The following is a 57,671-nucleotide window of genomic DNA, read 5'->3' as shown; positions in this document are numbered from 1 at the left end:
AGCACGCCTGATAATTGCTTCCGACATTTTGTTGAAATTTTTATCGCGGTCAGCAAAAGCGCGAATACGCTTAATCCCGGAAACCTTAGGAACATTAATTGTCACTTTTTTATTCATGTGTATTACCATCAAATTACGCCACCGTCAGAAAACGGGTGACATTTGAACCCTAGTTAAAAGCCATGTCGTTGAATGCAGGTTGTTACCCCATCGCCCGATTAACGACTTCGTGATAACGCGCCGGGGAAGCGTGCAAGTAAAGTTCCGTTACTTTTATCGTGCTGTGACCCAGTAAGTCTTTGACGGTGTGAATGTCGGCCCCGCTCTCAATGAGCTTTGTCGCAAAGGTATGTCGCATCTCATGGATGGTGAACGGTGGAATACCCGCAGCCTCACAAAGCCGTTTTTGCAGGCGACGCGGCTCAGAAACCGGATTGTCGGTCCCCTTGCCCGGAAATACCCAGCCTTCATCACCCAGATGCTGACGCTGTTCTGTCAGAAGAACGAAAGCCTTATCACATACCGGTACGCGGCGGAGTTTGCCGTTTTTGGTGTGGCGAAGGGTGATAACTTTGCGGCTCCAGTCCACATCTTCAAGACGAAGGTGACGGGTTTCCCCCAGACGCAGCCCCGTCAGGGCAAGGAACATGAGCAGAGCAAGGCCTTCATGATCGGGTTTACCATTACGCCAGCACTCACAGACTTCCATCCAGCGCTGAAGCTGGGAGTCATCCATGGCGCGGCGATCTGACGTTACTTCAGGCAGCGCTTTGATATAAAGCGCCGGAGAGCGGCTGATGTATCCCATGCGTATTGCCCTGGTAAACACCGCTTTAATGAGCGCCAGATGGCGATTGCGGGTGGCTGGCTTGAGATCGAGATTATGCAGATAGCTCAGAATATCTGCCTCCGTCATACCTGCCAGCTTTTTGGCACCGAGAAGAGGGCGCAGGTATTTACGGATCTTAGAAAGATCGGTGTTAGCTGAACGCTTAACGCCCGTGCTGAGTACGCTTTTCTCATACTCATCCACAAGCTCATTAAACGTCATTTTACTGTGAGTAAGAAAACGCTCACCATAAGTCTCAACGGAAGCCTTAAGCTCCTGAATTATTTTAAAGGCATGCTCCCTTGCGTTATTAATGGAAAATTCAGGGTAACTTCCTACGGAAACGTAAACATTTTTTCCGCGAATACTTTTGCGGACAATAAACTTAATGCGTCCGGATGAGTGGAATATAGCCTTAAGCCCGGTACATTTTGTATCGCTGGCTTCGATAGTCCGGCCAGTTTGTACTGCACGGATTTTATATTCATCAAGAAAGGCTTTAGTAAAAACACCTCCAGTATTTTTAGGTGCAACCTCTGAATATTCTATAGCATTAGATACTCCTTGGTCGGAATATCCATGAATCTCCACATCTACATTGAAGGAATTTTTATGAGCAGCAGCGATGCTCTTTTCATCCAGCGCTTGCGTTATTTTATTTAAAGGGTAATTAACATCCATAATATGTACATGGTCCTCTGAAAATTCAGATGATAATGAGTAAGTTAATATGTCGGCCAACAATGGGATAAGCTTATTTATTCGTGACATCACTTTCAAGCCCATGAAAAATCAGCTCTTACATGCCCATTGACATTTAATACTCAAGTCAGAAAGACCATGATGATTCATCAAGAGTACTCCTGCTCAGGGAAAAGTGAAAATAGCGTTAAACCATATAAAAAAATTGTGTTCCGGATGCGTCGCCCAAAGTAAGTCAACTTTTGAGGCTCTGAAATAAGAAAATGGTGATACACCTCACCGATTTTCGCCTGAAAAACGACCTCATAAGGCATTTAAAATTAATACTTTTTAAATCAATAGATTAAAGTAATGGTTTTGACAATATGCAGCCCAACTTAAGGTTGAATCAACCTTTCCACAATCAAAACCACACTCTATTCATTTTTTATTATTGTGACACTCGTCACATTTCACGCCTGCGGGTGCTTTGATTTTGTACATTCACAAAGCTCACCCACACCAACGACTATGACCGTAAAAAACCTCTTTTTATGCACATATTATTTCCATGAAAATCAATTCATTATGGAGATAATCATGTTTAAACTCACGACCCCCACCAGTCTTCCCCTTCTCAACCTGCCCGCCTCCGCACTGGCGTCCCTCAGCAATGAAATCCTCGGCCCCGTCGATGATATCGACCTGTTTACCGATTTCTGGAACGAAACGGGAACCCTGCTCTGGCATCTCAACCACGATGACACGCTCCCCGAAGACCCGCTGCTGGCAGTCGCACTGGCTAACCCGGAATACGTCACCGCACTTGATGATGGCTGGTATCTGCTTCTCGGTATCGTCTGTGATAACGGACAGGGTATCTATCTGGTGTTCCCGGACTCGACTGTTATCACTCAACTCCAGAACCTGATTGAGGCGCTGAACCATGAGTAAGAAAAAAATCGCTACCGAAGCCGCCGCCATCGAAAGCTATACCGTGTTCTACAGTGGGGACGCCGAGAAAATCAGCCCCCACAGTAAGGGGCTGCTGACGTATGAGCTGGGTCAGGAGGATGAAACCGGAAGCCTTGCCCTGCGCTTAACCGCCAATGGCGAAGGAGGCCTGTTCTCCCGAGAGTGGATAGCACTTGATGCGATTCACGCCATTCTGGAACAGCAGCAGGACAGCTTTCCGTCCCGAGTATTCCGCCCGCTGTTTGGTCAGGGCAGCACCAACAACGCCGGGTTTCTTGCCGCTGTACTGAGAAGCCCGGATATCTGTCTTATCGAGGCGGACAGCAGCAGGCTCTTTATGCACCGCTGCTACGCCGACTGGCCGCATCGTATGACGCAGCTTGCCGCAATCAGCCAGGACTAATCCCCCGCTTTTTCTGTGTTCCATACCCCTTAAAAAGGAAATTCACTATGTCATCACCCGCTATATTGCAGGGCGGCTATGTGCTGCCGCTCTCCCGGTCGTTCACCCAACTGCTTCTGGGTATCGTTGCGCAAAAACCGCCCCATCGTCACCCCATCACCGGATTAACCATTAACTTTCGTGACCCTGAATACTCACCGGAAACGGGTGGATGGCATCCGGTCGAAATACGCCTCATCCCTGCCGGAGAAGACTGGCAGCTCGATTACGTCACCGATTTTCACTATGCAGGACATCCATGGCCTGAGCTTGAAAAAGATGTCGATGTGAGCTGGACGCAACAATACACGTGGCTTTCCCGTTGTGGCGATATCTCTCATGTCGACGCCCGTGAGTTCTGGTCGCTATGGGAAAGTAACTTTATGGCTTACCACGATATGGGGGTTTTCACGGTCCGTACGTTGTGGGAAAGCTGAGTGTTCACTACGTTTCCCCCGCATCCCCCCTCTCCCCCATAGTAAGGAACTGAATGTTATGTACCGGCTTTTGCTGCTGAACTTCGTGGATTCATTTATCGATAACTGCATTCTCTCCTGCGTCGATGAACCGGCTTACGGTGGTATCGTGCAGTGCGAACTGCTTTTTGGCCTTACCGCACACAGCGGTATCTATGTGGGTAACGGCGATATTGTTCATCTTGATGGCGATGGAACCGTTATCAAAAGTAAGGCTAAAGGGTTTCTTGACCGGCTCGATGGCTGGAACTCCGCTATCTCGGTGTATACCGACTGTATGGATTTGACGCCTCAGGGTTGTGCGCGGGCCGCTGAACGGGCAAAGGCGGCAGTGGGTCAGCACTATCCCTACAGCCTGCTCGACTTTAACTGCCACCGGTTTACTGCCCGCTGCGTTACCGGCGATTCGTGCCCTGATATCTGGCTTGCCAGACATCTCGATTCTTTTCAGAAAGGGGACCGATGGCGCGTATGGCAACGATGAAAGCCAGCCGTTGCAGGCAACGTGTCACCGGACAGGGAGAACGGCTTATCCGGCTGACCATGGTGCTGTTTTACGGTCAGACAATATCTGTTCGCTACATCATCCGGCAGTTTGACGTGTCTCCCCGCACAGCAAGACGGGACCTCGCTCAACTGGCCTTTGTGCTGGAATCCGCTGGCCCTCACCGCTGGCGACTGGCTCCCTCGCTGAAACCCTGACTTTTTTCTCTGCCGGACATCTCCTGACCACTCCGTATGGCAGGCTGTCTCCGCTTTTCAATCCATAAGGGAACATGATGAAAATTTTAAAACTGTTAACCGCCGCAATTCTGCTTTCCGCCTTCAGCCACAGCGCGTTCGCCGACGAGCAGGCTGACGCTCAGATGATTACCAATTCGACCTTCTGCGCGATGTACTCCACCCGCCTGACCCAGACCAGCGACAGCGGCCTTCAGTTAAAAGGCGTCAATCTCAATGCCCGCATCAACGGACCGGTATTCAACAGGGTACTTCAGGTGATGAACAAGACCTATGGCAGAACCTGGCTCGAATCAAATGCCCGTAACGGCAGCATGACCGCCATGCAACTTTCGCAGTCGGAGCTTCTGTATAACCCGGAATATGCCCGGCAGTGCGATGCTTTTGCGGATAAAGTGGAAAAGGAATGGCGCGGAAAGTAATCCCGACGCGTTATACCTCTATCCGGTGAACAGAAACCTGCTTTCGGGCAGGTTTTTTTTACTTTTTTATTTTCAGGCGGACAAACGCTGTCCGGGGGCTTCCTTAAACTGTCAGGTCCAATATCTGCAATGAGGTGAAATATGGCTACCTACCGACACGACCCCGACCTTGAGTTTCTGCGCCACTGCCATCGTGACGATCTGGATTTACTGGTTTCTGTGCTTATCTGCGATCCGAAAGACGGACTGGCACGCATCACGGAAACGCTGACCTATGATCCTCAGTATAAAAAACACAAGCCCAACCACCCGCGCTACTGGGATGCCATTGCCGCCGAGGTTCAGACGTTTGGGGCGAACAGCTTTGCCACGCTGCTCCGCTGGGGTAAAGGGGTGCTGTACCGGGAAATTCTCACCGATGCCTGCGATAAAATGAAGGTGAACTACAACAACAAATCCAGTGTTGAAACCATTGAAATGAATCTGCTGATGAAGATCCTGGAGAAAAGTCTTGAGAAGATGACGCCTGACCAGCTAAAGACCGTGGCGGAAGAATTGCAGACAGGCTACAGCAACCCCACGCCGGAGTTGCTGACCATGGCAATCCAGGCGGGGATAAAAACATCCGGGTTTGCGGCCTATCAGATGGCACTTGTTGTCACAAATGGTGTGGCGAAAGCCCTGTTAGGCAGAGGGCTGACCGTTGCAGGAAATGCCATGCTGACGCGTACCATGGGCGCTTTTGCCGGTCCCGTGGGCTGGGTGCTCAGTTCTCTCTGGCTGCTGATTGATTTAGCCGGTCCCGCATACCGGGTGACGCTACCATCCTGCATTTTTATTGCCTACATGCGCCAGAAGCATCTTTATTCACCGGAGAATACTGACGTTTAGCACTTACATTTAAGGTATTCAGACTTTAAAAAACTTCAGAGGGCGGACAAATCCTGTCCGCTACTGCTGGCATTATTTCCCGGCTAAATTCGGAAATGATGTATGACGCTGATAACACAAGAAAACGAACATGACAGACTGGCAACCCGCCTTTCCATCATCCTGAGCCGTTTGTTTCAGGGTGAAAAGCTGCATATCGGGACGCTGGCAGAAGAATTTGGAGTGACGACGCGAACGCTGCGACGGGATTTCAACGTCCGTCTGACCTACCTTGATATTGAACAGAACAACGGCGTATATCAGCTCGCTTCGCATTACTTTCGTCGCCGCACGGAACGGGATATGAAGATACTGGCGAGGTTGCTGCATCTTGACCGTCTGTTACCCGCGATGGATGCCAAACTACTGAGCCTGATGCTTGACGGGGAACGTCCCTCGCCATACAGGATTATGCTACCGGAGCCGCACCAGAAACCCACGCTCTTTGGTGATTTCAGCAGACTGACGCTCGCCATACTTAACCAGACCCAGGTGCGTATCAGAACCGACGAAAACGTCAGCCATACCGTTCATCCCTACCGTCTGCTTTGCAGCCATGCGGAGTGGTTTCTTGCCGGATGTACGTCATCGGGCGTGTTCGTTATTTCCCTGTCCCGAATCAGGCTGGTTGAGGTATTACCGGATACAACGTTTGAGATCGATAACACACTCATTTCGCTGATTGAACAGTCTGACTTTATGGAAGCCTTACCCCACATGAACATTATTCATCAGATAATGCATTACGGGAGAAAACAGACGAATAATCGTAATTAAAATCACAACATATTATTAGTGATGATTAAATCACATTAACATGATAAGTGAGAAAGTTATGATTATCGATAAAGAATACGCACTTGTAGATGCAACAGCAAGACTTAACACTGACCTGAGGGATTATGAACATGAAATAAACAATGCCGCCATTATAACATTTGGCAATGACTTCATTGAGGTAATCGTATATCAGTTCAGCTTTATCATCAGCATCAGGGCAGAGGGTGAAAAAATAAAGCACGGCCTACTTGTTAACTTCGGTAAAAATATAGCAAGACAGGTTTCATCACTTTGTGCATCCGCAATGCGAGTCTACCCGAATGAAAAACACAAACCGAGCCGTCAGCTTTTCCATTGCATAAATTAGTTTGTGCAAAGACTGTACTACCGACACGCAATAAATTAAAATAGGCCAGCTAATATAACATATGAGGTTTATGATGGCTGGCCAGTATGAAAAAGCAATAACGATAAAACAAGCGATAGATTCAATTAATTTACGCCACTATCTTCTGCCTGCAATTCAGAGGAAGTTCGTCTGGAGCAGCAGTCAAATATGTTTGCTGTTTGATTCCATCATGCGAGACTACCCGATAAACTCTTTCATGATGTGGGATATCCGTAGTGCCAGTATTAAAAATGATTACAAATTCTATGAATTCCTGAAAGAATACTGTCAGCGATTTAATGAAGAAAACCCCTGCGTAGCAACAAATGCTGGATTTCATGATTTCAAGGCGGTGATTGACGGTCAGCAGCGTCTCACATCATTATATATTGGATTGTGTGGAACGTATGCGTATAAACAGCCCCGGGTGTGGTGGCCTTCGGCACAGGATGATCGCATCCTGCCGCCCAGAAAGCTTTACGTCGATTTAACAGCGCCACTTAAGTCAGACGACGAACTCATGATGAAGTACAACTTCAGGTTCCTCACCGACAAGCAATACGCTGATTCACTTACAGACAACAAACATCACTGGTTCTGCCTGCACGAAATATTCAAATACGAGCAACATGATTCTCCGGATGATATTTTATTTAACGTTGTCGAACCAGAACTCGAAAAAAGAGGACTCATTTCCAGTGAATTTTCCAGAAAAACATTACTGAGACTTTATACCAAGATAAGAACTGAAAATCTTATCCACTACTTCAATGAGAGCAGTCAGGACATTGATCATGTGCTGGATGTTTTCATCCGCACGAACAGCGGGGGGACAAAACTTGAGTTCTCCGACTTACTGATGTCAATAGCGGTAGCGCACTGGCAGGGTGATTTCAGAAGAGAACTGGATGAACTGACAAAAAACATTTATCAGAATAATGAAATGGGGTTTTATATTGAAAGAGACTGGTTCTTAAAAACCAGCCTGATGCTTATTGATTCTGACGTCCGGTTCAAAGTAAAAAACTTCACTTCAGAGGAGGTCGGTAAGATACAACAACAATGGTCTGAAATAAAATCCTGTATCAAGGAGACCTTTATTCTTATCAGGCGATTCGGCATCAATCCACAGTCTTTGATATCTAAAAATGCAGTCATTCCTGTGGCCTACTGGCTTTACAAAAAGCAAACCAGTGGACATCCATTATATACAACGATTAACCTCCTGAATAAAAACCACAATGAACGCTCAGTAATTAGCCAGTGGTTTTACATGGTACTTCTGAAAGGGATCTTTGGAAGCCAGGCCGATGCGCTACTCACGAGCATCAGAGATGTAATGAAAAATAGTCTTTCAGATATTCATTTCCCTCTTGAGAAGATTATTGACAGATATAAAGGCTCGAATAAGGACCTCAGATTTGACGACGAATACATCGAAAGCCTTCTCAATATCAGATATGGCGAAGGTCGTTGCCGCGCACTATTGCATCTTCTGTTCCCTGAAATGAATCCGACCGAGGTGTTTCATATTGATCACCTTCACCCAAGAAATCACTTCTCAAAGAAATATCTTGAAAGATTAGATTATGTTGCGAACTCACCAGAGAACCTCAGCTTTTATGAAAACCCGGAACACTGGGACACCATACCGAATCTTCATTTACTGAATCATTCTCAGAATATAAGTAAACAGGATACTTCCCTGAAACAATGGCTATCTCATTCATCAAACAACTATACGCCATCAATGTTGTTAGTTTCAGATGACAATATTGAGTTCAGTCGCTTCCCGGAATTCTACAATGAGCGAAGAAACGCCCTGAAGCAAAGACTGCTGAATCGGGTATTTCTTACAACAAAAATAGATTCATCACCATCCACAATGGATACGGATGAAGAAATTTTCACCGACTGAACGTTCAGCCCCGATAGTATTGGGGCTTCAGTATTTATCGTCAGCACAACGTTTCTACTGGCCTGACTGAAAGAGCGCTGCTTACACAATCGGGCAAACTGTAGTGGTCAACAAAGCCTGTCATCAATATGAAATTGCGATAAAATTGGGCCAATAAAAGTAGTTAAGAATCATACAACAGGATACAAAATGACAAGCCTTCAGCAGCGTGCCGAGCTACACCGTCAAATCTGGGCCATTGCCAATGATGTCAGAGGCTCCGTAGACGGATGGGATTTTAAACAGTATGTACTCGGTGCACTTTTCTATCGCTTCATCAGTGAGAATTTTTCCAGCTACATGGAAGCAGGGGATGAGAGCATACATTATGCAGCACTTGATGACAGCATCATTACCGATGACATCAAAGACGATGCCATCAGGACTAAAGGCTATTTCATTTACCCGAGCCAGCTGTTCTGCAACGTTGCCGCTAAAGCGAACACCAACGACAGGCTGAATGCTGATTTAAACAGTATCTTCGTCGCTATTGAAAGCTCTGCCTACGGCTATCCGTCCGAGGCCGACATCAAAGGCCTCTTTGCCGATTTCGATACGACCAGCAATCGACTGGGTAACACCGTCAAAGACAAAAACAGCCGTCTTGCTGCCGTTCTGAAAGGCGTTGAGGGGCTAAAGCTCGGGGATTTTAATGAGCACCAGATTGACCTGTTCGGTGATGCCTACGAGTTCCTGATTTCAAACTATGCGGCGAATGCTGGGAAGTCTGGAGGGGAGTTCTTCACGCCACAGCATGTTTCAAAACTCATTGCACAACTGGCTATGCACGGACAGACTCACGTCAACAGAATCTATGACCCTGCTGCTGGCTCTGGCTCCCTGCTGCTTCAGGCGAAGAAGCACTTTGATAACCACATTATCGAAGAAGGTTTTTTTGGTCAGGAGATAAACCATACAACGTTTAACCTGGCGCGTATGAATATGTTCCTGCATAACATTAACTACGACAAATTCGATATTAGACTCGGTAATACTCTGACTGAGCCTCACTTTAGCGATGAGAAACCGTTTGATGCGATTGTCTCTAACCCGCCGTACTCGGTTAAGTGGATTGGTAGTGACGACCCGACCCTGATTAACGATGAGCGTTTTGCTCCTGCTGGCGTACTGGCCCCGAAATCAAAAGCTGACTTTGCGTTTGTGCTACATGCGCTAAACTACCTGTCAGCTAAAGGGCGCGCAGCAATAGTTTGTTTCCCCGGTATTTTCTACCGTGGCGGTGCAGAGCAGAAAATCCGCCAGTACCTGGTCGACAATAACTATGTTGAAACGGTGATTTCTCTGGCACCGAATCTGTTCTTCGGCACCACCATTGCCGTTAACATTCTGGTGATGTCAAAGCACAAAACAGATACCCGCGTTCAGTTTATTGACGCCAGCGGGTTGTTTAAGAAAGAAACCAATAACAATATCCTGACTGATGGTCATATTGAACAGATTATGCAGGTCTTTGCCAGCAAAACAGACGTTGACCATTTGGCGAAAACTGTACTTCAAGAAACAGTTGCTGCCAATAACTATAACCTGTCAGTCAGCAGCTACGTCGAAGCCTTGAATACTCGCGAAATAATTGATATTTCCGAACTGAATGCCGAGCTAAAAATCACCGTCGGCAAAATCGAACAGTTACGTAAGGATATCGACTCAATTGTGGCAAAGATTGAAGGTGACGAGGCGCAATCATGAGTGGGTTGAACTTTCTGAACAAATTGCTGGATGGAGTTGATGTTGAATGGTTGTCACTGGGAGAGCTTGGCGATTTCATACGTGGCAATGGACTACAGAAAAAAGATTTCGTTGAAAGTGGTTTTCCAGCAATACATTACGGTCAGATTTATACAAGGTATGGGTTATCAGCTGATAAAACATTTACTTACGTGCTTCCAGAACTAGCCAATAAGCTGAGAAAGGCTCAAAAAAATGACTTATTGCTAGCAACAACATCAGAAAACGATGAAGATGTAGTAAAACCTTTAGCCTGGCTTGGCGATAACGTTGCTATTTCCGGAGATATGATGTTATTTCGCCACGAGCAAAATGTTAAATATCTCGCCTATTTCTTCCAGTCCGAAATATTTCAAACACAAAAAATGAAATATATTACTGGAGCTAAAGTCCGACGGGTTTCCAGTGGCGATTTATCTAAAATTAAAATTCCAATTCCCTGTTCAAACAATCCAGAAAAGTCTCTGACCATCCAGTCTGAAATCGTCCGAATTCTGGATAGATTTACTGCTCTTACAGCTGAGCTTACAGCTGAGCTTACCATGCGAAAAAATCAGTACAACTACTATCGTGACCAGTTGCTTTGTTTTGACGAGGCCGAAGTTGAGTGGAAAACGCTAGCTGATGTAGCAATATTAAGACGCGGAAGAGTCATGTCTAAAGGGTATCTCGAACAGAATGCAGGAGACTACCCCGTTTATAGTTCCCAAACCGCAAGAAATGGGATGATTGGCTCAATAGATACTTACGACTTTGATGGTGAATTTATTAGTTGGACAACAGATGGTGCAAATGCTGGAACGGTTTTCTACCGTACAGGGAAATTCTCCATCACGAATGTTTGTGGGCTAATCAAAATTCATGAAAATTATCCAATTAGCTATAAGTATCTTTACTATTGGCTTTCAATAGAAGCCCAAAAGCATGTCTATTCAGGTATGGGTAATCCTAAGCTAATGAGCCATCAGGTCGAGAAAATTACTGTGCCTATACCCTTCCCGGCATCACCAGAGAAATCAATGCTCGAACAACAGCGAATAGTCGGAATTCTGGACAAATTAGAGGCTATAACATTCTCATTGACTGAAGGCTTACCTCGGGAAATCGAGCTGCGCCAGAAACAGTACGAATACTATCGTGACTTGCTGTTCAGCTTCCCGAGACCAGAAACCGCCAGCAACTGACGGACTATTGATACCGGCAGGGTTTGTTCTCACCCGCCCGGTATCAGGCTTTACGAATGCCGGAAGATGCTTCTGATACCCTTCCGGGCTTTGCCAGATGACGCACAGGATGCACCATGACACAACAGACACACACGATTGCTGAATCCAATAACTTTATCATCCTTGATAAATTCACCAAAGTTCTGGAGACTGGTGACAGCTACCAGAGCGAATCGGACCTTGAGCGGGAGCTGATTCAGGACCTTCTTAATCAGGGTTATGAGTTTATCTCCGTTAAGTCACCGACTGCGATGCTGGCGAATGTGCGGGACCAACTTCAGCGTCTTAATGGTGTGGTGTTTAACGAAAGTGAATGGCGGCGTTTCGCAGAGCAGTATCTCGACAGCCCCAGTGACAGCAGCCTGGACAAAACCCGTAAAATCCATATCGACTATATCTGTGATTTTACGTTTGATGATGGTCGTCTGGAAAACATCTATCTGATAGATAAAAAGAACCTGCTGCGCAATAAGGTGCAGGTCATTCAGCAGTTTGAGCAGACCGGCTCACACGCTAACCGTTATGACGTCACCATTCTGGTTAACGGCCTGCCGCTGGTGCAAATCGAACTCAAAAAGCGTGGCGTGGCGATTCGTGAAGCCTTTAACCAGATACACCGTTACAGCAAGGAAAGCTTTAACAGCGATAACTCCCTGTTTAAATACCTGCAACTCTTCGTGATTTCCAACGGGACTGATACCCGGTATTTTGCCAGCACCACTAAACGGGATAAAAACAGCTTTGATTTCACCATGAACTGGGCGAAATCGGATAACACCCTGATAAAGGACCTGAAGGACTTTACCGCCACTTTCTTCCAGAAGCATACCCTGCTGAATGTTCTGTTTAATTACAGCGTGTTTGATAGCAGCCAGACACTGCTGGTCATGCGCCCCTATCAGATTGCCGCCACTGAGCGAATCCTCTGGAAAATTAACAGCTCATTTAAAGCGAAGAACTGGTCAAAACCCGAAAGCGGTGGATTTATCTGGCATACCACAGGGTCAGGAAAAACCCTGACCAGCTTTAAGGCCGCACGTCTGGCAACCGGGCTGAACTTTATTGATAAAGTCTTCTTCGTGGTCGACAGGAAAGACCTCGATTACCAGACCATGAAGGAGTATCAGCGCTTCTCTCCGGACAGTGTGAATGGTTCGGATAATACAGCAGGCCTCAGAAGAAACCTGGATAAGGATGATAACAAAATCATCGTCACAACCATTCAGAAACTCAATAACCTGATGAAAGCCGAAGCTGACCTGCCCGTCTATCAACAGCAGGTGGTGTTTATCTTTGATGAGTGTCACCGCAGCCAGTTCGGTGAGGCCCAGAAAAACCTCAAAAAGAAATTCAGACGCTTTTATCAGTTTGGTTTTACCGGTACGCCTATTTTCCCGGAAAATGCACTGGGGGCAGAAACCACCGCCAGCGTCTTCGGACGTGAATTACATTCTTACGTAATTACTGATGCGATTCGTGATGAAAAAGTGCTGAAGTTTAAGGTGGACTATAACGATGTCCGCCCACAGTTTAAGTCTCTTGAAACGGAAACAGACGAGAAAAAACTCAGCGCGGCTGAAAACCAACAGGCATTTTTGCACCCCCTGCGTATCCAGGAAATAACGCAATACATTCTCAATAACTTCCGGCAGAAAACGCACCGAACCTTCCCGGGAGCTAAGGGCTTTAACGCCATGTTAGCAGTTAGCAGCGTGGACGCGGCGAAAGCTTATTACACGACGTTTAAAATGCTACAGGAAGAAGCAGAGAAGAAATCTGGCAGCTATAAATGCCTTCGGGTGGCAACCATCTTCTCCTTTGCTGCAAATGAAGAGCAAAGCGCCATTGGTGATATTACTGACGAAAGCTTTGATACCAGCGCGATGAACAGTAGTGCGAAGGAATTTCTGGATGCAGCCATTGATGACTATAACGCCTGCTTTAAAACCAATTTCAGCACTGACAGTAACGGTTTCCAGAACTACTACCGCGATTTAGCTCAACGAGTGAAAAATCAGGATATTGACCTTCTCATCGTGGTGGGAATGTTCTTAACCGGCTTTGATGCTCCGACACTGAACACTCTGTTTGTTGACAAAAACCTGCGTTATCACGGCCTGATGCAGGCATTTTCCCGGACCAACCGTATCTATGACGCAACCAAAACTTTCGGCAATATCGTGACTTTCAGGGACCTGGAGCGTCCGACCATTGATGCCATCACACTATTTGGCGACAAAAACACCAAGAATGTGGTGCTGGAAAAAAGCTACGAAGAGTACATGCAGGGCTTTACCGATGCGGCAACCGGCGAAGCTAAACGAGGTTTTATGGCTGTTGTCTCTGAGCTGGAGCAGCGCTTCCCTGACCCTGCCAGTATCGATAGTGAAAAAGAGAAAAAAGCCTTCGTCAAACTGTTTGGTGAATATCTGCGGGCAGAAAACATCCTTCAAAACTATGATGAATTTGCCACGCTGAAAGCCCTGCAGAAGGTTGATATTAGTGACCCGGAAGCGGTAGAAACCTTTAAAGCAGAGCACTATGTGGATGATGAAAAATTTGCTGAATTACAAACCATTCGCCTCCCTGCCGAACGTAAAGTTCAGGACTATCGCTCAGCTTACAATGATATCCGGGACTGGCAGCGACGCGAAAAAGCATCAAACGACAGGGATAAATCAACTACAGACTGGGATGACGTGGTGTTTGAAATTGACCTGCTGAAGTCGCAGGAAATTAACCTGGATTACATCCTTGGTCTGATTTTCGACCACAATCGTCAGAAAAAAGGTAAAGAAGCCCTGACTGAAGAGGTCAGACGCTTAATCCGGTCAAGTCTGGGCAACCGTGCCAAAGAAGGTCTGATTGTTGACTTTATTCAGCAAACTAACCTTGATGACATGCCGGACAAGGCCAGTATCATTGATGCATTCTTTACCTATGCTCAGCGTGAACAGCAGCGGGAAGCGGAAGCGTTGATTAAGGAAGAAAACCTCAATGAAGAGGCTGCAAGGCGTTACATCCGCACATCACTCAAACGGGAGTATGCTACCGAAAATGGCACTGAGCTAAATGAGACGCTACCAAAGCTCAGTCCGTTGAATCCTCAGTACAAAACGAAAAAGCAGACTGTATTCCAGAAAATTGGGGCGTTTATCGAAAAATTTAAAGGGGTTGGAGGACACCTCTAGTTGCCAGATAAAAGAACAATGCGCCACCGCAATTTATAGGTAAGATTGTATCTTTTAAACTGCGTCAGACCTGTACGATCGATGAAGCGCTGGTTAATGTTAATGCTAACTGGATGAATTTTTAACGTACATTCAAACAATTAGCGTCCAGAACTTACAGAAACCAGTGCTTGATTTTGGATGGTAAAGTACTGAATGGATGTATCACAGGAGAATACTTATGAGCGTAACTATAAAAGACGATCGACTATCGCGACCTTTGATGGCAAGACCTTGAAAGATGATCGACTGAGGACCATCGCGACGTTTGATGGTAAAGCCCTAAAAGACGACCGACTCCGCACCATCGCTACCTTTGACGGTAAAAGCCTGAAAGACGACCGACTCCGCACCATCGCAACATTTGATGGTAAAACACTTAAAGACGATCGACTCAGAACCATCGCGACAGTTAATGGTAATGTTAGTATTGTTGTTTTGGCGTTTGCTGCTCGGCTATTTTAGGGCTAAGAGCCTATCTCAACAGAGATTAATACTTTACCCAAAAGATATAATATCAGTATCTAAAAGCCTGCACCGTCTGATTTTTAGTCATTGAATCGCGAGAACGGGAGATAATTTCTCTTCTATGGGTATAGGCTCATAATGGTAGGATTCTGGTAGCTTCGAAACACCGTATTTAAGCAATACTTAAGTCATGAAGAACCAAACTTAAACATTTTTCTCAAGGTAAACCAGTAAAAAACTGTTAGTGCTGATGGATCGTTTGGGCTCTTTTAAAGGGATTGAAAATCCCCGTGTCCTTGGTTCGATTCCGAGTCCGGGCACCACTATTCAGAAGAACCCGCCTATGGCGGGTTTTTTGCTTTCAGGGTTCTGATCGTTCTGTCCACAGCGACTCCTACCCTACCTCATCACGCCAGTTAAACCTTTCAGTGAGACCACGATGGTACTGCAAAAAATATAGCGGTATCAGGCACACCTCTTTTTCTGACGTGCTTAACCGTAGGCCAGATTTGAGTAATTTATCTGAACAACCTTGGGCACTGAACCAGCGGATGAAGGAACCGGGCATAGAGTAGCCAGGATTCTGCAGGTAGCGAATAACCCGATCGCGTTGCAAGGTACGCACATTCATCCCCAGGGGCTGGAACTGGTCGCCGCCTCGATATCTGAAGCAAACGCCAGGGAGTAAAGGCCAACCTTAATCTACAATTGCCATCATACCGAGCAAATAGTGAGTCAACGAGGAATCTGGATGGTGAAAACAAAAATCATACAGTCAGCGCAGGGGGCTCATGCCTATCCGTTGCTGATCAAGAGCCTACTGCTGTCGGGTGGGCGTTCTCATCCCGAGCGAGAAATCGTCTACGCCGATAAGCTCCGTTACGACTATCGTACCCTCAAACAGCGCATTCATCGCCTGGCAAACATGCTGACAGCGGCCGGTGTCATGCCTGGAGACACCGTCGCCCTGCTAGATTGGGACAGCCATCGCGCCCTCGAGTGCTTCTTCGCGGTACCCATGATTGGGGCCGTGCTGCACACGGTGAACGTCCGCTTCTCGGCGGACCAAATCGCTTACACCATGAATCATGCCGAGGACAACCTGGTACTGGTGCACGACGACTTCTTGCCGGTTGTCGAGTCACTGGCTGAGACGCTGACCAGTGTCCGGGGATACATCCAGCTTAGCGACGAAGAATCGAAGGCGACCAGCCTGCCGGTACTAGGGGAATATGAGAACCTGCTCGCCGCAGCGGGAGAACTCTTTGACTTCCCCGACTTCGATGAAAACTCGATAGCTACCTTGTTCTATACCACTGGAACCACGGGCAATCCCAAGGGAGTCTACTTCAGCCATCGCCAGTTGGTCCTGCACACGCTCAATGAGCTGGGTCTCCTGGCTGCCCACGAGGGACAGTCGCTGCTACGATCGAACGATGTCTACATGCCGATCACCCCTATGTTCCACGTGCATGCCTGGGGCGCTCCTTATGTCGCAACAATGCTGGGTGTGAAGCAGGTATACCCCGGTCGTTACGAACCCAACAAACTGGTGCGGTTTTATCACGATGAGGGTGTGACCTTCTCGCATTGTGTGCCAACCATTTTGCAGATGATCCTTGAGTGCGAAGGAGCCACGCAGACTGATCTGTCAGGATGGAAGATGTTACTGGGTGGCAGTTCACTGTCCCTTGGACTGGCGACACAGGCCCACCTTAGGGGCATACGCATTCACGCCGGCTATGGCATGTCTGAGACCTGTCCCCTGCTCTGTATGACCCACTTAAGCGATGCCGAGCTGGCCCTTCCCATGGATGAACAGTTACCCCTGCGGATTCGGACCGGCCTGCCTGTCCCGTTGGTGGATCTGCGTATCGTCGATGGCGAAGGTCGGGAGGTGGTGCACGACGGAGAAGCCCTGGGCGAAATAGTGGTGCGAGCCCCTTGGTTGACTCAGGGCTACCTGAAGGAACCCGAGAAAGGAGCTGAGCTATGGAATGGCAGTTGGCTGCACACCGGCGACATAGCCTCTATCGATCCCCATGGAATAGTGGAAATCAAGGATCGCATCAAAGACGTAATCAAGACGGGCGGTGAGTGGATAAGCACGCTGGAGCTTGAGAGCCTCATCAGCTCACACGCGGCGGTCAGGTCGGTAGCCGTCGTCGGGATACCTGATGAGCAGTGGGGCGAACGCCCCCTGGCTCTGGTGGTTTGCAAGGAAGGGGAGGACCTGGAGCCGCAAGCCATAGCGACATATCTACAAGGATTCGTCGACCGCGGCCACATCACTAAATGGGCGATCCCACGACAGATAAGGATAGTCCCGGATATTCCCAAAACCAGCGTTGGCAAGATCAACAAGCGCCTGATTCGGGAGCTCGAAGCCAGCAATGGGAAGGATATCATTTAAGCGATCTGTCGCATTCACAGCGTAAGGTTAACAACAGTCACACTGCTTATATTTCAGGTAGCTTGCCGATATCAATGCTCTGCCGGGGAACTCACCGTCCCCGGGCGGATGCTGATCCCCCCTTTAGCAACATGGGGTTCTGGTCGATGTCAGGTCCTGCTGGACGAAAAACCCGTCCTCAGCGCCTTCCATCCAGCCTGATCATTTACCTAAATCTGCTTTATTCAACAACGCCAGATTCACCCTCACTCATGCTTTCTTTGCTTTGAATAAACCGCAGCGCTAAATAAAGGTCTGGTGCCAGAATCATGTCGTCGTCTTTCATTGTCGGTCGACTCTCTTTAAACCAGCGTGTTAACTCCGTTTTCCGGCCCGCAAGAATTAACTTAATCTGCCGCCCCTTCAGGTCCCGTTTTAACTCATTAATGGTTGCCAGGACGCTGATATCTGAATAGGTAAAGCAAGAAACGGCGTCAATGACCACCCATTTAGGTTGTAGTACTGCACCATCGACTAAATTCAAAACGCGGCGCTTAAAATAGGCCACATTAAAATAGGTCAGCGGTGAGTTAAATCGGTACATCAACACGCCAGGGATCATTTTCACATCAGTTGAATTACCTAATGAGTGAATCATCCCATTTTCGTCAATTCCCAATAAGTGTTCAGTAGGACGAAAAACTGTGCGCAGGAACTGCAACAGACCCAGCAATACCGCAAGGCCGATCCCCTGAATAACACCAATAATCAGAACACAGCCAAAGGTGAAGAACGCCAGGCGAAATGCGGGTTTATTTCTTCGCCTCAGATTCCAGAGTCCGCGTAAATCAATCAATGACCACGATGCATAAATTAGAACAATGCCTAATGCAGATACCGGAATAAATGGTAATGGCTGCGTGAAAAATACCACGACAATTCCGATGATTAAGGCTGCAACAACGGAAACCAGCTGGCTTTTCCCTCCGGTGGAGTCATTTACCGCAGTCCGGGAATCGGCTCCGCTAATCGCAAACCCCTGAGATAAGCCAGACATCAGATTCGCAACACCCAAAGCCCTGAACTCAGCATCAACATTTATTTCGTATCCATTTTTCGCGGCAAAACTGCGAGCGGTTAGCATCAGGCTAACAAAACTGACTAATGCCAGGTTCAGCGCAGGGATCAATAAATCACGCGCCAGACCAGGCTGAAATGAGCCCCAGTGAACAACAGGCAAACCAGACTGGAAGCCCGATCCCCCAATAGTGGCAATACCATACTGCTGTGCAGATGTGATCCATACCAGCGCCGTTGTTATCACAATTGCAATCAACGGTGCTGGCCATTGGCTACGAAACGTTTTGATAGCTATTAAAATCGCTAACGTTAGGATGGAGATCCCTAAGGTTAATAAATGAATTTCCGAGAGTCGGCCTGGCAGGGCAATAATCTTCTCTATCACTTGCTCTTCATCAAGCGTAATCCCCAGCACCTTACCGAGTTGCCCGACAATAATCGTCACGGCAACACCATTAAGCAGCCCCGTTAGAATGGGATGAGAAAGCAGATCAGCAAGCGCACCCAGGCGAAACTTACTGGCAAGTAGACACCATCCTCCCATCATCACGGTCATGACGATTGTTAACTGCCAGTGGAGTTCTGGATTTCCGGCAGAAAGAGGAACCACAACTGCCGCAATTACCGCGCAGGTCGTGGCATCAGGGCCAACAATCAATTGGCGGGAAGAACCAAACAGTGCATAAGCTAGCATTGGCAAAACGCAGGAATATAACCCGACGATAGCCCCGACTCCCGCCAACTCAGCGTAAGCAATCGCAACCGGTAGTGCTACGGCAGCAACGGATAACCCGGCTTTAACATCATGTTTTAGCCAGCTTTTATCGTACGCTAATAAATTTTTTAGACCCGGCATGTAGTTTAATACCATTTTTCCGAACACTTTATTCTCCGGATTGACCCTTACTAATAGATAAAGGTACACGTAACTGCCGCAGGAGATCCTGATATTTTCGGGAGGTAATACAGATAATTCAGATTGGGTGTTTATCGCGTATGCCGCAGAATGGCTTGTGTTATGGAGGCTCAGGATATTGCTTTGCACCCGATGGTGCTGCGATGTGCGTGATGCGCTGCGCTTATCAGGCCTGCACAATACGTTCAGCCCGGCGGTTTTACCCCGCACACACGCAAAAAAGCCCATCCGTCAGGATGGGCTTCTTCACTTTATTTGATGCCTGGCAGTTCCCTACTCTCGCATGGGGAGACCCCACACTACCATCGGCGCTACGGCGTTTCACTTCTGAGTTCGGCATGGGATCAGGTGGGACCACCGCGCTACAGCCGCCAGGCAAATTCTGTTATTAACCCGCTTTTCGCCGGTTAATGTTATCTGTATCAAGCTGAATATCATGTCTGTCTTTCGCCAAAACATCTTCGGCGTTGTAAGGTTAAGCCTCACGGTTCATTAGTATCGGTTAGCTCAATGTATCGCTACACTTACACACCCGACCTATCAACGTCGTCGTCTTCAACGTTCCTTCAGGAGACTTAAAGTCTCAGGGAGAACTCATCTCGGGGCAAGTTTCGTGCTTAGATGCTTTCAGCACTTATCTCTTCCGCATTTAGCTACCGGGCAATGCCATTGGCATGACAACCCGAACACCAGTGATGCGTCCACTCCGGTCCTCTCGTACTAGGAGCAGCCCCCCTCAATTCTCCAGCGCCCACGGCAGATAGGGACCGAACTGTCTCACGACGTTCTAAACCCAGCTCGCGTACCACTTTAAATGGCGAACAGCCATACCCTTGGGACCTACTTCAGCCCCAGGATGTGATGAGCCGACATCGAGGTGCCAAACACCGCCGTCGATATGAACTCTTGGGCGGTATCAGCCTGTTATCCCCGGAGTACCTTTTATCCGTTGAGCGATGGCCCTTCCATTCAGAACCACCGGATCACTAAGACCTGCTTTCGCACCTGCTCGAGCCGTCACTCTCGCAGTCAAGCTAGCTTATGCCTTTGCACTAACCTCCTGATGTCCGACCAGGATTAGCTAACCTTCGTGCTCCTCCGTTACTCTTTAGGAGGAGACCGCCCCAGTCAAACTACCCACCAGACACTGTCCGCAACCCGGATCACGGGTCCACGTTAGAACACCAGCCATTAAAGGGTGGTATTTCAAGGATGGCTCCATGCAGACTGGCGTCCACACTTCAAAGCCTCCCACCTATCCTACACATCAAGGACCAGTGTTCAGTGTCAAGCTATAGTAAAGGTTCACGGGGTCTTTCCGTCTTGCCGCGGGTACACTGCATCTTCACAGCGAGTTCAATTTCACTGAGTCTCGGGTGGAGACAGCCTGGCCATCATTACGCCATTCGTGCAGGTCGGAACTTACCCGACAAGGAATTTCGCTACCTTAGGACCGTTATAGTTACGGCCGCCGTTTACCGGGCCGGGGATCAAGAGCTTCTCCTTACGGATAACCCCATCAATTAACCTTCCGGCACCGGGCAGGCGTCACACCGTATACGTCCACTTTCGTGTTTGCACAGTGCTGTGTTTTTAATAAACAGTTGCAGCCAGCTGGTATCTTCGACTGATTTCAGCTCCACGGGTAAACCGCTTCACCTACATATCAGCGTGCCTTCTCCCGAAGTTACGGCACCATTTTGCCTAGTTCCTTCACCCGAGTTCTCTCAAGCGCCTTGGTATTCTCTACCTGACCACCTGTGTCGGTTTGGGGTACGATTTCGTGTTACCTGATGCTTAGAGGCTTTTCCTGGAAGCAGGGCATTTGTTACTTCAGCACCGTAGTGCCTCGTCATCACACCTCAGCGTTAAAAAGGTACCGGATTTACCTGGAACCTCCGCCTACATGCTTAAACCGGGACAACCGTCGCCCGGCTAACATAGCCTTCTCCGTCCCCCCTTCGCAGTAACACCAAGTACAGGAATATTAACCTGTTTCCCATCGACTACGCCTTTCGGCCTCGCCTTAGGGGTCGACTCACCCTGCCCCGATTAACGTTGGACAGGAACCCTTGGTCTTCCGGCGTGCGGGTTTTTCACCCGCATTATCGTTACTTATGTCAGCATTCGCACTTCTGATACCTCCAGCATACCTCACGATACACCTTCAACGGCTTACAGAACGCTCCCCTACCCAACAACACATAGTGTCGCTGCCGCAGCTTCGGTGCATGGTTTAGCCCCGTTACATCTTCCGCGCAGGCCGACTCGACCAGTGAGCTATTACGCTTTCTTTAAATGATGGCTGCTTCTAAGCCAACATCCTGGCTGTCTGTGCCTTCCCACATCGTTTCCCACTTAACCATGACTTTGGGACCTTAGCTGGCGGTCTGGGTTGTTTCCCTCTTCACGACGGACGTTAGCACCCGCCGTGTGTCTCCCGTGATAACATTCTTCGGTATTCGCAGTTTGCATCGGGTTGGTAAGTCGGGATGACCCCCTAGCCGAAACAGTGCTCTACCCCCGAAGATGAATTCACGAGGCGCTACCTAAATAGCTTTCGGGGAGAACCAGCTATCTCCCGGTTTGATTGGCCTTTCACCCCCAGCCACAAGTCATCCGCTAATTTTTCAACATTAGTCGGTTCGGTCCTCCAGTTAGTGTTACCCAACCTTCAACCTGCCCATGGCTAGATCACCGGGTTTCGGGTCTATACCCTGCAACTTAACGCCCAGTTAAGACTCGGTTTCCCTTCGGCTCCCCTATACGGTTAACCTTGCTACAGAATATAAGTCGCTGACCCATTATACAAAAGGTACGCAGTCACCCATAAAGAGGCTCCCACTGCTTGTACGTACACGGTTTCAGGTTCTTTTTCACTCCCCTCGCCGGGGTTCTTTTCGCCTTTCCCTCACGGTACTGGTTCACTATCGGTCAGTCAGGAGTATTTAGCCTTGGAGGATGGTCCCCCCATATTCAGACAGGATACCACGTGTCCCGCCCTACTCTTCGAGTTCACAACCTGTGCATTTTGGTGTACGGGACTATCACCCTGTACCGTCGGACTTTCCAGACCGTTCCACTAACACACAAGCTGATTCAGACTCTGGGCTGCTCCCCGTTCGCTCGCCGCTACTGGGGGAATCTCGGTTGATTTCTTTTCCTCGGGGTACTTAGATGTTTCAGTTCCCCCGGTTCGCTTCATTACGCTATGTATTCACGTAATGATAGTGTGTCGAAACACACTGGGTTTCCCCATTCGGAAATCGCCGGTTATAACGGTTCATATCACCTTACCGACGCTTATCGCAGATTAGCACGTCCTTCATCGCCTCTGACTGCCAGGGCATCCACCGTGTACGCTTAGTCGCTTAACCTCACAACCCGAAGATGTTTCTTTCGATTCATCATCGACTTGCAAAAATTTGAGAGACTCGAACACACCGCTTTTCATTTCTTATTACGGAGAAATGAAACAGTGTGTCGTTTCAATTTTCAGCTTGATCCAGATTTTTAAAGAGCAAATATCTCAAACGTCACCCGAAGGTAAGTTTTGAGATATTGGGGTCGGCGACTTTCACTCACACATACCAGCAAGTGGCGTCCCCTAGGGGATTCGAACCCCTGTTACCGCCGTGAAAGGGCGGTGTCCTGGGCCTCTAGACGAAGGGGACGTATAAGTCTCAATCGCAAGACGCCTTGCTATTTACTTTTCATCAGACAATCTGTGTGAGCACTACAAAGGCAGGTTCTTTAAGGTAAGGAGGTGATCCAACCGCAGGTTCCCCTACGGTTACCTTGTTACGACTTCACCCCAGTCATGAATCACAAAGTGGTAAGCGCCCTCCCGAAGGTTAAGCTACCTACTTCTTTTGCAACCCACTCCCATGGTGTGACGGGCGGTGTGTACAAGGCCCGGGAACGTATTCACCGTGGCATTCTGATCCACGATTACTAGCGATTCCGACTTCATGGAGTCGAGTTGCAGACTCCAATCCGGACTACGACATACTTTATGAGGTCCGCTTGCTCTCGCGAGGTCGCTTCTCTTTGTATATGCCATTGTAGCACGTGTGTAGCCCTACTCGTAAGGGCCATGATGACTTGACGTCATCCCCACCTTCCTCCAGTTTATCACTGGCAGTCTCCTTTGAGTTCCCGACCGAATCGCTGGCAACAAAGGATAAGGGTTGCGCTCGTTGCGGGACTTAACCCAACATTTCACAACACGAGCTGACGACAGCCATGCAGCACCTGTCTCACGGTTCCCGAAGGCACCAAGCCATCTCTGGCAAGTTCCGTGGATGTCAAGAGTAGGTAAGGTTCTTCGCGTTGCATCGAATTAAACCACATGCTCCACCGCTTGTGCGGGCCCCCGTCAATTCATTTGAGTTTTAACCTTGCGGCCGTACTCCCCAGGCGGTCGACTTAACGCGTTAGCTCCGGAAGCCACGCCTCAAGGGCACAACCTCCAAGTCGACATCGTTTACGGCGTGGACTACCAGGGTATCTAATCCTGTTTGCTCCCCACGCTTTCGCACCTGAGCGTCAGTCTTTGTCCAGGGGGCCGCCTTCGCCACCGGTATTCCTCCAGATCTCTACGCATTTCACCGCTACACCTGGAATTCTACCCCCCTCTACAAGACTCTAGCCTGCCAGTTTCGGATGCAGTTCCCAGGTTGAGCCCGGGGATTTCACATCCGACTTGACAGACCGCCTGCGTGCGCTTTACGCCCAGTAATTCCGATTAACGCTTGCACCCTCCGTATTACCGCGGCTGCTGGCACGGAGTTAGCCGGTGCTTCTTCTGCGAGTAACGTCAATCGCTGCGGTTATTAACCACAACGCCTTCCTCCTCGCTGAAAGTACTTTACAACCCGAAGGCCTTCTTCATACACGCGGCATGGCTGCATCAGGCTTGCGCCCATTGTGCAATATTCCCCACTGCTGCCTCCCGTAGGAGTCTGGACCGTGTCTCAGTTCCAGTGTGGCTGGTCATCCTCTCAGACCAGCTAGGGATCGTCGCCTAGGTGAGCCGTTACCCCACCTACTAGCTAATCCCATCTGGGCACATCCGATGGCAAGAGGCCCGAAGGTCCCCCTCTTTGGTCTTGCGACGTTATGCGGTATTAGCTACCGTTTCCAGTAGTTATCCCCCTCCATCGGGCAGTTTCCCAGACATTACTCACCCGTCCGCCACTCGTCACCCAAGGAGCAAGCTCCTCTGTGCTACCGTTCGACTTGCATGTGTTAGGCCTGCCGCCAGCGTTCAATCTGAGCCATGATCAAACTCTTCAATTTAAGTTTGATGCTCGTGAATTAAACTTCGTAATGAATTACGTATGTTCACTCAGAGACTTGGTATTCATTTTTCGTCTTGCGACGTTAAGAATCCGTATCTTCGAGTGCCCACACAGATTGTCTGATAAATTGTTAAAGAGCAGTTGCGACGCGCTTTAGCGCTCTGTCGCGAGGTGGCGTATATTACGCTTTCCTCTTTCAGAGTCAACCCTCATTTTCAGGTTTTTCTCTTCAACCGAGCCGGCTGTTTGTGTGAAGTGATTCACATCCGCCGTGTCGATGGAGGCGCATTATAGGGAGTTTCCTGTGGCCCGCAACCCTTAAATTGCAGAAAAATGACTGACTGCTGCATTCCACAGCAAAACCCCGCCTTATACCCATTTACGCACAGAGTTATCCACAATCGTAAGCAAATTATCTGTCAGCGTCCCTGAAAAGGGAGAGAATCGGTATGAAAACCTCTATATAGAAAGAAATTCACTCTACGCTATATAAAGAAGAAAAGCTGACAACTTAAGCTCCATAATCCCTACCACCTTTGAATTACGCCCCCCATCAGGCGATAATACCCGCACAAACCGTGATTCCAGGACCGTGATGAGACACTCACTGCAACGTACTGCTATACGCAAACGCCCGATGAAGCTTGGCACCACCGTGATCCTCATGGTTAGTGCAGTTCTCTTCTCCGTGCTGCTTGTCGTTCATCTGATTTATTTCTCGCAAATTAGCAACATGACGCGCGATGCGTTAGCGAGTAAAGCGCTTGCCGTCGCGCGAACGTTGGCCAACTCTCCGGAGATCCGCCAGGGACTAATGAAAAAGCCCGAGGAAAGCGGTATTCAGGCGATTGCCCAGGCGGTGAATAAGAGCAACGATTTTTTGTTCATCGTCGTCACCGATATGCAAAGCATTCGTTACTCCCATCCCGAAGCACAGCGAATCGGCCAGCCATTTAAAGGCGATGACATTTTGCTGGCCCTGCAAGGTAAAGAGAATGTCGCCATTAATCGCGGATTTCTGGCTAAAGCCCTACGGGTATTCACCCCTATATACGACGAACATCACCAGCAAATTGGCGTGGTGGCGATCGGTCTTGAGCTAAGCAGAGTTGCTGAACAGATCAATAACAGCCGCGGCAGCATCATCTGGTCAATTTTATTTGGCGTGCTGGTTGGGCTGCTCGGCACATGGATATTCGTTAAGGTCCTCAAGCGCATTCTGTTTGGTCTGGAACCTTATGAAATCTCCAATCTGTTCGAACAACGCCAGGCAATGCTGCACTCTATAAAGGAAGGTGTCATTGCCGTTGACGAGTGCGGTGAAGTGACGCTGATTAACCAAGCTGCGCAGGAGCTGCTGGATTATCACAAATCACAAGATGATGCCCAGCTCTCCACGCTCAGCCATGCGTGGTCACAGGTGGTCGATTTTTCACAGGTACTACATGACGGAACGCCGCGCCGCGATGAAGAGATCATGGTGAAGGATCGGCTACTCTTAATTAACACGGTCCCGGTACTCAGCAACGGTAAAATCATCGGCGCCATTTCAACCTTCAGAGATAAGACTGAAGTCCGAAAGTTAATGCAACGCCTGGACGGTATGGTCAACTATGCCGATGCACTTCGTGAACGATCCCACGAATTCATGAATAAATTGCACGTGATTCTGGGATTATTGCATCTGAAAAGTTATAAGCAGCTTGAAAATTACATCCTAAAGACCGCGAACAATTATCAGGAAGAAATTGGCTCACTGTTAGGAAAAATAAAATCTCCGGTGATCGCAGGATTTTTACTCAGTAAGATTAATCGCACATCTGATTTAGGCCATAGCCTGGTCATCAGCAATGAAAGCCAGCTACCGGAAAATAACAACGAAGATCAGGTGGCGGTGCTGATTACCGTTCTGGGGAATCTGATTGAAAACGCCCTGGAGGCGCTAGGTCAAGAACCTGGTGGTGAGATCAGCGTATCCTTACATTATCGACACGGCTGGTTGCATTGCGAAGTGAATGACGATGGTCCGGGGATCGCCCCCGAAAACATTGAGCACATCTTTGAGAAGGGCGTTTCGTCAAAAGGAACCGAACGGGGCGTAGGTTTAGCGCTTGTTAAACAACAGGTTGAAAACGTTGGCGGCAATATATCCGTCGAGTCTGAACCTGGGATCTTCACCCAATTTTTTGTACAGTTACCGTGGAATGGTGAGAGGGCCAGCAGATGATCAATGTCTTAATTGTCGATGACGATGCAATGGTAGCGGAATTAAACCGTCGTTATGTCGCGCAACTCTCCGGTTTTCACTGCTGCGGCACAGCCTCCACGCTGGAGAAAGCAAAAGAGATAATCTTCCATAGCGGTCATCATATCGATCTGATTTTGCTAGATATTTATATGCAAAAAGAAAACGGTCTGGACCTGCTACCGGTTCTGCACAGTGAAGGTTGCAAGTGCGATGTCATCGTCATCTCTTCTGCAGCCGATGCCACCACCATTAAAGATTCACTTCACTACGGCGTCGTTGACTACTTGATCAAACCTTTCCAGGCGTCCCGGTTTGAAGAGGCGCTCACCGGCTGGCTACAGAAAAAAACTGAGATGGAAAAGCATCAGTACTATGAACAGTCTGAGCTTGACCAGTTGATTCACGGCAGCTCCTCCAATGAACAAGAAACGCGGCGCTTACCCAAAGGATTAACGCCACAAACGTTACGCACGTTGTGCCAGTGGATTGATGAGCACCAGGATCAGGAGTTCTCCACGGATGAGCTGGCTAACGAGGTCAATATCTCGCGCGTCTCTTGCCGTAAATACCTTATCTGGCTCGTCAATTGTCACATCTTATTTACCAGCATCCATTATGGCGTGACCGGCAGACCTGTTTATCGTTATCGCGTGCAGGCTGAACACTATTCATTGCTTAAACAATATTGCCAATAAATACACTTGGGATTATTTGTTATTTGAAAGTAACAATTATTAAAATAATGAAAAATCCCTATTTCACCAGCTGACACTGCAAAATTATAAATTTGCGTTAGATCAAATATATTTGTATCCGGCATGTTAAATGTATTATTTTAATATTGACAAACATCACACTGTTTTTAATTTCAAAATCGCTAACAAAAGTTAATTAAGTATTATCTAACTCGCAGAGTGTGTATTTTTACCCATAAAGGATTAGTCTGAAATTAACCAGACATACAAAATCTAGACTGGTAGCAATGGAGACCATGCTACGTACCATGGACACCGTACATTTTTGTGAGCAAATAAAAGTATCCGCACGCCGACTTCATCACATCATGAAATGGCGTGACCGTGATCACATAAATAACCCACTCACTCATTCTGTCGGTGGTTCATGTAATAGCGGAAAACGCAAAATAGATAAATTACAGCGTCAACCGCGGCTCTCCATGTTCAGCTCTGCTTCCCATCGCCTGAGGATTCTCTCCTCTGATCAAAGCCACAGAAAAAACCAAATATCGCCATAACTTTAAAAAAAATTCTAGCAAGACATTTGAACATTAATCGCAAATACGGACATATCGAATACTGACCATTTTTTGATGCTTATTCTGGCAAAAAAGAATGTGGCACAGATCCATTTTTCAAAAAATTGACTGGGTTTTTCGCGAGGGTAAATAAAATGTTATTTAGTATACAACTTCTCATAATATTAATATGTTTGTTTTATGGTGCCAGAAAGGGCGGTATCGCGCTGGGTTTATTAGGCGGTATCGGCCTGGTCATTCTGGTTTTCGTTTTCCATCTCCAGCCGGGTAAACCACCTGTAGATGTCATGCTGGTTATTATTGCCGTGGTGGCCGCATCGGCAACCTTACAAGCCTCCGGCGGTCTTGACGTTATGCTGCAAATCGCTGAAAAGCTGCTGCGCCGTAACCCAAAATATGTTTCCATCGTCGCACCTTTCGTTACCTGCACCCTGACGATTCTCTGCGGTACAGGGCACGTGGTATACACTATCCTGCCAATCATTTATGACGTTGCCATTAAGAACAATATTCGCCCGGAACGTCCGATGGCGGCGAGTTCTATCGGTGCGCAGATGGGGATTATCGCCAGCCCGGTTTCTGTAGCCGTTGTGTCACTGGTGGCAATGCTGGGTAACGTAACGTTTGAAGGCAAGCATCTCGAATTCCTCGACCTGCTCAGCATCACCATCCCGTCTACCCTGTTGGGTATCCTGGCGATCGGTATCTTCAGTTGGTTCCGTGGTAAAGATCTGGATAAAGATGAAGAGTTCCAGAAGTTCATTTCTGTACCTGAAAACCACAACTATGTGTATGGCGATACCGCCACGCTGTTAGACAAAAAGCTGCCGAAAAGCAACTGGCTGGCCATGTGGATCTTCCTTGCCGCTATCGCCGTTGTTGCCGTACTCGGCGCGTTCTCTGAGCTGCGCCCTACCTTTAGCGGCAAACCACTGTCAATGGTGCTGGTTATCCAGATGTTCATGCTGCTGACCGGTGCGCTGATTATTATCCTGACGAAGACCAATCCCGCTTCAATATCTAAAAACGAAGTCTTCCGTTCCGGTATGATCGCGATTGTGGCGGTGTACGGTATTGCCTGGATGGCCGAAACAATGTTCGGCGCGCACATGACAGAAATCGAAGGTGTGCTGGGCAATATGGTGAAAGAGTATCCGTGGGCCTATGCAATTGTTCTGCTGCTGGTATCCAAATTTGTAAACTCCCAGGCAGCAGCGCTGGCAGCGATTGTTCCGGTCGCACTGGCAATCGGGGTTGATCCAGCGTACATCGTGGCTTCCGCTCCGGCATGTTACGGTTACTACATTCTGCCGACCTACCCGAGTGACCTGGCGGCTATTCAGTTTGACCGCTCTGGCACCACCCACATCGGCCGCTTCGTTATCAACCACAGCTTCATTCTGCCTGGTTTGATCGGCGTAAGCGTATCCTGTGTCTTTGGTTGGATCTTCGCCGCAATGTACGGTTTCCTGTAATCACAGTTCGCGTGCCGTCCGCGTTGGTACGGCACGCCACCATTAAGACACAGAGAATTTTAAAATTCCTGAGAAAAATGAAAAGGCTGGAAGCAAATGTCAAAAGTTGAATTCACTTACCAGGCGGCTTTCCCACTGGGGGAAGACAAAACTGAGTACTACCTGCTGACATCCGATCACGTCAGTGTCGGCGAGTTTGAAGGCGAAACAATCCTGAAAGTAGCTCCTGAAGCACTTACGCTACTGGCCCAACAAGCCTTCCACGATGCCTCCTTCATGCTCCGCCCAGAACACCAACAGCAAGTCGCGTCAATTCTCCATGATCCCGAAGCCAGCGAAAACGATAAGTACGTAGCGCTGCAGTTCCTGAGAAACTCCGAAATCGCCGCCAAAGGCGTGTTGCCAACCTGCCAGGACACCGGTACGGCAATTATCATGGGTAAAAAAGGTCAGCGCGTTTGGACCGGCGGCGGCGATGAAGCGGCCCTCTCCAAAGGCGTATTTAATACCTATATTGAAGATAACCTGCGCTACTCGCAAAACGCGGCGCTGGATATGTACAAAGAAGTGAATACTGGCACCAACCTGCCCGCACAAATCGATCTGTACAGCGTGGACGGTGACGAATACAAATTCCTGTGCGTGGCCAAAGGCGGCGGCTCAGCCAACAAAACCTATCTGTATCAGGAAACCAAAGCGCTGCTGACTCCCGGCAAACTGAAAAACTTCCTGGTTGAGAAAATGCGCACGCTGGGTACTGCAGCTTGCCCGCCGTACCACATCGCATTCGTCATTGGCGGGACGTCAGCGGAAAGTACCCTTAAAACGGTGAAATTGGCCAGCACACACTACTATGACGCGCTGCCGACTGAAGGTAATGCTCACGGCCAGGCGTTCCGCGATCTCCAACTGGAACAGGAACTGCTGATCGAGGCACAGAAACTCGGCCTTGGCGCTCAGTTTGGCGGGAAATACTTCGCACATGATATCCGCGTGATCCGCCTGCCTCGCCACGGCGCATCCTGCCCGGTTGGTATGGGCGTTTCTTGCTCCGCAGACCGTAATATTAAAGCCAAGATTAACCGCGAAGGGATCTGGATTGAAAAACTGGAACATAACCCAGGTCAGTACATTCCGGAATCTCTGCGCCAGGCGGGTGAAGGTGAAGTGGTTAAAGTTGACCTTAACCGCCCGATGAAAGAGATCCTCGCTCAGCTCTCTCAGTACCCGGTTTCTACTCGTCTGTCACTGAGCGGTACTATCATTGTCGGTCGTGACATTGCCCACGCGAAGTTAAAAGAACGTATTGAGTCCGGCGAAGGTTTACCGCAGTACGTGAAAGATCATCCGATCTACTACGCGGGTCCGGCCAAAACGCCTGCAGGCTATCCGTCCGGTTCTTTAGGCCCAACCACCGCGGGTCGTATGGACTCCTACGTTGACCTGTTGCAGTCTCACGGCGGCAGCATGATCATGTTGGCGAAAGGTAACCGCAGTCAGCAAGTGACTGACGCCTGCCACAAACACGGCGGCTTCTACTTAGGCAGCATCGGTGGTCCGGCAGCGGTACTGGCGCAGCAGAGCATTAAGCATCTGGAATGCGTGGAATACCCGGAGCTGGGAATGGAAGCTATCTGGAAAATCGAAGTAGAAGATTTCCCTGCTTTCATCCTGGTCGATGACAAAGGCAACGATTTCTTCCAGCAAATCGTCAGCAAACAATGCGCTAACTGCGCGAAGTAACCCATTCGGCCCGGCACTGGACTGGCACTAAATATTTGGCGTCAGTCCAGCGATCCCCCCGGGCCAACTTTATCCCCCCATTTACTGGTATTGAATTTTTGCCGTTCACAGGGAATAGTGACCTTTTCCATTACGTGTGAATTCGCAATGCTCCGCACTCTGAACCCCACAATCTTGCACACTGGCGCAGTATTCCTGGTGCTGATCCTTATCTACACCGGTATCTCTGCCTCGGAGAAAATCACCTGGCTGATGGAAGTCACGCCGGTCATTATTGTCGTCCCGCTGTTGCTGGCTACCATGAAGCAGTATCCATTGACGCCGCTGCTTTATACGTTGATTTTCTTGCACGCCATCATTCTGATGGTAGGCGGGATGTATACCTACGCCAAAGTTCCCGTCGGTTTTCAGGTTCAGGAATGGCTGGATCTCAGTCGTAACCCCTATGACAAGTTGGGTCACTTCTTCCAGGGGCTGGTACCAGCCCTAACAGCAAGAGAGATTTTAGTGCGTGGCAATATTGTCCGTGGTCGTAAGATGCTGGCATTTTTGGTCTGCTGCGTAGCACTGGCGATTAGCGCAATGTATGAACTGATCGAGTGGTGGGCAGCGCTGGCAATGGGACAAGGTGCGGAAGACTTCCTTGGCACGCAGGGTGACCCGTGGGATACCCAGTCGGACATGTTCTGCGCCCTGCTCGGCGCGTTAACAACGATCCTCGCGTTGGCGGGCTGGCACAATCGGCAGTTGAAAACGGCCGGAGAGCGCTAACGCTTCTCCGGCAATCTGCGCTACCTACTGCGATACTTGATAACCAGAATCGGCAAGGCGAACAACAGTGTCAGAAAGTTCGCCATGCTGACAGCGGTATCTTCAATCAATAACCCATAAGCCAGCCACAACACCAGCCCGCACACAAACATCACATACATTAAACCGGAGATACCCTGGGTGTTGCGGGTGGTAATAACCTTAATCGCCTGCGGCAAAAAAGAGAGCGTCGTCAGCGTTGCCGCCAGATAGCCAATCCAGGAATGCCACTCCATAGCTAGGCCTTCACATCGCTGGCCACTACCACCGGAATCTCCGGAGTATTCGACTGTTTGACGGGCGACGGCACTTTTCGGTACTTATCCAGCAGGTGGATCTGAATCTTACGCAGCATATCGCCATTCAACCGGTAGTAACGGAAATAGAGCACCAGTGTCACAACGAAAAAAAGCGTGGGCAGCGCGATCATGATGAACTGCATGCCGAGGATGGTCTCAGCAGATTGCGTCGCATTCGGAACATAACCAATCAATCCCAGCACCACCGCAATAAAGAAAGCGGAAAACGCCGAGCCACCTTTGACCACCATTGTCTGCACGGCATAGGCAATACTCTCGCAGCGGACGTTAAACTTGTATTCACCGTAATCTACGGTGTCCGCCACCATAATCACCTGCAGTACCCAGAACAGCGCCGTACCAATGTTCAGAAGGATCCCTGCGGTAACAATCAGGAAAGTATTGTGGAATGCCCCCAGAGCCATAATCAGCAATACGCCTGCGCTGAGAACTGGCATAACCGAAGCGCCAGCCCACAGTACCCGGCGAGAAAGCGCCTTTGACAGACGGGGAAAGAGAATCAATGTCAGCAAGTTAGCTGCTCCGGCATAGGAGAGGTAGTATGGGAAAAGGTCAGCATCACCCACCACGTAGGTGAAGTAGTAAATCGCAAAACCTGTAATGATATTGGACGCCACGTTGTAAGCCAGCGCCATCCCCAGCAGGCAGGAAAGCTGATCGTTTTTGTAGATAAGCGCAAGGATTGATTTCAGCGTCAGCCGGGTGCTGTCTGCGGTAGCTTCGCTGTCAGAGGAATACACTTCATGCACATTGCGCAAGGTTACGAGGGTAGAAACAATAAAAAATGCGATCAGCACCAGCGTAAACATCTGAAAACCGAACCCGCGATCCGCGCCGCCAACATAGTTTACAAAGGGTAGCGTCACGCCCGCGGTGACAAACCCTGCAAGGCTGGCAAAAAAACGAGGGAACGGCACCAGTTGTTCACGTTCGCGTTTATCCAGCGTAATCGTGGGGACCAGCGACCAGAATGGAATATCCATAATGGTGTAGGTCATCCCCCACAATATGTACGTCACACAAACAAAAACGATTTGCGCCGTCCCCTCAAACAGATGTGCGCTAAAGAGCAAAAACAGCACCAACGAGTTCGCCAGCGTACCGAGTAAGATCCAGGGTTTAAATTTTCCCCAACGCGACCGGGTGGCATTCACTATCCACCCCATCACCGGATCGTTAAACGCGTTCCATATTTTTGCCACCAGGAACAAGGTTCCGACGACGCCCACCGATAATCCCACCACGTCGGTGTAGTAATACATCAGGTACATGTACACGATACCGATAGCGAAATCCTTACCGAACGCTCCAAATCCGTAACTGAGTTTTGTTGTCAGAGAGATGCTCATAGGGTATCGGGTCGCTGTTACCAGCGCCCGCCTTCTGTAAGAGGAAACGTCAGAGGTTAAACGCCGGATGCTCTGCCCGGCGTGATTGTGTATTAACGGTGCAGCCAGGCCGGCAGCCAGTCGCCGTGAGACGCGATCAGGTCGTCCACCAGCGCATAAATCTCTTCAATCCCCAGTACCGCGGCGGTATGCGGATCCATCATCGCCGCGTGATAAACACGATCGCGGTTCTCCGTCAGGATGGCTTCCGTTAGCAGAGTCTGAACATTGATATTGGTTTGCATCATCGCCGCCAAATGTGACGGGAGACCACCGACTTTCGTTGGCTGAATACCATTCGCATCAACCAAACAAGCGACTTCAACACAGCAACCTTGCGGCAGGTTATCGATCAGACTGTCATTGCGAACATTGCCATACACGACGCTCGGTTCACCGGTCCAGATAGCGTTCATGATAGTGCTGGCATATTCGCGCGACGGTTTAATGTCGATCCGCTCAGCCGTTTTGTACTCTTCCAGCTCTTTTTTCCAGTTCGCCAACTGTTCCACACAACGTTTCGGATATTCATCCAATGGCACCTTATAGCGCTCAATCAGATCTTCACGCCCCGGTTTGATAAACCACGGCGTATATTCGGCGAAGTGCTCCGACGATTCGGTGACGAAGTACCCCAGTTTTTTGAACATTTCATAGCGCACAATGTTCTGGCAACGGGTATTTCCGTGAATATTCGGTTTCGGTGCCTGACCGGATTCATAGGCCGCCAGCAGCTCCGGGTAGAGATTCACATAGGCGCCGTCCGCCGTTTTGCGCTCCAGCTCCAGATAAAATGCCATATGGTTGATCCCGGCACTGCGATAGCGCAAAGAGGCAGGGTCAATGTTCAGATCGCGGGCCAACTCCTCCGCCGTCCCCTGCACCGAATGACACAGCCCAACCTGCTTAATATGCGGATAGCGCGCATACATTGCCCAGGTGTTCATCGCCATCGGGTTAACGTAGTTAAGCATTGTGGCCTGCGGACAGACTTCGGTCATATCCTCACAAATCTGCCATAAATGCGGAATGGTGCGCAGCGCGCGCATAATGCCGCCCGGCCCCAGCGTGTCGGCAATCGTCTGCTCCAGACCATGGCGTTTACACACCGTAAAATCGGTGACGGTACAGGGTTCATAGCCGCCGATCTGGAAAGCGACCACCACAAAATCAGCATCCTGTAATGCTGCTTTTTGATCGGTATAGCAGGTGATTCGTCCAGACGCGCCCGCAGAATCCATCAACTTGCGCACAACAACGTGTGACTCTTCCAGACGCGTAGGATCGAGATCCATCAAGGCGATATGCGCAGATTTAAGCGCATCGCGGTGAAAGACGTCCCCAAGAATATTTTTGACGAAAATCGTGGAACCGGCGCCGATAAAGGTAATTTTGGGTGCAGACATCATGACTCTCCAGAACATTAGTAAACACAGTCATGGTGGCACAGCGTATAGCTGAAAACTTCCGACTTCTCTGCTGAGCATTCCCATAAACTCAGATCATCACTCTGCACCCTATTGGATCTGAGTTTATGGGACAAAATTACCCAAAAAGCAGAGTATGTGGCCGCAAAATGTCGCTATGCTCAATGGTAACGGTCCAATATGTGTCCTGATTCTCAGCCTTAATACGTGTTAAATGACATGATTCTGATAATTCAGGAAATGGAGCAACCATGAGTACATTACCGACATCGCCTCTTCCTCCCGATCCGCACATGTGCAGTAGCGATGAAGAACAAACCCGCAGCCCGCTATCGCTGTACTCAGAATATCAACGGATGGATATCGAGTTGCGCTCACCGCATGCTATGCCAGCCAGCCATTGGCATGGGCAGGTGGAGATCAATGTGCCGTTTGATGGTGACGTCGAGTATCTGATCAACAACGAAGTCGTACAGATAAAACAGGGACACATCACGCTATTCTGGGCCTGCACACCGCATCAACTCACGCGTCCGGGCAGTTGCCAAAGTATGGCTATCTTCAATTTACCGATGCACCTTTTCCTCTCCTGGCCGCTGGATCGCGAGTTGATCAACCATGTTACCCATGGAATGGTCATCAAATCGCTGGCGTCGCAGCAGTTGAGCACCTTTGAAGTTCAGCGCTGGCAACAGGAACTGAACAACCCGAACGAACAAATTCGCCAGCTCGCCATTGATGAAATTGGTCTGATGCTCAAGCGGTTTAGCCTTTCCGGCTGGCAGCCTATACTCGTCAATAAAACCTCGCGGACCCACAAAAACAGCGTGTCGCGGCACGCCCAGTTTTACGTCAGCCAAATGCTGAGCTTTATTGCCGATAACTACGATCAGGCGCTCACCATCAACGACGTCGCGGAACACGTGAAGCTCAACGCCAACTACGCGATGGGGATTTTCCAACGCGTGATGCAACTCACCCTGAAGCAGTACATCACGGCAATGCGGATCAATCACGTCCGCGCATTGCTTAGCGATACCGATAAAACCATTCTCGACGTTGCATTGACCGCCGGATTCCGTTCCAGCAGCCGTTTTTATGACACCTTCAGCAAGTTTGTCGGCATGTCGCCGCAGCAGTACCGCAAACTAAGTCAGCAGCATCGGCAAACAATGGCTGGTTGATATCATTCGGCCATATCAGTATCAGCCAAAAAAATATTCCCCCTGTCGATAAACGGTGGTGAAAAACCGCCAATAAGCAAACGTAACCCTATGTTTAAAAACAAATTAAACATAAATCAGACTATTTTTCACCCGCTTTACAGCCCGTTTTGACAGGATAATACTTGCCTGCGTCACATTCATACGGTGTGTCTGCAATTCATAGATTGCAACCTTTCCACAACCGGGTAAAAGATGATGAAAGTATTAATTGTTGAAAGTGAGTTTCTGCATCAGGACACCTGGGTCGGTAGCGCTGTCGAACGTCTGGCTGACGCATTAAGCCGCCAAAATGTTACCGTCATTAAGTCCACCTCATTCGACGATGGCTACGCAATCCTCGCCGCCAATGAAGCCATTGATTGCCTGATGTTCAGCTATCAAATGGAACAACAAGACGAACACCTGAACGTCAGGCAATTGATCGGCAAGCTCCACGAGCGCCAGCAAAACGTTCCCGTATTCCTGCTGGGCGATCGCGAAAAAGCCACCGCATCGCTGGATCGCGACCTGCTGGAGCTTGTCGATGAATTCGCCTGGATTCTGGAGGACAGCGCTGACTTTATCGCTGGCCGTGCCATCGCAGCGATGACTCGCTATCGTCAGCAGTTGTTACCACCGCTGTTCAACGCCCTGATGAAATACAGCAATGTCCATGAGTATTCCTGGGCTGCACCGGGTCACCAGGGCGGTGTCGGTTTCACCAAAACACCTGCCGGTCGACTGTACCATGACTACTACGGTGAGAATCTCTTCCGTACCGACATGGGGATTGAACGTACCAATCTCGGTTCTTTACTCGACCATACAGGCGCATTTGGGGAAAGTGAAAAAAATGCTGCCCGCGTGTTCGGTGCCGACCGTTCCTGGTCCGTAGTGGTCGGGACTTCCGGCTCTAACCGCACCATCATGCAGGCCTGTATGACCGACAACGACGTCGTGGTGCTGGATCGTAACTGCCATAAATCCATCGAACAGGGGCTGATCCTCACCGGGGCAAAACCGGTGTACATGGTGCCAAGCCGCAACCGGTACGGCATTATCGGGCCTATCTACCCGCAAGAAATGCAGCCTGAAACTTTACAGAAAAAAATCAGCGAAAGCCCGCTGACCAAAGGCAAAGCTGGGCAAAAACCGTCTTACAGCGTTGTGACCAACTGTACCTACGACGGTGTTTGCTACAACGCCAAAGAGGCGCAGGATCTGCTCGCACAAACCAGCGATCGCATCCACTTCGATGAAGCCTGGTACGGCTATGCTCGCTTCAACCCAATTTATGCCGATCACTACGCCATGCGTGGCGCGCCGGGCGATCATAACGGTCCTACCGTTTTTGCCACCCACTCGACCCACAAACTGCTGAATGCGCTCTCTCAGGCATCTTACATTCACGTTCGTGAAGGGCGTGGGGCCGTGAACTTCTCCCGCTTTAACCAGGCGTACATGATGCACGCCACCACCTCTCCGCTGTATGCTATCTGCGCCTCAAACGACGTGGCGGTCTCCATGATGGACGGTAACAGCGGCCTGTCGCTCACTCAGGAAGTGATCGACGAAGCAGTCGATTTCCGTCAGGCCATGGCACGGTTGTACAAAGAGTTCACCGCCGAAGGCGACTGGTTCTTCAAACCGTGGAACAAAGAAGTGGTAACCGATCCGCAGACCGGTAAAACCTATGACTTTGCCGACGCGCCAGCCACATTGCTGGCTACCGATCAGAACTGCTGGGTGATGCGTCCGGGTGAATCCTGGCACGGCTTTAAAGACCTGCCGGATAACTGGAGCATGCTGGACCCGATCAAAGTCAGCATTCTGGCACCGGGGATGGGCGACGATGGCGAACTGGAAGAGAACGGCGTACCGGCCGCACTGGTTACCGCCTGGCTTGGCCGCCACGGCATCGTGCCGACCCGAACCACCGATTTCCAGATTATGTTCCTGTTCTCCATGGGGATTACCCGCGGGAAATGGGGCACACTGATCAACACGCTGTGCTCTTTCAAACACCACTACGATGCCAATACCCCGCTGGCACAGGTGATGCCAGAACTGGTTGAGGAACATCCTGACACTTATGCCAACATGGGTATTCACGATCTGGGCGACACCATGTTCGCCTGGCTGAAAGAGAACAACCCAGGCAGCCGTCTCAATGCAGCCTACTCCGGTCTGCCGGATGCGGATATTACTCCGCGTGACGCTTACAACGCGATAGTCAGTGACAACGTTGAGATGGTGGCGATTGAAAATCTGGCGGGACGTATTGCGGCAAACTCCGTGATCCCTTACCCACCGGGAATTCCGATGCTGCTGTCCGGTGAAAACTTTGGCGATGCCAACAGCCCGCAAATTGGGTACCTGCGTTCGTTGCAGTCCTGGGACCACCACTTCCCTGGATTTGAACATGAAACCGAAGGAACGGAAATTATTGACGGTGTTTATCACGTTATGTGCGTGAAAGCATAAGGTCTCTTTTTAGATAGTCCGATGTTTAAGGTAGACATGTCATTCTTGAGTAATTCCTGAGTATTGCTGCAAAACAATAACACTGTCATACCTTTTTGCGCGGGACCACCCCGCGCTTTTTTTATACGCAAATAGCATCTTTCCACTTGCGTAAAAAAATGTGTACATAAGAAAAATCCCACCAAACATTGTAATTAATTTCAGACACGTTATTTTATTGCGGTCCTGGTTTCATCATACAATTTCAATTTAGCCGATTTGGCTCATCTGATGTTGAGCTACGGTGTTTTTTCATATTCCTGGAGTTGGGTATGAAGCTTTGCAGCAAAGAAGCTTGTGTTGTTGTATTAACGGAGAAGGATGTTTGGTTAAGGATTAACGGTAAAGAAGCCATCAGTTTAAAAGCTAATCATATGGCACTGGTGGCATGCGATAATAATATTATCGATTTTTCATCACTTAATAACGCATTGGTTGTACATATTAGCCGCGATATCATTAAAGACTATCTGCGCTTTTTAAATAAAGACCTTTCACAGATCCCACTCTGGCAACGCAGTGCCAGCCCAGTGATGACCTCAGCGTGTCTGACGCCGGATGTCTTCAGGGTGGCTGCCCAACATAGCGTAATGGACACAGTGAACGAAGCTGAAAGAGAGCGTACGCGCTCGCTACTGTTCACGGTGTTATCACGCTTTCTCGACAGCAAAAAGTTTATCTCTTTGCTCATGTATATGCTGCGCAACTGTATCAGCGACAGCGTTTATCACATAATTGAGAGCGATATACATAAAGACTGGAATTTAAGCATGGTTGCCAGTTGCTTATGCCTGAGTCCTAGTTTGTTAAAGAAAAAGCTCAAAAGTGAAAATACAAGTTACAGCCAAATAATTACCACCTGTCGCATGCGATATGCCGTCAATCAATTACTGATGGACGGCAAAAACATTTCCCAGGTCTCTCAACTATGTGGATATAACAGTACCTCATACTTTATCTCCGTATTCAAAGAGTTCTATGGGATGACGCCTCTGCATTATGTTAGTCAACATAGGGAGCCATCCGCCGCCTGATTTTTAATCAGTTAGCGATAAGCCATAATAATATCAGCATTAGCGATACCCCAGCTCCGTCATCATTAAACAGACTTTTGACGAGGTATGATAAGGCGTCATTTATCCTTATCAGGAGTTAGAAAATATGTCGACGGATGCTGATGCTCACAAAGTGGGCTTAATCCCCGTCACCCTTATGGTGTCGGGGAATATTATGGGTTCCGGTGTATTCCTGCTACCCGCAAACCTTGCGTCAACTGGCGGGATTGCAATCTACGGATGGTTGGTCACGATTATCGGTGCTCTGGCACTGTCGATGGTGTACGCCAAAATGTCGTCCTTAGACTCCAGTCCCGGTGGTTCTTATGCTTACGCCCGCCGCTGCTTCGGTCCTTTTTTGGGCTACCAGACCAACGTGCTGTACTGGCTGGCCTGCTGGATTGGTAACATCGCCATGGTGGTCATTGGCGTCGGTTACCTAAGCTACTTCTTCCCCATCTTAAAAGATCCTCTGGTCCTGACGCTGACCTGTGTCGTCGTGCTGTGGATCTTCGTATTACTGAACATTGTCGGACCGAAAATGATCACCCGCGTGCAGGCCGTCGCAACGGTACTGGCACTGGTACCAATTGTCGGGATTGCCGTCTTCGGCTGGTTCTGGTTCCGCGGTGAAACCTATATGGCGGCCTGGAACGTCAGCGGCATGAACACCTTCGGCGCGATTCAAAGCACTCTGAATGTTACCTTGTGGTCATTTATCGGGGTAGAAAGCGCCTCCGTCGCGGCTGGCGTGGTTAAAAACCCCAAACGTAACGTACCTATCGCCACCATGGGCGGCGTGCTGATTGCCGCTGTTTGCTACGTGCTCTCCACCACCGCGATCATGGGTATGATCCCTAACGCGGCGCTACGTGTTTCAGCCTCTCCGTTCGGTGATGCCGCACGCATGGCGCTGGGTGACACCGCAGGGGCAATTGTCTCCTTCTGTGCTGCGGCCGGGTGTCTTGGTTCTCTGGGCGGCTGGACGCTGCTTGCCGGGCAAACCGCCAAAGCCGCAGCCGATGACGGCCTGTTCCCACCGATTTTTGCCCGCGTGAACAAAGCCGGTACGCCAGTGGCCGGGTTAATTATCGTCGGCATTCTGATGACCATCTTCCAGTTCAGCAGCATGTCGCCGAACGCAGCGAAAGAGTTTGGTCTGGTCTCTTCGGTCTCCGTTATCTTCACCCTGGTGCCGTATCTGTACACCTGCGCCGCGCTGCTGCTGCTCGGCCATGGTCACTTTGGTAAAGCACGCCCGATGTACTTACTGGTGACCTTTATCGCCTTTGTCTACTGCATCTGGGCGGTTGTCGGTTCCGGAGCCAAAGAAGTGATGTGGTCGTTCGTCACGTTGATGATCATCACCGCGCTGTACGCACTGAACTACAACCGGATCCATAAAAACCCGTATCCACTGGATGCCCCGGTAAACAATAACTAACACCAACAATCGTCGTGGCCCGATGGCGTAAGTTCATCGGGCCAACGTTCTCCCACCGCTCTTCGAAAAATCAACATTAAGAACTTAAGGTTGGCTTAATTTTACTTTGAGAGGATTTGCGCCACATAGTCGATGGAACCTCCTTAATGTTAAAGCTCTTGTTTAAAAGGCCCACTCTCGGGCTAATCAGCTGGCTTCTGCTGATTTCATTTTATCTTGCGACCTTCCTGAACATTGCGTTCTATAAACAAGTGCTGCAAGACCTGCCTCTGGACTCTGTGCGTAACGTGCTGGTGTTTTTATCAATGCCGGTGGTCGCGTTCAGCGTCATGAACATTGTGCTGACACTGGCCTCATTCCTGTGGCTTAATCGCCTGGTGGCGTGCATTTTCATTTTGGTTGGCGCATCGGCCCAATATTTCATCATGACCTACGGCATCATCATCGACCGCTCAATGATCGCCAATATGATGGACACCACCCCCGCCGAAACCTTTGCTTTGCTGACGCCACAACTGCTCATCACGCTCGGGGTGAGCGGCATTCTGGCCGCACTTATTGCCTGCTGGGTAAAAATCAAACCGATCACGTCTGTCATGCGCAGCATACTGTTTCGTGGCGCGAACATTCTGATTTCCGCACTGCTGATCGTGCTGGTCGCTGCGTTCTTCTATAAAGATTACGCTTCACTGTTTCGCAACAACAAAGAACTGGTGAAATCCCTCAGTCCATCCAACAGCATTGTGGCGACGTCATCCTGGTATTCACACCAGAGGCTGGCCCACCTGCCGCTGGTACGCATTGGCGAAGATGCACACCGCAATCCGTTGATGGTGAAAGAAAAGCGTAAGAACCTGACGATTGTGGTTCTCGGCGAGACTTCACGTGGCGATAACTTCTCGCTGTCAGGCTATTCGCGCCAGACCAACCCACTGCTGGAAAAAGATAATGTGGTCTATTTCCCCCGCACAACGTCCTGCGGAACGGCAACGGCAGTATCAGTACCCTGCATGTTCTCGGATATGCCACGCGCGCACTACGACGAAGAACTGGCGCAGCATCAGGAAGGCGTGCTCGACATTATTCAACGGGCGGGAATTAACGTTCTGTGGAACGATAACGACGGCGGCTGCAAAGGGGCTTGTGACCGGGTTCCACACCAGAATATGACTAAGCTGAACCTGCCGGGGCAGTGTATTGACGGTGAATGCTACGATGAAGTCCTGTTCCACGGGCTGGAAGAGTACATTAATAACCTGAAAGGCGACGGCGTGATTGTGTTGCATACCATCGGCAGCCACGGTCCGACCTATTACAACCGCTATCCTGCGCAGTTTAAGAAATTTACGCCAACCTGCGATACCAACGAAATCCAGACCTGTTCACAGCAACAGTTGGTCAATACTTACGACAACACTATTCTTTACGTTGACTATATTGTTGATAAAGCAATCAATATACTGAAAGAGCACCAGGATAATTTTACCACCAGCCTGGTCTATCTTTCCGATCACGGCGAATCCTTAGGAGAAAATGGCGTCTATTTGCACGGCCTGCCGTATTCGATTGCACCTGATACGCAAAAACATGTGCCGATGCTGCTGTGGCTCTCCGAGGATTATCAGCAACGCTATCAGGTCTCTCAGACATGTTTGCAAAAACGGGCAAGCTCAGAAGATTTCTCACAGGATAATCTCTTCTCAACCCTGCTGGGATTAACGAGCGTACAAACACAGAAATATCAGGCGGCGGATGATATTCTGCAGCCCTGCCGGGGAGGCTAAACGAATGAAAATCCTGATTGTTGAAGATGATACGTTGTTATTACAGGGACTGATACTCGCCGCGCAAACAGAAGGCTACGCCTGCGACGGCGTATCCACGGCCCGCGCAGCGGAGCAGTGCCTGGAGAGCGGACATTACAGTCTGGTGGTCCTCGACCTGGGCTTACCGGATGAAGACGGCCTGCACTTTCTGAACAGAATCAGACAGAAAAAATACACCGTGCCGGTACTTATCCTCACCGCCCGCGACACGGTGAAAGACCGGGTCAGCGGACTGGACGTGGGTGCTGATGACTATCTGGTCAAACCGTTCGCACTCGAAGAACTGCACGCCCGCATCCGGGCGCTGCTGCGTCGGCATAACAATCAGGGTGAAAGTGAACTCATTGTCAGCAACCTGACGCTGAATATCGGTCGGCGCCAGGTGTGGATGGACGGGCAAGAGGTTATCTTAACGCCGAAAGAATACGCACTCCTGTCACGCCTTATGCTCAAAGCGGGCAGCCCAGTACACCGGGAAATTTTGTATAACGACATCTACAGCTGGGATAACGAACCGTCGACCAATACGCTGGAAGTGCACATTCACAATCTGCGCGACAAAGTCGGAAAATCTCGCATCCGCACGGTCAGGGGATTTGGCTATATGCTGGTTGCCACTGAGGAAAGCTAAGTGAAGCTGCTGCAATATCTAAAACAACCGCTCCCGCTTCGTCATCGCCTGATGCTGACGATTGGTCTTATTCTGCTGGTCTTTCAGCTGATTAGCACTTTCTGGTTGTGGCATGAAAGTACCGAGCAAATACAGTTATTCGAACAGGCATTGCGCGAAAATCGCAACAACGATCGCCACATCATGCATGAGATCCGCGAGGCCATCGCCAGTCTGATCGTCCCCGGCATCTTTATGGTCAGCCTGGCGCTGCTGATTTGCTACCAGGCAGTGCGACGTATTACTCGTCCGCTGGCAGATCTGCAAAAAGAGCTGGAGGCGCGGGCAGCCGATAACCTGACCCCGATTGAAATTCACAGCTCAACCATTGAGATCCAGGCGGTTGTCTCCGCGCTCAACGACCTGGTAACGCGGCTAACCAGCACGATTGAAAACGAACGCTTATTTACCGCCGATGTCGCTCACGAACTGCGCACACCGCTGTCAGGCGTGCGCCTGCATCTGGAATTATTATCCAAAACCCATAAGGTCGACGTTTCGCCGCTAATTGCCCGGCTAGATCAAATGATGGACAGCGTATCGCAACTGCTGCAACTCGCCCGCGTCGGACAGTCGTTTTCGGCCGGGAGCTACCAGCATGTCAAGCTGCTGGAGGATGTTATTCTGCCCTCCTACGATGAACTCAGCACCATGCTGGACCAACGTAAACAGACGCTGCTCCTGCCACAAAGCGCGGCGGACGTTGTCGTGCCTGGTGATGTTACGCTGTTGCGGATGCTACTACGAAATCTGGTGGAAAACGCGCATCGTTACAGCCCGGAAGGCACCCATATTACGATTAGCCTGAACACAGAGCAGGATGCCGTCCTTGCCGTTGAAGATGAAGGGCCGGGCATTGATGAAAGTAAATGCGGGGAGTTGAGTAAAGCGTTTGTGCGTATGGACAGCCGCTTTGGCGGAATTGGACTGGGGCTGAGCATTGTCAGTCGCATCACCCAGTTACATCAAGGGCATTTCTATTTGCAAAATCGCCAGGGAGCCAACGGCACTCGCGCATGGGTGGAATTGGCGAAAATTCAGTAAGAGCTCACCCATACATACAAAAAGCTGCTGACGATCAGCAAACTGCACACGGTGGTCAAACTTTCATAAATACGGGTTTTCATGACACTCTCCTCCGAAACTATGGAGGAGAGTTTGCCTGAAGGATATTAAGCCAACCTTAAGGCCACGCGCCGGATGGCGGCTGACGCCTTATCCGGCCTACAAAGTACAATGCTACCCGTAGGCCTAAAAGCTGCGTGCCATCAGGCAATGACACGATTACTCATCAATACGCGGATGCTGCTGCACCAGACGCGTGCGCTTAACCTGTAGCTCAGCAATTTCCTGATCGATATCTTCGATTTTCTGTTCAATGTTATCGTAGTGTTCGCCGAGGATCTCTTTCGCTTCCTGAATATCTGAAGCGGCAGGCGTGGCCCCTTTCAGCGGCTGATTGGCGGTCTCTTTCATGGTCACGCCGGTAATTAAACCAACCACCGCAATCACCATCAGATAATAAGCAGGCATCATCAGATTCTGCGAGCTTTCCACCAGCCATGCGGCCAATGTCGGAGTCAAACCAGCAATCAATACCGAGATATTAAACGCGGCGGCCAGTGCACTGTAGCGAATATGCGTCGGGAACATCGCCGGTAACGTTGACGCCATCACCCCGGTAAAGCAGTTGAGGATCACCGCCAACATCAGCAACCCGGCGAAAATCAGACCGATAACATTACTGTTAATCAGGATAAATGCCGGAATCGCCAGCACAAACAGCGCAATACTGCCCATGATCACAAACGGACGGCGCCCGAAGCGGTCGCTGAGCAACCCCATAATCGGCTGCACAAACAGCATACCAATCATGATGGCGATAATAATCAACACACCGTGGTCTTCGGAGTAATGCAGGTTATGCGACAGGTAGCTCGGCATATAGGTGAGCAGCATGTAGTAGGTGACGTTGGTAGCAATCACCAGACCAACACATGCCAACAAGCTGCGCCAGTGCTTAGTCGCAATCTCTTTAAACGAAACCTTCGGACCTTCCTGTAGACCCTGACGATCGCCCTGCTCCAGTTTATCCACGTGCTGCTGGAACGCCGGCGTCTCTTCCAGCGCATGACGCAGGTACAGACCAATCAGCCCTAATGGTAGCGCCAGGAAGAACGGAATACGCCAGCCCCACTCAAGGAAATTTTCCTCGCCGACGACGGTTGAAATCAGAACCACCACGCCCGCACCCAGCACAAACCCGGCAATCGAGCCGAAGTCCAGCCAACTGCCCATAAATCCACGCTTACGGTCCGGCGAATATTCCGCGACAAAAATCGACGCCCCGGTGTACTCTCCGCCGACCGAGAATCCCTGTGCCATCTTACACAGCAGCAGCAGAATCGGCGCCCAGATACCAATTGAGGCATACGAGGGAATAAGACCGATACAGAAGGTACTTATCGACATAATCACAATGGTGATAGCCAGTATCTTCTGACGACCGTATTTATCGCCGAGCATACCGAAGAACAATCCGCCAAGCGGTCGAATCAGAAAGGGAACAGAGAAGGTGGCGAGTGCAGCAACCATCTGCACGCTGGGGTCAGCCCCCGGGAAGAACACTTTACCTAATGCGTAAGCAACAAATCCATAAACACCAAAATCGAACCATTCCATCGCATTACCTAACGACGCTGCGGTAATGGCTTTTCGCAATTTACCGTCATCAATGATGGTAACGTCGCGCAGCGTTATCGGTTTTATTTTTTTCCTTTTTAGCATACTCGTCCTCATAGACTTAGCCCTGTCACGCTCCAGTTCGAATCCCCCAACGCCCATGCGTCAAGGTCATCACCGAGCGGGGAACGCACAGGCGCATTCCCTGTAACAAGCGTAGCAGGTTTACTTACACTGACGAGAAACGCACAGTACAACCGAACCTGTTGACGCCTGATTGGGCGGTTAATGACCTCTTTACCCTAACAGCGTTTAAATTTGTGATCAACTTCACATATAGTTTTTCATTTCGTCAACATGCGTAAATTAGGTCATTCTTAGTCATCTTTTTTACATGTAACGCTTGTGATTTACTGACAATTAAATACAAGAATAAATCGCTTTATTGCACCAACAATCACAGCGGTCATTATTATTCTGCTAGCAAAAAAAACACCTAATCCCTTCACAAAAAGATCACAGCTTTTTTAATAATCAGAGCGACCGGGAACTTTTGCTCGGAATATGTGATGAAGATAACTAAAACATCGTTTTATTTTGATTGAATCAACGTTCCCATGAATGCAAACTAATTCCAGACGCAATATCCCTGGGAGCAGCAACACGCTCAACGTATGCCGCGTTAGATTTTATAAAACAAAGAGATAGCGATTTTCTTTGTTAAGAGAAACCAGTAACCATTTGAATTTATTAATTTTTACCCTCTTGCGCTAGTGTTAGCGGCGACAAGACATGAGGACGTTTATGAAAATTAAAGCCACGATTGAACGCATCCCCGGCGGAATGATGTTGATTCCTCTGTTATTAGGCGCAGTGTTAAATACGTTAGCTCCGGATACCGGTGCGTATTTCGGTTCGTTTACCAAAGGAATGATCAGCGGAACGGTACCGATTCTGGCAGTGTGGTTTTTTTGTATCGGCGCATCTATTGATTTACGGGCAACCGGCACGGTATTACGCAAGTCCGGTACGCTGGTAATAACCAAAATAGCCGTGGCGTGGGTAGTGGCAATGATTGCGGCTTCATTTATTCCTGATACCGGTATTCAAACCGGGTTCTTTGCAGGCCTCTCAGTTTTGGCAATTGTCTCCGCCATGGACATGACCAACGGTGGTTTGTACGCCAGCCTGATGAACCAGTACGGCACCAAAGAAGAGTCCGGCGCATTTGTGTTGATGTCTCTGGAATCCGGCCCGTTGATGACCATGGTCATCCTCGGCTCCGCGGGTCTGGCCTCCTTCGAGCCACACCATTTTATCGGCGCGGTATTACCGTTCCTGATTGGCTTTACATTAGGCAACCTGGATCATGACCTGCGTTCTTTCTTCAGCAAAGCCACACCGGTGCTGATCCCGTTCTTCGGCTTCGCATTGGGTAACACCATTAACCTGAGCGTAATCGTTGATACCGGTCTGCTGGGTATCTTGCTGGGTGTCGCGGTTATCGTCATCACCGGTATCCCGCTGATTATTGCAGACCGTGTTATTGGTGGCGGGAACGGTACGGCAGGCGTGGCAGCCTCTTCAGCAGCAGGCGCTGCAGTGGCAAACCCGGTGATTATCGCCCAGATTAACCCGGCGTTCGAACCGGTTGCCGCATCCGCTACGGCGCTGGTTGCCGCCAGCGTAATTGTCACCGCCATTCTGGTGCCGATTATCACCGCGCTGTACGCCAAACGTTTTAATAAAAACCTGGTCGCCAACGAGACGGTGTCCACCCCGGCAGACTCTCTGCACCACTAACTCTGTCTTAGCCCCACTGACCGTCCCTGCTCAATTGATGAGTGGGGACGGTACAAAAATCTCCTCAACCATCGCATCAGCCAGTCGTTTCGCCGAACACAATCGCGGCATTCCTAACGCCACATTTTGCCAACGCTGCGTCACCGACCAGCTCACCGGATGACGCTGCGCATCGCACCAGTCGCCTAACCAGCTCAGCATATCGTTATACTCGCCCGATCCGCCGACAACTGGCGTGCTGAGCCAATGATGATAGTAATGACGCGTAGCAGGCGCCGCATTCACGCTGTCCGCCAACGCCTGAGCGGCCATGGTTCGCAGGTTGTCTTTTAGCATTAACACCACATCGGCATTCGCTAACCGGCAGGCGTCACCGAAGGCTCCCCAGCGCAACTCCTCCAGCGCAACAAAACAGCGTCCAGGTAACGACCAACCGTCATATGCGCCAGCCCGCCAGCGGGTAAAAATTTGTTCGCTGTGTTCGCCCGCCTGAACCGTCAGGCCACGCTGGGTCAGCGCCTTCTCTTTATACGCAGCGCGTTGGGTAAACCAGTCAGTCAGTGAATTTATTTGTTGTAAAAGACCGGGGGTTGAAAGCCCACGCGGGTGTTCGGTTTGTTGTAAAAACTTCAGCCCTTCGGCAATACGCACCAGCGCCAGATGGCCTGGGTCGATCATGCCCGCCAACTTTTCTACCAGCTTAAGACGCATCACCAGATGCTCGCTGGACACTCCCGCCATCACCCACGCCCGCAGTTGTGTCTGGGATAACACCTCCTGCGTCAGACGCGCGCGCAGGCGCTGCTGCTGTTGCAGAAAACCGCCGGAACGTTTGGTTTCATCTCCCTGAACCAGATCGACCATAAACTTCGGGTAGACACACTCCAGCGTCCTCCCGGGGCCTTCCAGTAAAACGTTAGTCATGTGTGCTCGGTTGCAAAAAGGGTATTGATATCGTCACGCAGCAAACGGGAATCTTCATAAAGCCATGCCGCAATCGTAATGCGCTGCTGCAATTGCTCATTCATTGCATTCACCGCGGATTCATTTTGTTGGCGTAGCGTCAGACTCTCACTCAGGCTCGCCTGCAATTGCGCCAGACACAGTGAAAAATCTGCAAAAAACGTGGCCATGCCTGCCGTAACGGAAATATCGACCTGAGCAACTAAAGCTTTACGAATTTGTTGGCAAAACTGGGAGACATACTGCACAAGGTTCTTATGCAAAGCGCCCATATCAATGAGATAACGCGTTTTTGTTTCGACGTAATCATTCCATCCCCAGTTGGGTTGATTTAGCCAACGAGAGAAAGTGTCACGCACCGCACCACCAGTAGACGGCGCATTTTCTGCCGGAATATCCTGCTCAATGGCCTCGTTAAACAATTGGCGGGTATTGAAATTAAACATCGCTGTATGGAACGCTGGAAAACGGATCCGCGCACGAAAACCGGCGTGGTTTAGCTCCTCTTTCACCCTTTGCTCAATTGGCCGCATCGCGTCATTTAGCGCCCGGGAGAGTGTCGACTCAAGCTGTTCAAAACGCAGGGCTAAGTCACGGCTGATGCTTTCCTGCGCCGCCAGCAATACCCCCTCACAGGACGAGCGAATTTTATCTAACACAATTTTCGCCTGGCCTTCATCGTGCAGCACCAGCATTTCTCCGGCCATTTCTGCCGAGGAGACGCCAGTTCCCAGACTATGTTGTGACATCATCAGGACGTTTTCTTTGACAAAGAACGTGTTGATACCGCAAAGAATCTCGGTTTGTTGCTCTCTGAGATAGGCTGCAGCAGCTTCCAGCGCCAGTTCTACTTCATGGCTGACTTCATCGCTCACCCGCCCCTGGCTCACTTCTAACTGCTGCATATCCTCTTCAATATGCGTGATGTTCAGCCGCAGTTCGTCATAGGCGACCGTTAACCCGTGAGCACGAAACTCCAGATATTCGTGCACGCTTTGCGCATAGTTCAATAACTTATGTGACGCTGAGCGTAGCGCATACAGCGATGCATTGGCGTAAGCGGCGTGAATCACTTTCTGGATAGGCTGTTCAAACAGCGAGTCTTCCCACAACAGGTCGGCGGCATGACGGATATGCTCCGTATCTTCAAGATCGGTGGTGCGCCAGCGTCTGCCAAGCGCCGCTTCGGCAAAATCCTGCACCCAACGTTGCACCTGATGATCCGGCAGTCGCCCACGGGCCGTCAGCTCATGACGCGCCCTGTTTGCCAGATAGCCCCACATTGAGGAAACCGGATAGATTCTTTCAGGGGCAATGCCACCTTGCATCAACGTGCCAGAAATCAACGCCCGCACCTGCTCTTCATCGTCACTGTTGCGGTCTTTCTGATCGAACTTGTTCACCAGCGCATACAGCGGTACTGACTTGCCAACCGCCATAATCGCCTGACGCACTTCCTCATCAGAAATAGATTTCAATTGGGTGTAATCCAACACTGCCAGCACCGCAGAGGCCCGTACCAGCTGTTCATTAAGCATTTTTTGTAAGTGCGGTTGTCCCGCCTCGTTCGGCCCCGGCGTATCCAGCAACGTTAATTGCCCTGGGTAGCTTGCTTGTCCGGCCAAATGGACAAACTCAACCTCAATAACCGGAATATGCTCAATCGCGGCATAGGCAGCAAAAGGAAAATCAACATCCAATGCTTTTGACAGGCGCACCAGGTCGTTCAGACTTTTAAGGCAATGGAAAATAGGCTGTGCGCCAAGATAATACCGTTCAAATGCCACGCCGGTTTCAATATGCTGCAGCAGGACATTCATATCCTTGTCAATTTCCAGGGTCTGCGTAAGACGCTGGCGATCGCACTCGCGCACACGCTGCTGTAAAACCTTCATTAAGGCATCAATCGGCGCGACATGTGAAAAATGCAGGACTGGCTCTTTCTGCCCCGGCGTATGACGAATTAGCGTTGGTAACGCCGTCATGGGGCGATTACGATTAGGTAAAACTTCTGTCCCTACAATCGCGTTAATCGTCGTCGATTTTCCCGCTTTCATCGTGCCAACAATCGCCAGCACCATTTCCAGACGCGTAATCTTGCGCAACTCATTATTGAGCGTTGCTTGCTGGACATCCATGCCACGCGCGCTGAAGTGCAGAGGCTGAACAACCTGACTGCTATGCTCTCCTTGTTTTAGCGCGACATCATCCAACGACGTCATGGGCAATTTTTGCAATTGCCTGAGATGTTCAAGCGAGAGCATCAGCAAGCGTTCCGCTTCCTGACTTAATTCATATATTGTCTGTGTGTGCATGGAAAATCTTTCCTTAACGCAAATAGCATTGCTTTTATTTAGCCCAATCGTTTTATTTATAGATTTTTTGGCTTTTATAATTACGTGTGGAAATAATTAAAATCAAAACAACCAATTGATATTATTAAAATAAGTTTGGCGTACAACCGCTGGCCTGAAACCTCTCACTTATGTAATAAGTAAGAAAGATAAACAGCGTAGTTCAGTTTTAAAAAATGCCAGCTTAATCCCCCTACTAAAATTAAGGGGGATTGAGATATTCAATCACAATGACTTAGACATCCGCAGGCGATGTTACCTATGAATATCAGATATTTCGCCTCACCTTATCTTAAATAACCTGACGTAGCAATTTCCCTTAAAAAATATTACCCCATACTTTCATTGAGGTAAAAGCAAAGGGTCTTTACAGCAGATCATTTGCGTAATCACGCAGTAGTCCCGACAAAAGCAGGGATTTTATGTATAATTGCGGCCTTTTTCGGCAATCTGCCATTTTTTGGGCGCATTTGCCCCTGCTGACTTTTGAGGAAATCCACATGTCATTACCACACTGCCCACAATGCAACTCCGAATACACTTACGAAGATAACGGCATGTTCATCTGCCCGGAATGCGCGCACGAATGGAACGATGCTGAACCGGCACAGGACAGCGACGAACTGATCGTTAAAGATGCTAACGGCAACCTGCTGTCCGACGGCGACAGCGTTACCGTCGTGAAAGACCTGAAGGTAAAAGGTAGCTCTTCCATGCTGAAGATCGGTACCAAAGTGAAAAACATTCGCCTGGTTGAAGGTGACCACAACATCGATTGCAAAATCGATGGCTTTGGCCCAATGAAGCTGAAATCTGAGTTTGTGAAAAAGAACTGATGCAAATTGCCTGATGGCACTACGCTCATCAGGTCTACACCAGCTCATCTGCCTGGCGGGAAGCTCATACTTCCCGCCTGGTTTATTTATGCAGACGATAACTACACTTAACTGGTTTCTTTTACCTGAGGTAAAGATTATGCCGTTAAGTCCCTATATCTCCTTTGCAGGCAACTGCGCTGACGCTATCGCCTACTATCAAAAAACGTTAGGCGCTGAACTGCTCTACAAAATCAACTTCGGTGAAATGCCCAAATCGGCGCAGGATAGTGAAGATGGTTGCCCTTCAGGCATGAAATTCCCCGATACCGCCATTGCCCACGCCAACCTGCGCGTTGCGGGCAGCGACATCATGATGAGCGATAGCGCCCCGGACGGAAATGCTCACTACTCTGGCTTTACGCTAGTGCTCGACACGCAAAACGTCGATGAAGGCAAACGCTGGTTTGATAACCTGGCAGCAAACGGAAAAATCGAAATGGACTGGCAGGAAACCTTCTGGGCCCACGGTTTCGGTAAAGTGAGCGACCAGTATGGCGTGCCGTGGATGATCAACGTCGTCAAACAACAGCAACCCCCTACAGAGTAATCCAACGGGAGGCCAGCCCTCCCGTACTGTCATCAAATAGCGCTCAACTCTTCATCATCGAGTAACTATCCCTTAACGAAAACGTCACATTGATCCGCCACGATGGGGCCACTTTTTTAGGGAGGCCGCAGCATGCAAACGATTATTCGCGTCGAAAAACTCTCCAAGTCCTTCAATCAACATCAGGCGCTCAATGCGGTTGATCTGAACATCTGTTCCGGTGAGATGGTGGCTCTGCTTGGGCCGTCCGGCTCCGGCAAATCCACCCTTTTACGTCATTTAAGCGGCTTGATCGTCGGTGATAAATCACCCGGTAGCCGCGTCGAGCTGCTGGGCCGCACCGTTCAACATGAAGGCCGCCTGGCGCGCGATATCCGCAAAAGCCGCGCCCACACCGGCTACATCTTCCAGCAGTTCAATCTGGTGAACCGCCTGACAGTGCTGGAGAACGTCCTGATTGGCGCGCTCGGCAGCACACCGTTCTGGCGCACCTGTTTTAGCTGGTTTACCGCTGAGCAGAAACAGCGTGCATTACAAGCGTTAACCCGCGTTGGCATGGCGCACTTTGCATACCAGCGTGTTTCCACGCTTTCGGGCGGACAACAACAGCGCGTCGCAATCGCCCGCGCGCTGATGCAGCGGGCCAAAGTGATCCTTGCCGATGAGCCGATTGCCTCACTGGACCCGGAATCCGCACGCATCGTGATGGACACCCTACGCGACATCAACCAGACCGACGGCATCACCGTAGTCGTCACGCTGCATCAGGTGGATTACGCCCTGCGCTACTGCGAACGCATCGTCGCGCTGCGCCAGGGCAACGTCTTCTTTGATGGCAGCAGCCAGCATTTTGATAACGATCGTTTTGACCATCTTTACCGCAGCATGAACCGCGTCGAACAGAACGCGCAGGCTGCATAGTTCTAAAAAACCAGGCGTTATTGGCGCAGCCAGGCTGGAGACGGCCAGCGCGGAAAAACCGGAGCGTACACGCAGTACGTGAGGATTTTGAGCACTGCCCGGATTCAGGCTGGCAAGTGAAATAGCCTGGAACAATGACTAATTAAGGAAACGACATGAGCTATAAGACAGTTGCCGCGCTGGCCTTCACCAGCATGTTTAGCGTCAGTACCTTGTTAAGCCCGGCGCATGCCGAAGAGCAAGAAAAAGCGCTGAACTTTGGCATTATTTCGACCGAGTCACAGCAAAACCTGAAGCCACAGTGGGAACCGTTCCTGAAGGACATGGAAAAATCACTGGGCGTGAAAGTGAACGCCTTCTTCGCCCCGGACTACGCCGGGATCATCCAGGGCATGCGCTTTAACAAAGTGGATATCGCCTGGTACGGCAACCTCTCGGCAATGGAAGCGGTGGATCGCGCTAACGGGCAAGTGTTTGCCCAGACCGTCGCCGCCGACGGATCCCCGGGTTACTGGAGCGTGTTGATCGTTAACAAAGACAGTCCGATCAATAACCTGAACGATCTGATCGCCAAACGTAAGGATCTGACCTTCGGCAACGGCGATCCCAACTCAACGTCAGGCTTCCTTGTTCCCGGCTACTACGTCTTTGCCAAAAACAACATCTCCGCGAGCGATTTCAAACGCACCGTTAACGCCGGACACGAAACCAACGCCCTGGCAGTCGCCAACAAGCAGGTTGATGTCGCCACCAACAACACCGAAAACCTCGACAAGCTGAAAACTTCCGCGCCGGAAAAGCTGAAAGAGCTGAAGGTGATCTGGAAGTCACCGCTGATCCCGGGCGATCCGATCGTCTGGCGTAAAAACCTCTCCGAAACCACCAAGGACAAGGTGTACGACTTCTTTATGAATTACGGCAAAACGCCGGAGCAGAAAATCGTACTGGAACGCCTTGGATGGGCACCGTTCCGCGCCTCCAGCGATCTGCAACTGGTGCCGATTCGCCAGCTGGCACTGTTTAAAGAGATGCAGGGTGTGAAGGACAACAAAGGGCTGAACGAGGAAGAGAAAACCAGCAAAACCTCGGCGTTGAAAGCGCAGCTAGATGACCTTGACCGTCTGACAGCCGCACTGGGCGCCATGACCAGCGTCACCAAAGCAGTGCAGTAACCCTGGTGCCCGGTGGCGCTTCGCTTACCGGGCCTACGATATTTTGTAGGCCGGATAAGGCGCCTGCGCCGCCATCCGGCAATAACCTATGCACGGAGCTAAACATGCAAACCATCACCGTCGCCCCGCCCAAACGTAGCTGGTTCTCGCTGCTGAGTTGGGCCATTCTGCTCACCGTACTGGTGGTCTCGTGGAAAGGTGCCGAAATGGCTCCGCTCACGCTGATCGAAGATTCCGGCAATATGGCAACCTTCGCCGCCGACTTCTTCCCACCGGACTTCAGCCAGTGGCAAGACTATCTCGGTGAAATGGCCGTCACCCTGCAAATTGCCGTCTGGGGGACTGCCCTCGCCGTGGTGCTATCGATTCCCTTCGGCCTGATGTGCGCCGATAACCTGGTGCCGTGGTGGATTTACCAGCCGATGCGCCGCCTGATGGACGCCTGCCGCGCCATCAATGAAATGGTCTTCGCGATGCTGTTCGTGGTCGCCGTCGGGTTAGGGCCATTCGCCGGGGTGATGGCGCTGTTTATTCACACTACCGGGGTACTCTCCAAGCTGCTTTCCGAAGCGGTAGAAGCCATTGAGCCGGGTCCGGTAGAAGGTATTCGCGCCACCGGAGCCAACAAAATTGAAGAGATTCTGTACGGCGTTCTGCCACAGGTCATGCCGCTGCTTATCTCCTACTCGCTGTATCGCTTTGAATCCAATGTTCGCTCGGCCACGGTAGTCGGCATGGTGGGCGCAGGTGGTATTGGCGTGACCTTATGGGAAGCGATTCGCGGCTTTCAGTTCCAGCAAACCTGCGCCCTGATGGTGTTAATCATCGTCACCGTCAGCCTGTTGGATTTCCTTTCCCAGCGTTTGCGTAAGCACTTTATCTGATTAGCGAGGCATTGATTGCTATGCACTTGTCTACACATCCGACCAGTTATCCAACGCGTTATCAGGAAATTGCCGCGAGACTTGAGCAGGAGCTACGTCAACATTATCGCTGCGGTGACTATCTGCCCGCCGAGCATCAGCTTGCCGCGCGCTTCGAGGTAAACCGCCACACCCTGCGCCGCGCCATTGACCAGTTGGTTGAACGCGGTTGGGTTCAGCGTCGCCAGGGAGTCGGCGTACTGGTGCTGATGCGCCCGTTCGATTACCCGCTTAATGCCCAGGCACGCTTTAGTCAGAACCTGCTGGACCAGGGCAGCCACCCCACCAGCGAAAAACTGCTGGCGGTGCTGCGTCCGGCCTCCAGCCACATTGCCGATGCGCTCAGCATAAACGAGGGCGATAACGTGATTCACCTGCGCACCCTGCGCCGGGTTAACGGGATCGCACTGTGCCAGATCGACCACTATTTTTCCGACCTCACGCTGTGGCCGCTGCTGCAAGGCTTCAACAGCGGCTCACTGCACGACTATCTGCGTCAACAATCCGGTCTGACGCTGCTGCGCACGCAAACGCGCATCAGCGCCCGCCGCGCGCAGGCCAAAGAGAGCAAGGTGCTGGAAATCCCCAATATGGCGCCGCTGCTGTGCGTGCGCACCCTGAACCACCGTGAAGGCGAAGAACACGCGGCGGAATACTCCGTCAGCCTGACCCGCGCCGACATGATCGAATTCACTATGGAGCACTGAATGCATTTCGATACCGCCACCCGCCAGCGCTGGATGCGCGCGCTGGCTTACAGCAATGCCGATGCCCTGAACGCCCGTATCAACGAGCTCAAACTGACGCCGGACTATGAACTTATCCGCGCACCGGAAAGCGGACTGATGCAGATCCAGGCCCGTATGGGCGGTACCGGTAACCGCTTCTTTGCCGGTGACACCACGCTTACCCGCGCAGTGGTACGCCTGAAGAGCGGCACGCTGGGTTACAGCTACCTGCTGGGACGCAACAAACAACATGCCGAGCAGTGCGCGGTGATTGACGCGCTACTGCAGGAACAAACGCATTTCCAGAA

General features: G+C 50.0%; 45 protein-coding genes, 1 tRNA gene and 3 rRNA genes (2 of these 49 cut by a window edge). 35 read left to right on the top strand and 14 right to left on the bottom strand.

The window, feature by feature from the left end; genetic code table 11:
* Window positions 1-117: the 5' end (the start) of a DUF927 domain-containing protein gene (locus tag E6P06_RS05970; RefSeq protein WP_103015402.1), read on the bottom strand. The gene continues 1,797 nt to the left of window position 1, outside the view; only the first 117 of its 1,914 coding nucleotides appear in the window; it begins with the start codon at window positions 115-117; its stop codon lies off the left edge, out of view.
* A gap of 85 nt (window positions 118-202) precedes the next feature.
* Window positions 203-1,615 carry a tyrosine-type recombinase/integrase gene (locus tag E6P06_RS05965; protein WP_231912277.1) on the bottom strand — a complete coding sequence of 471 codons (1,413 nt, stop codon included), beginning with the start codon at window positions 1,613-1,615 and terminating at the stop codon, window positions 203-205.
* Between the two features lie 495 nt (window positions 1,616-2,110).
* Here E6P06_RS05965 and E6P06_RS05960 point away from each other — a divergent pair, with 495 nt between their 5' ends.
* The 15 genes from E6P06_RS05960 to E6P06_RS05890 all read left to right on the top strand — a co-directional run bounded on the left by E6P06_RS05960 (window position 2,111) and on the right by E6P06_RS05890 (window position 17,704).
* Window positions 2,111-2,464, top strand: a complete 354-nt coding sequence (locus tag E6P06_RS05960) for a hypothetical protein (RefSeq protein WP_039260984.1) — start codon at window positions 2,111-2,113, stop codon at window positions 2,462-2,464.
* On the top strand, window positions 2,457-2,888 hold the full coding sequence (locus tag E6P06_RS05955; protein ID WP_052672192.1) for a hypothetical protein: 432 nt from the start codon (window positions 2,457-2,459) through the stop codon (window positions 2,886-2,888). Before E6P06_RS05960 ends, E6P06_RS05955 begins: the two co-directional genes overlap by 8 nt.
* Before the next feature lie 47 nt (window positions 2,889-2,935).
* Window positions 2,936-3,364: a DUF2787 family protein gene (locus E6P06_RS05950; protein ID WP_101778740.1), complete on the top strand. Its 429-nt coding sequence runs from the start codon at window positions 2,936-2,938 to the stop codon at window positions 3,362-3,364.
* A 58-nt stretch (window positions 3,365-3,422) separates the two neighbouring features.
* Window positions 3,423-3,887 carry a lecithin retinol acyltransferase family protein gene (locus E6P06_RS05945; RefSeq protein ID WP_103015403.1) on the top strand — a complete coding sequence of 155 codons (465 nt, stop codon included), beginning with the start codon at window positions 3,423-3,425 and terminating at the stop codon, window positions 3,885-3,887.
* Window positions 3,866-4,105 carry a DeoR family transcriptional regulator gene (locus E6P06_RS05940; RefSeq protein WP_042080396.1) on the top strand — a complete coding sequence of 80 codons (240 nt, stop codon included), beginning with the start codon at window positions 3,866-3,868 and terminating at the stop codon, window positions 4,103-4,105. The genes E6P06_RS05945 and E6P06_RS05940 overlap by 22 nt, the downstream gene beginning before the upstream one ends.
* A gap of 74 nt (window positions 4,106-4,179) precedes the next feature.
* A complete protein-coding gene (locus E6P06_RS05935) occupies window positions 4,180-4,566 on the top strand; it encodes a hypothetical protein (protein ID WP_223863122.1) in 387 nt (128 codons plus the stop codon).
* A gap of 141 nt (window positions 4,567-4,707) precedes the next feature.
* Entirely contained in the window at window positions 4,708-5,457 is a 750-nt protein-coding gene (locus tag E6P06_RS05930) for a DUF3944 domain-containing protein (protein ID WP_000257250.1), read from the top strand.
* 102 nt (window positions 5,458-5,559) lie between these two features.
* On the top strand, window positions 5,560-6,273 hold the full coding sequence (locus E6P06_RS05925; RefSeq protein ID WP_103015404.1) for a YafY family protein: 714 nt from the start codon (window positions 5,560-5,562) through the stop codon (window positions 6,271-6,273).
* 58 nt (window positions 6,274-6,331) lie between these two features.
* Window positions 6,332-6,643 carry a hypothetical protein gene (locus E6P06_RS05920; RefSeq protein ID WP_103015405.1) on the top strand — a complete coding sequence of 104 codons (312 nt, stop codon included), beginning with the start codon at window positions 6,332-6,334 and terminating at the stop codon, window positions 6,641-6,643.
* 70 nt (window positions 6,644-6,713) lie between these two features.
* Entirely contained in the window at window positions 6,714-8,582 is a 1,869-nt protein-coding gene (locus E6P06_RS05915) for a DUF262 domain-containing protein (RefSeq protein ID WP_231912278.1), read from the top strand.
* Window positions 8,583-8,771: 189 nt separating this feature from the next.
* Window positions 8,772-10,328, top strand: coding sequence for a type I restriction-modification system subunit M (locus tag E6P06_RS05910; RefSeq protein WP_103015406.1), 1,557 nt, complete (start codon window positions 8,772-8,774; stop codon window positions 10,326-10,328).
* Window positions 10,325-11,551, top strand: a complete 1,227-nt coding sequence (locus E6P06_RS05905; protein WP_099531359.1) for a restriction endonuclease subunit S — start codon at window positions 10,325-10,327, stop codon at window positions 11,549-11,551. Before E6P06_RS05910 ends, E6P06_RS05905 begins: the two co-directional genes overlap by 4 nt.
* 116 nt (window positions 11,552-11,667) lie before the next feature.
* Complete coding sequence (locus E6P06_RS05900; protein WP_099531361.1) at window positions 11,668-14,784, top strand: HsdR family type I site-specific deoxyribonuclease; 3,117 nt, start codon at window positions 11,668-11,670, stop codon at window positions 14,782-14,784.
* 195 nt (window positions 14,785-14,979) lie between these two features.
* On the top strand, window positions 14,980-15,288 hold the full coding sequence (locus E6P06_RS05895; RefSeq protein ID WP_231912279.1) for a hypothetical protein: 309 nt from the start codon (window positions 14,980-14,982) through the stop codon (window positions 15,286-15,288).
* A 754-nt stretch (window positions 15,289-16,042) separates the two neighbouring features.
* Window positions 16,043-17,704 (top strand): fatty acid--CoA ligase, encoded by a 1,662-nt coding sequence (locus E6P06_RS05890; RefSeq protein ID WP_139935038.1) that lies wholly within the window; start codon window positions 16,043-16,045, stop codon window positions 17,702-17,704.
* Window positions 17,705-17,924: 220 nt separating this feature from the next.
* Here E6P06_RS05890 and E6P06_RS05885 read toward each other — a convergent pair whose 3' ends face one another.
* The 5 genes from E6P06_RS05885 to E6P06_RS05865 all read right to left on the bottom strand — a co-directional run bounded on the left by E6P06_RS05885 (window position 17,925) and on the right by E6P06_RS05865 (window position 24,980).
* Entirely contained in the window at window positions 17,925-19,646 is a 1,722-nt protein-coding gene (locus E6P06_RS05885) for a SulP family inorganic anion transporter (RefSeq protein ID WP_139935895.1), read from the bottom strand.
* Between the two features lie 293 nt (window positions 19,647-19,939).
* A 5S ribosomal RNA gene (gene rrf / locus E6P06_RS05880) occupies window positions 19,940-20,055 on the bottom strand.
* 95 nt (window positions 20,056-20,150) lie between these two features.
* A 23S ribosomal RNA gene (locus E6P06_RS05875) occupies window positions 20,151-23,056 on the bottom strand.
* A gap of 221 nt (window positions 23,057-23,277) precedes the next feature.
* Window positions 23,278-23,353: transfer RNA gene (locus E6P06_RS05870), tRNA-Glu, on the bottom strand.
* 85 nt (window positions 23,354-23,438) lie between these two features.
* Window positions 23,439-24,980 (bottom strand): 16S ribosomal RNA (locus E6P06_RS05865).
* Together the 16S, 23S and 5S rRNA genes with 1 tRNA gene alongside form the textbook arrangement of a ribosomal RNA operon.
* A 597-nt stretch (window positions 24,981-25,577) precedes the next feature.
* On the opposite strand from E6P06_RS05865, the gene E6P06_RS05860 reads away from it, so the two are divergent.
* The 5 genes from E6P06_RS05860 (at window position 25,578) to E6P06_RS05840 (ending at window position 32,495) form a co-directional block, all read left to right on the top strand.
* A complete protein-coding gene (locus E6P06_RS05860; RefSeq protein WP_003031877.1) occupies window positions 25,578-27,209 on the top strand; it encodes a sensor histidine kinase in 1,632 nt (543 codons plus the stop codon).
* Entirely contained in the window at window positions 27,206-27,925 is a 720-nt protein-coding gene (gene dcuR / locus E6P06_RS05855) for a two-component system response regulator DcuR (RefSeq protein ID WP_003031875.1), read from the top strand. Before E6P06_RS05860 ends, dcuR begins: the two co-directional genes overlap by 4 nt.
* A 715-nt stretch (window positions 27,926-28,640) precedes the next feature.
* On the top strand, window positions 28,641-29,981 hold the full coding sequence (dcuB, locus tag E6P06_RS05850; protein WP_003031873.1) for an anaerobic C4-dicarboxylate transporter DcuB: 1,341 nt from the start codon (window positions 28,641-28,643) through the stop codon (window positions 29,979-29,981).
* A gap of 96 nt (window positions 29,982-30,077) precedes the next feature.
* Entirely contained in the window at window positions 30,078-31,724 is a 1,647-nt protein-coding gene (fumA, locus tag E6P06_RS05845; protein ID WP_003031871.1) for a class I fumarate hydratase FumA, read from the top strand.
* A 147-nt stretch (window positions 31,725-31,871) separates the two neighbouring features.
* Window positions 31,872-32,495, top strand: a complete 624-nt coding sequence (locus tag E6P06_RS05840; protein WP_049002480.1) for a DUF2238 domain-containing protein — start codon at window positions 31,872-31,874, stop codon at window positions 32,493-32,495.
* Window positions 32,496-32,515: 20 nt separating this feature from the next.
* Here the strand turns inward: E6P06_RS05840 and E6P06_RS05835 are convergent, their stop codons facing one another.
* The 3 genes from E6P06_RS05835 to melA all read right to left on the bottom strand — a co-directional run bounded on the left by E6P06_RS05835 (window position 32,516) and on the right by melA (window position 35,651).
* On the bottom strand, window positions 32,516-32,770 hold the full coding sequence (locus E6P06_RS05835; protein WP_003031867.1) for a SemiSWEET transporter: 255 nt from the start codon (window positions 32,768-32,770) through the stop codon (window positions 32,516-32,518).
* 2 nt (window positions 32,771-32,772) lie between these two features.
* Window positions 32,773-34,203, bottom strand: a complete 1,431-nt coding sequence (gene melB / locus E6P06_RS05830) for a melibiose:sodium transporter MelB (RefSeq protein ID WP_003844787.1) — start codon at window positions 34,201-34,203, stop codon at window positions 32,773-32,775.
* A gap of 92 nt (window positions 34,204-34,295) precedes the next feature.
* Window positions 34,296-35,651 carry an alpha-galactosidase gene (melA, locus tag E6P06_RS05825; RefSeq protein ID WP_139935037.1) on the bottom strand — a complete coding sequence of 452 codons (1,356 nt, stop codon included), beginning with the start codon at window positions 35,649-35,651 and terminating at the stop codon, window positions 34,296-34,298.
* Window positions 35,652-35,920: 269 nt separating this feature from the next.
* Between melA and melR the strand changes: the two genes are divergently transcribed.
* The 7 genes from melR (at window position 35,921) to pmrB (ending at window position 45,436) form a co-directional block, all read left to right on the top strand.
* Entirely contained in the window at window positions 35,921-36,853 is a 933-nt protein-coding gene (gene melR, locus E6P06_RS05820; RefSeq protein WP_003841146.1) for a transcriptional regulator MelR, read from the top strand.
* 237 nt (window positions 36,854-37,090) lie between these two features.
* A complete protein-coding gene (gene adiA, locus E6P06_RS05815) occupies window positions 37,091-39,358 on the top strand; it encodes an arginine decarboxylase (RefSeq protein WP_008321469.1) in 2,268 nt (755 codons plus the stop codon).
* 311 nt (window positions 39,359-39,669) lie between these two features.
* Window positions 39,670-40,431, top strand: a complete 762-nt coding sequence (locus E6P06_RS05810) for an AraC family transcriptional regulator (RefSeq protein ID WP_003031855.1) — start codon at window positions 39,670-39,672, stop codon at window positions 40,429-40,431.
* Between the two features lie 127 nt (window positions 40,432-40,558).
* Window positions 40,559-41,896: an arginine/agmatine antiporter gene (gene adiC / locus E6P06_RS05805; protein WP_003031853.1), complete on the top strand. Its 1,338-nt coding sequence runs from the start codon at window positions 40,559-40,561 to the stop codon at window positions 41,894-41,896.
* A gap of 146 nt (window positions 41,897-42,042) precedes the next feature.
* Window positions 42,043-43,680 carry a phosphoethanolamine transferase EptA gene (gene eptA / locus E6P06_RS05800; RefSeq protein ID WP_106107968.1) on the top strand — a complete coding sequence of 546 codons (1,638 nt, stop codon included), beginning with the start codon at window positions 42,043-42,045 and terminating at the stop codon, window positions 43,678-43,680.
* Window positions 43,681-43,684: 4 nt separating this feature from the next.
* Complete coding sequence (gene pmrA, locus E6P06_RS05795; protein WP_003031849.1) at window positions 43,685-44,353, top strand: two-component system response regulator PmrA; 669 nt, start codon at window positions 43,685-43,687, stop codon at window positions 44,351-44,353.
* Window positions 44,354-44,404: 51 nt separating this feature from the next.
* Window positions 44,405-45,436, top strand: coding sequence for a two-component system sensor histidine kinase PmrB (gene pmrB / locus E6P06_RS05790; protein WP_230328728.1), 1,032 nt, complete (start codon window positions 44,405-44,407; stop codon window positions 45,434-45,436).
* Here the strand turns inward: pmrB and pmrR are convergent.
* Together pmrR and proP are read right to left on the bottom strand one after the other, a co-directional pair.
* Window positions 45,430-45,519, bottom strand: coding sequence for an LpxT activity modulator PmrR (gene pmrR / locus E6P06_RS05785; RefSeq protein WP_008321468.1), 90 nt, complete (start codon window positions 45,517-45,519; stop codon window positions 45,430-45,432). The two genes, pmrB and pmrR, sit on opposite strands and share 7 nt — an antisense overlap.
* Window positions 45,520-45,676: 157 nt before the next feature.
* A complete protein-coding gene (proP, locus tag E6P06_RS05780; protein WP_003841133.1) occupies window positions 45,677-47,179 on the bottom strand; it encodes a glycine betaine/L-proline transporter ProP in 1,503 nt (500 codons plus the stop codon).
* Between the two features lie 699 nt (window positions 47,180-47,878).
* On the opposite strand from proP, the gene kdgT reads away from it, so the two are divergent.
* Window positions 47,879-48,877, top strand: a complete 999-nt coding sequence (gene kdgT / locus E6P06_RS05775) for a 2-keto-3-deoxygluconate transporter (RefSeq protein WP_003031841.1) — start codon at window positions 47,879-47,881, stop codon at window positions 48,875-48,877.
* Between the two features lie 30 nt (window positions 48,878-48,907).
* Here the strand turns inward: kdgT and E6P06_RS05770 are convergent, their stop codons facing one another.
* On the bottom strand, window positions 48,908-49,801 hold the full coding sequence (locus E6P06_RS05770) for a diguanylate cyclase regulator RdcB family protein (RefSeq protein WP_048216937.1): 894 nt from the start codon (window positions 49,799-49,801) through the stop codon (window positions 48,908-48,910).
* Complete coding sequence (gene crfC, locus E6P06_RS05765) at window positions 49,798-52,155, bottom strand: clamp-binding protein CrfC (RefSeq protein WP_032938139.1); 2,358 nt, start codon at window positions 52,153-52,155, stop codon at window positions 49,798-49,800. Before crfC ends, E6P06_RS05770 begins: the two co-directional genes overlap by 4 nt.
* Before the next feature lie 539 nt (window positions 52,156-52,694).
* On the opposite strand from crfC, the gene E6P06_RS05760 reads away from it, so the two are divergent.
* The 7 genes from E6P06_RS05760 to phnG all read left to right on the top strand — a co-directional run.
* Window positions 52,695-53,030, top strand: coding sequence for a zinc ribbon domain-containing protein YjdM (locus E6P06_RS05760; protein ID WP_054528663.1), 336 nt, complete (start codon window positions 52,695-52,697; stop codon window positions 53,028-53,030).
* A gap of 139 nt (window positions 53,031-53,169) precedes the next feature.
* Window positions 53,170-53,619: a VOC family metalloprotein YjdN gene (gene yjdN / locus E6P06_RS05755; RefSeq protein WP_003031832.1), complete on the top strand. Its 450-nt coding sequence runs from the start codon at window positions 53,170-53,172 to the stop codon at window positions 53,617-53,619.
* A gap of 132 nt (window positions 53,620-53,751) precedes the next feature.
* Window positions 53,752-54,540: a phosphonate ABC transporter ATP-binding protein gene (gene phnC / locus E6P06_RS05750; RefSeq protein WP_139935036.1), complete on the top strand. Its 789-nt coding sequence runs from the start codon at window positions 53,752-53,754 to the stop codon at window positions 54,538-54,540.
* A 155-nt stretch (window positions 54,541-54,695) separates the two neighbouring features.
* Window positions 54,696-55,712 (top strand): phosphonate ABC transporter substrate-binding protein, encoded by a 1,017-nt coding sequence (gene phnD / locus E6P06_RS05745; protein WP_003841122.1) that lies wholly within the window; start codon window positions 54,696-54,698, stop codon window positions 55,710-55,712.
* 104 nt (window positions 55,713-55,816) lie between these two features.
* A complete protein-coding gene (gene phnE / locus E6P06_RS05740) occupies window positions 55,817-56,596 on the top strand; it encodes a phosphonate ABC transporter, permease protein PhnE (RefSeq protein WP_046671380.1) in 780 nt (259 codons plus the stop codon).
* Between the two features lie 20 nt (window positions 56,597-56,616).
* The gene (gene phnF / locus E6P06_RS05735) at window positions 56,617-57,342 is read left to right on the top strand and encodes a phosphonate metabolism transcriptional regulator PhnF (protein WP_003031826.1); all 726 of its coding nucleotides are present in this window, start codon (window positions 56,617-56,619) and stop codon (window positions 57,340-57,342) included.
* Window positions 57,343-57,671, top strand: the 5' portion of a protein-coding gene (gene phnG, locus E6P06_RS05730) for a phosphonate C-P lyase system protein PhnG (RefSeq protein WP_048241771.1). The gene runs 124 nt beyond the window's last position; only the first 329 of its 453 coding nucleotides appear in the window; the start codon lies at window positions 57,343-57,345; the stop codon falls past the right edge of the window.

The organism is Citrobacter sp. CF971 (assembly GCF_006385635.1).
Classification (GTDB): Bacteria; Pseudomonadota; Gammaproteobacteria; order Enterobacterales; family Enterobacteriaceae; genus Citrobacter; species Citrobacter freundii.
The sequence above is the reverse complement of the archived record's forward strand: the minus strand, read 5'-3'. Positions and strand labels throughout refer to the sequence as shown.

What these genes read in the sequence shown, in the direction of transcription:
- E6P06_RS05890 (WP_139935038.1), top strand. Translation starts at nt 16,043, where the DNA reads ATGGTGAAAACAAAAATCATACAGTCAGCGCAGGGGGCTCATGCCTAT.
- E6P06_RS05895 (WP_231912279.1), top strand. Translation starts at nt 14,980, where the DNA reads ATGGATGTATCACAGGAGAATACTTATGAGCGTAACTATAAAAGACGA.
- E6P06_RS05925 (WP_103015404.1), top strand. Translation starts at nt 5,560, where the DNA reads ATGACGCTGATAACACAAGAAAACGAACATGACAGACTGGCAACCCGC.
- crfC (WP_032938139.1), bottom strand. Translation starts at nt 52,155, where the DNA reads ATGCACACACAGACAATATATGAATTAAGTCAGGAAGCGGAACGCTTG.
- E6P06_RS05915 (WP_231912278.1), top strand. Translation starts at nt 6,714, where the DNA reads ATGATGGCTGGCCAGTATGAAAAAGCAATAACGATAAAACAAGCGATA.
- proP (WP_003841133.1), bottom strand. Translation starts at nt 47,179, where the DNA reads ATGCTAAAAAGGAAAAAAATAAAACCGATAACGCTGCGCGACGTTACC.
- kdgT (WP_003031841.1), top strand. Translation starts at nt 47,879, where the DNA reads ATGAAAATTAAAGCCACGATTGAACGCATCCCCGGCGGAATGATGTTG.
- phnD (WP_003841122.1), top strand. Translation starts at nt 54,696, where the DNA reads ATGAGCTATAAGACAGTTGCCGCGCTGGCCTTCACCAGCATGTTTAGC.
- E6P06_RS05945 (WP_103015403.1), top strand. Translation starts at nt 3,423, where the DNA reads ATGTACCGGCTTTTGCTGCTGAACTTCGTGGATTCATTTATCGATAAC.
- phnF (WP_003031826.1), top strand. Translation starts at nt 56,617, where the DNA reads ATGCACTTGTCTACACATCCGACCAGTTATCCAACGCGTTATCAGGAA.
- melB (WP_003844787.1), bottom strand. Translation starts at nt 34,203, where the DNA reads ATGAGCATCTCTCTGACAACAAAACTCAGTTACGGATTTGGAGCGTTC.
- melR (WP_003841146.1), top strand. Translation starts at nt 35,921, where the DNA reads ATGAGTACATTACCGACATCGCCTCTTCCTCCCGATCCGCACATGTGC.
- E6P06_RS05835 (WP_003031867.1), bottom strand. Translation starts at nt 32,770, where the DNA reads ATGGAGTGGCATTCCTGGATTGGCTATCTGGCGGCAACGCTGACGACG.
- pmrR (WP_008321468.1), bottom strand. Translation starts at nt 45,519, where the DNA reads ATGAAAACCCGTATTTATGAAAGTTTGACCACCGTGTGCAGTTTGCTG.
- E6P06_RS05930 (WP_000257250.1), top strand. Translation starts at nt 4,708, where the DNA reads ATGGCTACCTACCGACACGACCCCGACCTTGAGTTTCTGCGCCACTGC.
- eptA (WP_106107968.1), top strand. Translation starts at nt 42,043, where the DNA reads ATGTTAAAGCTCTTGTTTAAAAGGCCCACTCTCGGGCTAATCAGCTGG.
- fumA (WP_003031871.1), top strand. Translation starts at nt 30,078, where the DNA reads ATGTCAAAAGTTGAATTCACTTACCAGGCGGCTTTCCCACTGGGGGAA.
- E6P06_RS05840 (WP_049002480.1), top strand. Translation starts at nt 31,872, where the DNA reads ATGCTCCGCACTCTGAACCCCACAATCTTGCACACTGGCGCAGTATTC.
- E6P06_RS05955 (WP_052672192.1), top strand. Translation starts at nt 2,457, where the DNA reads ATGAGTAAGAAAAAAATCGCTACCGAAGCCGCCGCCATCGAAAGCTAT.
- phnE (WP_046671380.1), top strand. Translation starts at nt 55,817, where the DNA reads ATGCAAACCATCACCGTCGCCCCGCCCAAACGTAGCTGGTTCTCGCTG.
- E6P06_RS05910 (WP_103015406.1), top strand. Translation starts at nt 8,772, where the DNA reads ATGACAAGCCTTCAGCAGCGTGCCGAGCTACACCGTCAAATCTGGGCC.
- adiC (WP_003031853.1), top strand. Translation starts at nt 40,559, where the DNA reads ATGTCGACGGATGCTGATGCTCACAAAGTGGGCTTAATCCCCGTCACC.
- pmrA (WP_003031849.1), top strand. Translation starts at nt 43,685, where the DNA reads ATGAAAATCCTGATTGTTGAAGATGATACGTTGTTATTACAGGGACTG.
- phnC (WP_139935036.1), top strand. Translation starts at nt 53,752, where the DNA reads ATGCAAACGATTATTCGCGTCGAAAAACTCTCCAAGTCCTTCAATCAA.
- E6P06_RS05920 (WP_103015405.1), top strand. Translation starts at nt 6,332, where the DNA reads ATGATTATCGATAAAGAATACGCACTTGTAGATGCAACAGCAAGACTT.
- melA (WP_139935037.1), bottom strand. Translation starts at nt 35,651, where the DNA reads ATGATGTCTGCACCCAAAATTACCTTTATCGGCGCCGGTTCCACGATT.
- pmrB (WP_230328728.1), top strand. Translation starts at nt 44,405, where the DNA reads ATGCTGACGATTGGTCTTATTCTGCTGGTCTTTCAGCTGATTAGCACT.
- E6P06_RS05770 (WP_048216937.1), bottom strand. Translation starts at nt 49,801, where the DNA reads ATGACTAACGTTTTACTGGAAGGCCCCGGGAGGACGCTGGAGTGTGTC.
- dcuB (WP_003031873.1), top strand. Translation starts at nt 28,641, where the DNA reads ATGTTATTTAGTATACAACTTCTCATAATATTAATATGTTTGTTTTAT.
- E6P06_RS05810 (WP_003031855.1), top strand. Translation starts at nt 39,670, where the DNA reads ATGAAGCTTTGCAGCAAAGAAGCTTGTGTTGTTGTATTAACGGAGAAG.
- yjdN (WP_003031832.1), top strand. Translation starts at nt 53,170, where the DNA reads ATGCCGTTAAGTCCCTATATCTCCTTTGCAGGCAACTGCGCTGACGCT.
- E6P06_RS05935 (WP_223863122.1), top strand. Translation starts at nt 4,180, where the DNA reads ATGATGAAAATTTTAAAACTGTTAACCGCCGCAATTCTGCTTTCCGCC.
- E6P06_RS05860 (WP_003031877.1), top strand. Translation starts at nt 25,578, where the DNA reads ATGAGACACTCACTGCAACGTACTGCTATACGCAAACGCCCGATGAAG.
- E6P06_RS05940 (WP_042080396.1), top strand. Translation starts at nt 3,866, where the DNA reads ATGGCGCGTATGGCAACGATGAAAGCCAGCCGTTGCAGGCAACGTGTC.
- E6P06_RS05950 (WP_101778740.1), top strand. Translation starts at nt 2,936, where the DNA reads ATGTCATCACCCGCTATATTGCAGGGCGGCTATGTGCTGCCGCTCTCC.
- dcuR (WP_003031875.1), top strand. Translation starts at nt 27,206, where the DNA reads ATGATCAATGTCTTAATTGTCGATGACGATGCAATGGTAGCGGAATTA.
- E6P06_RS05760 (WP_054528663.1), top strand. Translation starts at nt 52,695, where the DNA reads ATGTCATTACCACACTGCCCACAATGCAACTCCGAATACACTTACGAA.
- E6P06_RS05900 (WP_099531361.1), top strand. Translation starts at nt 11,668, where the DNA reads ATGACACAACAGACACACACGATTGCTGAATCCAATAACTTTATCATC.
- E6P06_RS05965 (WP_231912277.1), bottom strand. Translation starts at nt 1,615, where the DNA reads ATGGGCTTGAAAGTGATGTCACGAATAAATAAGCTTATCCCATTGTTG.
- E6P06_RS05960 (WP_039260984.1), top strand. Translation starts at nt 2,111, where the DNA reads ATGTTTAAACTCACGACCCCCACCAGTCTTCCCCTTCTCAACCTGCCC.
- adiA (WP_008321469.1), top strand. Translation starts at nt 37,091, where the DNA reads ATGAAAGTATTAATTGTTGAAAGTGAGTTTCTGCATCAGGACACCTGG.
- E6P06_RS05905 (WP_099531359.1), top strand. Translation starts at nt 10,325, where the DNA reads ATGAGTGGGTTGAACTTTCTGAACAAATTGCTGGATGGAGTTGATGTT.